Annotated in this window: 50 protein-coding genes and 5 pseudogenes (1 of these 55 cut by a window edge); 27 read left to right on the top strand and 28 right to left on the bottom strand. The window is 72.3% G+C overall.

Going from position 1 to position 56876, the window contains the following annotated elements; all coding sequences use genetic code 11:
* Positions 1-88: 88 nt before the first annotated feature.
* The gene (gene treZ / locus IG90_RS0132025) at positions 89-1849 is read right to left on the bottom strand and encodes a malto-oligosyltrehalose trehalohydrolase (RefSeq protein ID WP_030592498.1); all 1761 of its coding nucleotides are present in this window, start codon (positions 1847-1849) and stop codon (positions 89-91) included.
* A 213-nt stretch (positions 1850-2062) separates the two neighbouring features.
* Here treZ and IG90_RS0132020 point away from each other — a divergent pair, with 213 nt between their 5' ends.
* On the top strand, positions 2063-3457 hold the full coding sequence (locus tag IG90_RS0132020) for a GH1 family beta-glucosidase (protein WP_030592496.1): 1395 nt from the start codon (positions 2063-2065) through the stop codon (positions 3455-3457).
* Positions 3458-3471: 14 nt separating this feature from the next.
* Positions 3472-4602, top strand: a complete 1131-nt coding sequence (locus IG90_RS0132015; RefSeq protein ID WP_033894814.1) for an alpha-L-fucosidase — start codon at positions 3472-3474, stop codon at positions 4600-4602.
* Here IG90_RS0132015 and IG90_RS0132010 read toward each other — a convergent pair.
* Complete coding sequence (locus IG90_RS0132010; RefSeq protein WP_030592492.1) at positions 4574-5485, bottom strand: GNAT family N-acetyltransferase; 912 nt, start codon at positions 5483-5485, stop codon at positions 4574-4576. The genes IG90_RS0132015 and IG90_RS0132010 overlap by 29 nt on opposite strands.
* 581 nt (positions 5486-6066) lie before the next feature.
* Here IG90_RS0132010 and IG90_RS0132005 point away from each other — a divergent pair.
* Positions 6067-6627 (top strand): annotated as a pseudogene (locus IG90_RS0132005) (DUF1707 and FHA domain-containing protein); the annotation flags it as partial.
* Positions 6628-6749: 122 nt separating this feature from the next.
* On the opposite strand, the pseudogene IG90_RS46285 reads toward IG90_RS0132005, so the two are convergent.
* Positions 6750-7073 (bottom strand): annotated as a pseudogene (locus IG90_RS46285) (FAD-dependent oxidoreductase); the annotation flags it as partial.
* Positions 7074-7223: 150 nt separating this feature from the next.
* Between IG90_RS46285 and IG90_RS0132000 the strand changes: the two are divergent.
* Positions 7224-8252, top strand: coding sequence for a cytochrome P450 (locus IG90_RS0132000; RefSeq protein ID WP_030592488.1), 1029 nt, complete (start codon positions 7224-7226; stop codon positions 8250-8252).
* 40 nt (positions 8253-8292) lie between these two features.
* Here the strand turns inward: IG90_RS0132000 and treY are convergent, their stop codons facing one another.
* Both treY and glgX read right to left on the bottom strand, forming a co-directional pair.
* Positions 8293-10671: a malto-oligosyltrehalose synthase gene (gene treY, locus IG90_RS0131995; RefSeq protein WP_030592486.1), complete on the bottom strand. Its 2379-nt coding sequence runs from the start codon at positions 10669-10671 to the stop codon at positions 8293-8295.
* Between the two features lie 246 nt (positions 10672-10917).
* Positions 10918-13047, bottom strand: coding sequence for a glycogen debranching protein GlgX (gene glgX, locus IG90_RS0131990; RefSeq protein ID WP_030592483.1), 2130 nt, complete (start codon positions 13045-13047; stop codon positions 10918-10920).
* A gap of 395 nt (positions 13048-13442) precedes the next feature.
* Here glgX and IG90_RS0131985 point away from each other — a divergent pair, with 395 nt between their 5' ends.
* The 3 genes from IG90_RS0131985 (at position 13443) to IG90_RS0131975 (ending at position 16104) form a co-directional block, all read left to right on the top strand.
* Positions 13443-14678, top strand: coding sequence for an SAV2148 family HEPN domain-containing protein (locus IG90_RS0131985; RefSeq protein WP_030592480.1), 1236 nt, complete (start codon positions 13443-13445; stop codon positions 14676-14678).
* Between the two features lie 141 nt (positions 14679-14819).
* On the top strand, positions 14820-15533 hold the full coding sequence (locus IG90_RS0131980) for a 3'-5' exonuclease (protein WP_030592476.1): 714 nt from the start codon (positions 14820-14822) through the stop codon (positions 15531-15533).
* Between the two features lie 118 nt (positions 15534-15651).
* Positions 15652-16104, top strand: a complete 453-nt coding sequence (locus IG90_RS0131975) for a hypothetical protein (RefSeq protein WP_030592472.1) — start codon at positions 15652-15654, stop codon at positions 16102-16104.
* A 53-nt stretch (positions 16105-16157) separates the two neighbouring features.
* Here IG90_RS0131975 and IG90_RS0131970 read toward each other — a convergent pair whose 3' ends face one another.
* Positions 16158-17024: a phosphotransferase enzyme family protein gene (locus IG90_RS0131970; RefSeq protein WP_030592469.1), complete on the bottom strand. Its 867-nt coding sequence runs from the start codon at positions 17022-17024 to the stop codon at positions 16158-16160.
* 142 nt (positions 17025-17166) lie between these two features.
* Between IG90_RS0131970 and IG90_RS0131965 the strand changes: the two genes are divergently transcribed.
* The 7 genes and pseudogenes from IG90_RS0131965 (at position 17167) to IG90_RS0131935 (ending at position 25043) form a co-directional block, all read left to right on the top strand.
* Positions 17167-18180, top strand: a complete 1014-nt coding sequence (locus IG90_RS0131965; protein WP_030592466.1) for a carbohydrate ABC transporter permease — start codon at positions 17167-17169, stop codon at positions 18178-18180.
* Between the two features lie 11 nt (positions 18181-18191).
* On the top strand, positions 18192-19061 hold the full coding sequence (locus IG90_RS0131960; protein WP_030592464.1) for a carbohydrate ABC transporter permease: 870 nt from the start codon (positions 18192-18194) through the stop codon (positions 19059-19061).
* Positions 19061-20359, top strand: a complete 1299-nt coding sequence (locus IG90_RS0131955) for an ABC transporter substrate-binding protein (RefSeq protein ID WP_030592461.1) — start codon at positions 19061-19063, stop codon at positions 20357-20359. Before IG90_RS0131960 ends, IG90_RS0131955 begins: the two co-directional genes overlap by 1 nt.
* Positions 20356-21613: pseudogene (gene mgt / locus IG90_RS0131950) on the top strand (macrolide-inactivating glycosyltransferase). Before IG90_RS0131955 ends, mgt begins: the two are co-directional and overlap by 4 nt.
* 568 nt (positions 21614-22181) lie before the next feature.
* Positions 22182-23384, top strand: coding sequence for a S8 family peptidase (locus IG90_RS0131945; RefSeq protein ID WP_030592455.1), 1203 nt, complete (start codon positions 22182-22184; stop codon positions 23382-23384).
* Positions 23385-23592: 208 nt separating this feature from the next.
* Complete coding sequence (locus IG90_RS0131940) at positions 23593-24141, top strand: DUF1697 domain-containing protein (RefSeq protein ID WP_030592452.1); 549 nt, start codon at positions 23593-23595, stop codon at positions 24139-24141.
* A gap of 284 nt (positions 24142-24425) precedes the next feature.
* The gene (locus IG90_RS0131935) at positions 24426-25043 is read left to right on the top strand and encodes a mycothiol-dependent nitroreductase Rv2466c family protein (RefSeq protein ID WP_030592449.1); all 618 of its coding nucleotides are present in this window, start codon (positions 24426-24428) and stop codon (positions 25041-25043) included.
* Positions 25044-25056: 13 nt separating this feature from the next.
* Here IG90_RS0131935 and IG90_RS0131930 read toward each other — a convergent pair whose 3' ends face one another.
* The 14 genes from IG90_RS0131930 to IG90_RS0131870 form a co-directional block, all read right to left on the bottom strand.
* Positions 25057-25809: a sirohydrochlorin chelatase gene (locus IG90_RS0131930; RefSeq protein ID WP_030592446.1), complete on the bottom strand. Its 753-nt coding sequence runs from the start codon at positions 25807-25809 to the stop codon at positions 25057-25059.
* 8 nt (positions 25810-25817) lie between these two features.
* Complete coding sequence (locus IG90_RS0131925; protein WP_030592444.1) at positions 25818-26744, bottom strand: ABC transporter permease; 927 nt, start codon at positions 26742-26744, stop codon at positions 25818-25820.
* Positions 26731-27522 (bottom strand): ABC transporter ATP-binding protein, encoded by a 792-nt coding sequence (locus tag IG90_RS0131920; protein ID WP_030592442.1) that lies wholly within the window; start codon positions 27520-27522, stop codon positions 26731-26733. Before IG90_RS0131920 ends, IG90_RS0131925 begins: the two co-directional genes overlap by 14 nt.
* 46 nt (positions 27523-27568) lie before the next feature.
* Positions 27569-28684: an aliphatic sulfonate ABC transporter substrate-binding protein gene (locus tag IG90_RS0131915; RefSeq protein ID WP_030592440.1), complete on the bottom strand. Its 1116-nt coding sequence runs from the start codon at positions 28682-28684 to the stop codon at positions 27569-27571.
* A gap of 267 nt (positions 28685-28951) precedes the next feature.
* Positions 28952-30298: a sulfate adenylyltransferase subunit 1 gene (locus IG90_RS0131910; RefSeq protein WP_030592438.1), complete on the bottom strand. Its 1347-nt coding sequence runs from the start codon at positions 30296-30298 to the stop codon at positions 28952-28954.
* 201 nt (positions 30299-30499) lie between these two features.
* Positions 30500-31435 (bottom strand): sulfate adenylyltransferase subunit CysD, encoded by a 936-nt coding sequence (cysD, locus tag IG90_RS0131905; protein ID WP_030592436.1) that lies wholly within the window; start codon positions 31433-31435, stop codon positions 30500-30502.
* Positions 31432-31977: an adenylyl-sulfate kinase gene (cysC, locus tag IG90_RS0131900; RefSeq protein ID WP_030592434.1), complete on the bottom strand. Its 546-nt coding sequence runs from the start codon at positions 31975-31977 to the stop codon at positions 31432-31434. The genes cysD and cysC overlap by 4 nt, the downstream gene beginning before the upstream one ends.
* A 23-nt stretch (positions 31978-32000) precedes the next feature.
* The gene (locus IG90_RS0131895; RefSeq protein WP_030592431.1) at positions 32001-32717 is read right to left on the bottom strand and encodes a phosphoadenylyl-sulfate reductase; all 717 of its coding nucleotides are present in this window, start codon (positions 32715-32717) and stop codon (positions 32001-32003) included.
* Positions 32714-32893 (bottom strand): hypothetical protein, encoded by a 180-nt coding sequence (locus IG90_RS0131890; protein ID WP_030592429.1) that lies wholly within the window; start codon positions 32891-32893, stop codon positions 32714-32716. The genes IG90_RS0131895 and IG90_RS0131890 overlap by 4 nt, the downstream gene beginning before the upstream one ends.
* Positions 32890-34587 (bottom strand): nitrite/sulfite reductase, encoded by a 1698-nt coding sequence (locus IG90_RS0131885; RefSeq protein WP_030592427.1) that lies wholly within the window; start codon positions 34585-34587, stop codon positions 32890-32892. The genes IG90_RS0131890 and IG90_RS0131885 overlap by 4 nt, the downstream gene beginning before the upstream one ends.
* A 115-nt stretch (positions 34588-34702) precedes the next feature.
* Positions 34703-34786: a putative leader peptide gene (locus IG90_RS46955; RefSeq protein WP_316248393.1), complete on the bottom strand. Its 84-nt coding sequence runs from the start codon at positions 34784-34786 to the stop codon at positions 34703-34705.
* A gap of 184 nt (positions 34787-34970) precedes the next feature.
* A complete protein-coding gene (locus tag IG90_RS0131880) occupies positions 34971-35567 on the bottom strand; it encodes a GNAT family N-acetyltransferase (protein ID WP_030592424.1) in 597 nt (198 codons plus the stop codon).
* A gap of 115 nt (positions 35568-35682) precedes the next feature.
* The gene (locus IG90_RS0131875) at positions 35683-36981 is read right to left on the bottom strand and encodes a helix-turn-helix domain-containing protein (RefSeq protein ID WP_030592421.1); all 1299 of its coding nucleotides are present in this window, start codon (positions 36979-36981) and stop codon (positions 35683-35685) included.
* A 237-nt stretch (positions 36982-37218) separates the two neighbouring features.
* The gene (locus IG90_RS0131870; RefSeq protein WP_030592418.1) at positions 37219-38856 is read right to left on the bottom strand and encodes an acyl-CoA dehydrogenase family protein; all 1638 of its coding nucleotides are present in this window, start codon (positions 38854-38856) and stop codon (positions 37219-37221) included.
* A gap of 17 nt (positions 38857-38873) precedes the next feature.
* Between IG90_RS0131870 and IG90_RS0131865 the strand changes: the two genes are divergently transcribed.
* A complete protein-coding gene (locus IG90_RS0131865; protein ID WP_411572655.1) occupies positions 38874-40097 on the top strand; it encodes a YihY/virulence factor BrkB family protein in 1224 nt (407 codons plus the stop codon).
* A 166-nt stretch (positions 40098-40263) separates the two neighbouring features.
* Positions 40264-41034, top strand: a complete 771-nt coding sequence (locus IG90_RS0131860; protein WP_030592412.1) for a DUF6597 domain-containing transcriptional factor — start codon at positions 40264-40266, stop codon at positions 41032-41034.
* Here IG90_RS0131860 and IG90_RS0131855 read toward each other — a convergent pair.
* The 4 genes from IG90_RS0131855 to IG90_RS0131840 form a co-directional block, all read right to left on the bottom strand.
* Positions 40962-41366, bottom strand: coding sequence for a VOC family protein (locus tag IG90_RS0131855; protein WP_030592408.1), 405 nt, complete (start codon positions 41364-41366; stop codon positions 40962-40964). The two genes, IG90_RS0131860 and IG90_RS0131855, sit on opposite strands and share 73 nt — an antisense overlap.
* Before the next feature lie 64 nt (positions 41367-41430).
* Positions 41431-42981 (bottom strand): 3-hydroxyacyl-CoA dehydrogenase, encoded by a 1551-nt coding sequence (locus IG90_RS0131850; protein ID WP_030592405.1) that lies wholly within the window; start codon positions 42979-42981, stop codon positions 41431-41433.
* A gap of 89 nt (positions 42982-43070) precedes the next feature.
* Entirely contained in the window at positions 43071-43856 is a 786-nt protein-coding gene (locus IG90_RS0131845; RefSeq protein ID WP_030592402.1) for a CoA-transferase subunit beta, read from the bottom strand.
* The gene (locus IG90_RS0131840) at positions 43853-44797 is read right to left on the bottom strand and encodes a CoA transferase subunit A (protein WP_030592399.1); all 945 of its coding nucleotides are present in this window, start codon (positions 44795-44797) and stop codon (positions 43853-43855) included. The genes IG90_RS0131845 and IG90_RS0131840 overlap by 4 nt, the downstream gene beginning before the upstream one ends.
* Positions 44798-44938: 141 nt before the next feature.
* Here IG90_RS0131840 and IG90_RS0131835 point away from each other — a divergent pair, with 141 nt between their 5' ends.
* The gene (locus tag IG90_RS0131835) at positions 44939-45964 is read left to right on the top strand and encodes a LysR family transcriptional regulator (RefSeq protein ID WP_051860335.1); all 1026 of its coding nucleotides are present in this window, start codon (positions 44939-44941) and stop codon (positions 45962-45964) included.
* Positions 45965-46017: 53 nt separating this feature from the next.
* The gene (locus IG90_RS0131830) at positions 46018-47238 is read left to right on the top strand and encodes an acetyl-CoA C-acetyltransferase (RefSeq protein WP_030592393.1); all 1221 of its coding nucleotides are present in this window, start codon (positions 46018-46020) and stop codon (positions 47236-47238) included.
* A 266-nt stretch (positions 47239-47504) separates the two neighbouring features.
* Here IG90_RS0131830 and IG90_RS0131825 read toward each other — a convergent pair whose 3' ends face one another.
* Positions 47505-48140: a chaplin gene (locus tag IG90_RS0131825; protein WP_030592391.1), complete on the bottom strand. Its 636-nt coding sequence runs from the start codon at positions 48138-48140 to the stop codon at positions 47505-47507.
* Positions 48141-48566: 426 nt separating this feature from the next.
* Between IG90_RS0131825 and IG90_RS39935 the strand changes: the two are divergent.
* From IG90_RS39935 to IG90_RS0131800, 6 genes and pseudogenes are all read left to right on the top strand, one after another.
* Positions 48567-48806, top strand: a pseudogene (locus tag IG90_RS39935) (rodlin); the annotation flags it as partial.
* Positions 48807-49101: 295 nt separating this feature from the next.
* Positions 49102-49335 (top strand): chaplin, encoded by a 234-nt coding sequence (locus tag IG90_RS0131815; RefSeq protein ID WP_030592389.1) that lies wholly within the window; start codon positions 49102-49104, stop codon positions 49333-49335.
* 254 nt (positions 49336-49589) lie between these two features.
* Complete coding sequence (locus tag IG90_RS0131810) at positions 49590-49880, top strand: hypothetical protein (protein ID WP_030592386.1); 291 nt, start codon at positions 49590-49592, stop codon at positions 49878-49880.
* 13 nt (positions 49881-49893) lie between these two features.
* Positions 49894-50136: pseudogene (locus IG90_RS0131805) on the top strand (rodlin); the annotation flags it as partial.
* Between the two features lie 188 nt (positions 50137-50324).
* Positions 50325-50546, top strand: a complete 222-nt coding sequence (locus IG90_RS46280) for a hypothetical protein (protein ID WP_078585478.1) — start codon at positions 50325-50327, stop codon at positions 50544-50546.
* A gap of 118 nt (positions 50547-50664) precedes the next feature.
* Positions 50665-51072, top strand: a complete 408-nt coding sequence (locus IG90_RS0131800) for a rodlin (RefSeq protein ID WP_030592380.1) — start codon at positions 50665-50667, stop codon at positions 51070-51072.
* A 162-nt stretch (positions 51073-51234) separates the two neighbouring features.
* On the opposite strand, the gene IG90_RS0131795 is transcribed toward IG90_RS0131800, so the two are convergent.
* Positions 51235-51735: a DUF5949 family protein gene (locus IG90_RS0131795; protein WP_030592377.1), complete on the bottom strand. Its 501-nt coding sequence runs from the start codon at positions 51733-51735 to the stop codon at positions 51235-51237.
* A 369-nt stretch (positions 51736-52104) separates the two neighbouring features.
* On the opposite strand from IG90_RS0131795, the gene rsgA reads away from it, so the two are divergent.
* Positions 52105-53256: a ribosome small subunit-dependent GTPase A gene (gene rsgA, locus IG90_RS0131785; RefSeq protein WP_030592374.1), complete on the top strand. Its 1152-nt coding sequence runs from the start codon at positions 52105-52107 to the stop codon at positions 53254-53256.
* 72 nt (positions 53257-53328) lie between these two features.
* Positions 53329-54702 carry a DNA-3-methyladenine glycosylase 2 family protein gene (locus tag IG90_RS0131780; protein ID WP_030592372.1) on the top strand — a complete coding sequence of 458 codons (1374 nt, stop codon included), beginning with the start codon at positions 53329-53331 and terminating at the stop codon, positions 54700-54702.
* 157 nt (positions 54703-54859) lie between these two features.
* On the opposite strand, the gene IG90_RS0131775 is transcribed toward IG90_RS0131780, so the two are convergent.
* Positions 54860-55342: a DUF456 domain-containing protein gene (locus IG90_RS0131775; protein ID WP_030592370.1), complete on the bottom strand. Its 483-nt coding sequence runs from the start codon at positions 55340-55342 to the stop codon at positions 54860-54862.
* 122 nt (positions 55343-55464) lie between these two features.
* Complete coding sequence (locus IG90_RS0131770; protein WP_030592368.1) at positions 55465-56457, bottom strand: helix-turn-helix transcriptional regulator; 993 nt, start codon at positions 56455-56457, stop codon at positions 55465-55467.
* 209 nt (positions 56458-56666) lie between these two features.
* Between IG90_RS0131770 and IG90_RS0131765 the strand changes: the two genes are divergently transcribed.
* Positions 56667-56876, top strand: the 5' portion of a protein-coding gene (locus IG90_RS0131765; protein WP_030592366.1) for a hypothetical protein. The gene runs 180 nt beyond the window's last position; 210 of the gene's 390 nt are visible here — the first part of the coding sequence; its start codon is at positions 56667-56669; its stop codon lies off the right edge, out of view.

Raw genomic sequence — 56876 nt, 5'->3', positions numbered from 1 at the left:
GCCGGGTCAACGTTCTGTGGGCACTCCTGCGTGACGGAAGGTGCTACAGCCCAATACCGCCCGTCACACTGGCAGCTTGACATCTCTATTAGGAATCGGCGAGCACCACGCACGACTCCGGTGGCAGATGCAGCACCCCGTCCGCCCCCGGCGCCTCCACCGGCCCCCAGGCCGCCAGCACCCGTCCGCCGACGCGCCGGTGGCGGCCGGAGCCCAGCGGGATGGCGGCCGGCCTGTCCGCCAGGTTCACCGCGATCCGCAGATCGCCCCTGCGGTACGCCAGCCAGCGCGCGTCCTCGTCGAACGCGGTCTTCACCGAGGCCAGGTCGGGATCGTGCAGATCGGGCAGCGTACGCCGCAGCGCGATCAGCCGGCGGTACCAGGCGAGCAGCCGGGCGTGCGGTTCGCGCTCCGGCTCGGACCAGTCGAGGCACGAGCGGTCCCGGGTCGCGGGGTCCTGCGGGTCGGGGATCTCCTCCTCCGACCAGCCGTGCGCCCCGAACTCCCGGCGCCTGCCGTTGCGTACGGCCTCGGCCAGCTCCGGGTCCGTGTGGTCGGTGAAGAACTGCCACGGGGTGCGCGCCCCCCACTCCTCGCCCATGAACAGCATCGGGGTGAAGGGGCCGGTCAGCACGAGGGCGGCGGCGCACGCCTGGAGCCCGGGGGAGAGGGAGGCGGCCGGCCGGTCGCCCAGCGCCCGGTTGCCGATCTGGTCGTGCGTCTGCGCGTACCCGACGAAGCGGTGGGCGGGGGTGCGGGACACGTCGACCGGGCGGCCGTGGGTGCGGCCCCGGAAGCTGGAGTACGTCCCGTTGTGGAAGAACGCCGACGTCACCGTCTTGGCGAGGGCGGCGAGCGGGGCGCGGGCGAAGTCGGCGTAGTAGCCCTGGGACTCGCCGGTGAGCGCGGTGTGCAGGGCGTGGTGGAAGTCGTCGTTCCACTGGGCGTGCAGCCCGAGGCCGCCCGCCGGGCGCGGGGTGGTGGTGCGCGGGTCGCACAGGTCGGACTCGGCGATCAGCCCGAGTGGCCGGCCCACCTCGACGGCCAGCGCGTCGACCGCCGTCGACAACTCCTCCAGGAAGGTCAGCGCCCGGGTGTCGGCGAGCGCGTGCACAGCGTCGAGCCGCAGCCCGTCGAGCCGGTAGTCACGCAGCCAGGCCAGCGCGCTGCCCAGCAGGAACGCCCGCACCTCGTCGGAGCCCGGCGCGTCCAGATTGACCGCCGCGCCCCACGGGGTGTGGTGGGTGTCGGTGAAGTACGGGCCGAAGGCGGGCAGATGGTTGCCGGACGGGCCCAGATGGTTGTGGACGACGTCGAGGACCACCCCGAGCCCCAGCCCGTGCGCCGTGTCGACGAAGCGCTTCAGCCCCTCGGGCCCGCCGTACGGCTCGTGCACCGCCCACAGCGAGACGCCCTCGTAGCCCCAGCCGTTGACGCCCGGGAACGGGCAGACCGGCATCAGCGACACATGGGTGACGCCCAGCTCCGCCAGATGGCCCAGCCGCGCCGCCGCCGCGTCGAAGGTGCCCTCCGGCGTGTATGTCCCCACGTGCAGCTCGTACAGCACCGCGCGGTTCAGCCGCCGCCCCGCCCACCCGTTGCGCCAGGCGTACGCCTCCTGGCCGACGACCGCGCTCGGGCCGTCGGGCCCCTCCGGCTGCCGCCGCGACCGGGGGTCCGGCAGCAGCGGCCCGTCGTCCACCCGGAACCCGTACCGGTCCCCGTCCGAGGCCTCCGCGTCGGCCGTCCACCACCCCTCGCGCCCCGCATCGCGCTCCATCGGGGACCGGACGTCCGCCGCCTCCAGCACGACCGAGTCCGCCCCGGGGGCCCACACCTCGAACTGCATCCACCACTCCTCGTCCCTGGGCGGGGCGCGCGGGCCGCGCGCGCGGGCTCCACGCTCCACGCGACAGGCTCTGTTGCCGCCCGCCACCGGCGATTAAGGTCTGGTCCTGATCATTGCCCGGCGAGGTTCCCGCTCATACGGGTTTGGCGCACACTTACTGGTTCTGCTGACACGTACCGCTTCTGCTCCCACGTACGGCTGCTGGAGGCCGCGATGACCGTGCCGATGTTCCCGCCCGGCTTCCTCTGGGGAGCCTCCGCCTCCGCCTTCCAGACCGAGGGGGCGGTGGACGCGGACGGCAAGGGCCCCTCCGGCTGGGACGCCTTCGCCGCGCTGCCGGGCCGGATCAAGGACGGCACCGACACCACCCGGGGCACCGGCTTCCACGCCCGCTACCGCGAGGACGTCGCGCTGCTGGCCGGACTCGGCGCCGACGCCTTCCGGTTCTCCGTCAGCTGGCCGCGCGTGGTCCCGGGCGGCAGCGGAGCCGTCAACGCCGACGGGCTCGACTTCTACGACCGGCTCGTCGACGAGCTCTGCGCCCACGGCATCACCCCCGCCCCGACCCTCTACCACTGGGACACCCCGCTCCCGCTGGAGAAGGCGGGCGGCTGGCTCGACCGGGACACCGCCCACCGCTTCGCCGAGTACGCGGGCATCGTCGCCGAACGCCTCGCCGACCGCGTCCCCATGTGGATCACGATCAACGAGCCCGCCGAGGTCACGATGCTCGGCTACGCGCTGGGCGAGCACGCCCCCGGCCGCACCCTGCTCTTCGACGCCCTGCCCGCCGCCCACCACCAGCTCCTCGCCCACGGCCTCGCCGTCCGCGCCCTGCGCGCGGCGGGCGCGGACCACATCGGCGCCGCCCTCTCGCACGCCCCGGTCTGGACGGCCGGCGACACCGACGAGGACCGCTTCGGCGCGGAGCTGTACGACACGCTCACCAACTGGCTCTTCGCCGATCCGGTCCTCACCGGCCGCTACCCGGACGAGAGCCTCGCCGCCCTGATGCCGGGCCCGGTCGCCGACGACCTGAAGGTCATCTCCACCCCGCTCGACTGGTACGGCGTCAACTACTACAACCCGACCCTCGTCGGAGCACCCAGGCCCGAGGCGCTGGACACCTTCTCCGGCTTCACGATGCCCGCCGGACTCCCCTTCGGGATACGGGAGATCGAGGGGTACGAGAAGACCGGCTTCGGCTGGCCCGTCGTCCCCGAAGGGCTCACCGAGATCGTCACCGCTCTGCACACCCGCTACGGCGACCGCCTCCCGCCGCTGTACATCACCGAGAACGGCTGCGCCCTGGAGGAACCGCACGCGGACGACCGCCGCATCGCCTACCTGGAGAGCCATCTCGGGGCCCTGCGCACGGCGATGGACGCCGGGGTGGACGTACGTGGCTACTTCACCTGGTCACTCACCGACAACGTCGAGTGGACGGAGGGCGCCTCGCAGCGGTTCGGCCTGGTCCACATCGACTACGAGACGCTGACCCGTACGCCGAAGCGGTCCTACGCCTGGTACCGCGACCTGATCCGCGCACAGAAGCAGCAGAAGCGGAACGAAGCGTCCGAAGGGACTTACGCGGCGCCGCCCCGATGATCAATACTCCCGGCATGGTCGCTTCATGGTGGTCCCGGGCCCGACTGGGGATCTTCGTTCACTGGACACCCGCCTCCGTCCCCGGCTGGGCCCCGCCCTACGTTCCCGCCGCCGAACTCCCGGCGGCGGGCCGGCGGGCTCCGCTGGGCTGGACCTCGTACGCGGAGTGGTACGAGAACGGGCTCCGCTTCCCCGGCTCCCCGGCCGCCGCCCACCACCGTGCCACCTACGGCACCCGCCCCTACACGGACTTCGGCCGCGACTTCGAGGACGGGCTCGCCACCTGGGACCCGGCCGCCTGGGCCCGCAGCTTCCGTGCGGCGGGCGCCGGATACGCGGTCCTGGTCACCAAGCACCACGACGGGTTCTGCCTCTGGCCCTCCGGGACGAAGAACCCGCACCGCGCCGGCTGGCACACCACACGTGACGTGGTCGGCGAGTTCGCCGAAGCCGTACGGGCCGAGGGCCTGCGCTTCGGCGTCTACTACTCCGGCGGGCTCGACTGGACCTTCGACGACCGGCCCATCGGCACCGCCGCCGACATGTTCTCCGCCGTCCCGCGCGGGAGTTACCCCGCCTACGCGGACGCGCAGGTGCGGGAGCTGATCCGCCGCTACCGCCCCGACATCCTCTGGAACGACATCGCCTGGCCCGCCTCCGCCGCCGATGTCCGCTCGCTGGTCGACTTCTACCGTTTCACCGTCCCGCAGGGCGTCGTCAACGACCGCCTGCTGCCGTACGCACCGCACTGGAGGGGCCTGAACCTCCCGGGAGCGAAGACGCTGTACAACTGGTGGGACCGCCGGACGGTGGCGCAGGGCGAGGGCTTCGTCCCGCGCACACCGCCCGTCTACGACTTCCGCACCCCGGAGTACGCCCGCTACGAGGGCTCCGACCCGTACGAGATCACCCGGGGCGTCGACCACAGCTTCGGCTACAACCGGGCCTCGGGGCCGGACGCCTTCATCGGCCGCGAGGCCCTGACCTCACTGGTCCGGGACACGGCGGCCGACGGCGGCAGGGTGCTGCTCAACGTGGGGCCGCGCGGCGAGGACGCGGCGATCCCCGCCGAGCAGCAGCTCCGCCTGGACTGGCTCGCCGAGGAGGCCGGCGCGCTCACACCAGATGGATGCGTTCCTGGGTGACGCGGTGCCCGGCGCGTGCGAACGCGGCGGCCATCGGCGCGTTCCCCCGGTCCGTCGCGCCCGCGATGGACTCCGCACCCTGCTCGACCAGGAAGCGGGTGCACTCCACCAGCAGGTCGAAGCCGTACCCGTGACCGCGCGCCTCGGGGACGACCCCGATGAAGCCGATGCACGGCCCGGACGGGTTGTGCGCGGGCACCTGGATGCCCGCCACCTGACCGTCCGGCGTGTACGCGAGCTTCCACCACTCCCTGGGCGAGGGGCACCAGCGGAAGAAGTCCAACTCCTCCTGGGCCGCCGCCTCCAGACCCCCGGGACCCTCGATCGTCCTGCGGGCGTGGGCATCCAGCGTGACCGAGTGGACGCGGCGCAGGACGTCGAGGATCACGGCGTCGTCCGGCTCGGGGCGGAAGACGAGTCGCCCCGGCCGCTCCGGCAGCGGGCAGTCGGGGGTCCACAGATAGCGGTAGCGCTCGACCAGCGGCTTCAGGCCGGCCGCCGTCGCGGCCGCGATCCGCGCCTCGGCGGCGGCCCGCACGGACGGGTCCTCCCGCCAGCCGACGGGCACGATCAGCTCGTACTCCTTGTCGAACGGGGCGCGGCGCAGGAGTTCGGCGCCCGCCTCCGCCTCCCCCTCGGCGAAGTCGAACCAGTTGAGCAGGACGGGCTCCGTGTCATCGGGCCCGGCCCACCAGGCGGCCCTGGCGATGACGGTGTTCTCGCGCAGGGCGACCCAGGTCCATTCGGGGCGGTACTCGCCGCCGTCGGCCGTCGACGTGTAACGGTGGCCGAAGGCGGCACGGCCGACGAGGGCGCTGTCCTGGAACGTGGTGAAGAGTGCGGCGTCGCTCGGCGTGAGCGCGCGGATGACCGTGTCGGTCATGGAAGTGTCCTCCGGGGACGGAATGCCGCGCTCCCGGTCAGACGAGGTCCGACACCGCCCGGCGGACGGGGCGGGAGCGCGAAAGTGACGTACTGCGGATGGTGGTGCCGTTGTTCCTGCGCACGTTTCCCGCCTCCTTCCACGACCGGTGCCGATGTCGGTGCCGACCGTAGCCTCCCCCGCGCCCACCGTCCACCGAATATGCGGGTCCCTCCCCGGCGGGCCCCCGCACCCGCCCCTCACCCCTGGCGGCGGCTCCGGCACTGCAACGCCTCACGGCCCTTGCGGAGCGCGGCCTGGCGGCGGTGGGCGGCCCCGCGCCCGCGCGTGCGGCGCCGGAGAGGTCGTCGGCCAGCTCGTGGTCGAGCACATACGAAGGGCTGCGGAACAGGTCGAGCTCGTCGGGTCCGGACAGCGGACGGACCGTCAACTGCGGTGGAACAAAGGTCACAGAGTCTCCTCGTGGTGGATGAGCGGCAGACCTCAGCAAGCGCCCCGCACGGGAGCCGCGCAGGTCAGCGCGGGAGGGAAACACCGCCTCGTCTGGACACCCCGGGCCCCTCGGCCCGACAATCGTCGACGTGACGTCCTCCTTCGAGTTCCACACGAGTCCCGCGCGGCTGTCGGACGCCCAGCGCGATCGTGTCCTCGGCGTGCTCAGAGACGGTGCGGCACAGGGCAAGCTGTCGCACGACACGTTCATGCGGCGCATGGAACTCGCCCTGATCGCCCGGCGCCCGGAGGAGCTTTCGGCCCTCACCTCCGACCTGGAGGCCGGCGGCAGCTGGTCCCAGGGCCTGGTCCGCGCGGTGGGCGGGATCTCCGCCTTCCCCGGGCGGCTGCGCCGCGCCTGGCAGACCGAGCGGCTCCCCAAGCTGCTGCTCCCCGCGCCCGGACCGTACCCGCTGCTCATCGGCCGCGACCCGGCGAACGGACTGCGTCTCAACCACGAGACGGTCTCCCGGCTGCACGCCGAACTCTCCGCGCAGAACGGCCGCTGGGTGCTGCGCGACCTCGGCTCCACCAACGGCACCTGTGTCAACGGCCAGCGGCTCGTCGGCTCCATCCCGGTGCGGGACGGCGACCAGGTCAGCTTCGGCCGGATGAGCTTCCGCCTCACCGCCCCGGCCCTCCGCCCGCCGGACCCCCGGCCGACCGCCGCTCGCCCGCCCGAGCTGCCACCGCAGGCGCCCCGGCCCGCCGCTCGCCCACCCGAGCTGCCGCCGCACGCCCCCGGCCCTCCGCCTGCCTGATCCCTCCCCCTGCCCGGCACCGCCGTCTCCAGCAGCGCCAGTCGGCCGGCACGACATGGCCCCGCCCGTCCGTGGCCGGCCCCGCCGCCGCGCGACCCAGGCCATCGGGCACCGGCTCCCGGCCGACCGCGACCAGCAGCCGCTCGGCCGCCACCGTGAGGCTCTCGCCCCGGGCGGTCCGCACGACGGCCCGCACCCCCTCGTCCACCACCGCCCACTTCAGCAGCCGCGCCCGTCTCCACCCGGATGCCGCGCTTCTTCAGCCCCCGCAGCAGATGCCGTGACACCTCCGAGTCCTGCGTCGGTACCAGCCGGTCGGCGGCCTCCACCAGCTGCCCGGCACCCTCCCGGACACCGGGATACGCCCCCGGCCCCCACCGCACCCTCACCCGAACGGGCGTACGCCGACTGCGGTGCGCCCCCGGCGGTGGTCCCCTGGGAGAACGCGCGCCGGCAGCCGGCGCACCGATTCCAGGGGGCACGGGATGCCTGCCGACCGCCCCGACGCCCTGCCCGCCGCCCGCCGCCCGCACCGGCTCGCGGGCGGGCAGCCGGGACTGCTGGCCCCGGGCGCCACGACGGATCCGTACCGGCTGCGCCTCTACCGCCTGCTCCGCACCCACTACCCCCTCGGCTACGACCCGGGCCTCGGCACCTGGCTGCTGAGCCGGTACGCGGACGTGGCCCTGGCCCTCACCGACCCCCGGTTCACCGGCTACCCGCACGACGCGGCCCCGCGCGGCCGGGCCCCCGTCCCGCTCGGCCTCTGCCGGGGCAGCCTGGTCTGCGTCCCGTCGGCCGTGCCGTACCGCGCCGCCGAACCCGCCGTCGAGCGGACCGCGTACGTCCTGGCCCGCCGGATCGCCGAGCGCGACCGGGCGGACCTGGTCGCCGACTTCTGCCGGTGGCTGCCCGCCGGTGCAGCCGCCGCGGCGGCCGGGCTCTCCTACCCGGACCTGAGCGCGCTGACCCGGCCAGCCCCGCACCGGCGGCCCGGCGGGGGAGCCGGTGACTGCGCCGGGCCCACCGCGCTCCGCGAGCACGCCCTCGCCTCGTTCCTCGCGAACATGCTGGACGCCCCCGACCTGCCGGCCGCCGCAACGGCAGGGGCAGGAGGCGGTGCCGGGAGCCTGCTCGGACGGGCCTGGGCCGAGACGCTGCGCCGCGATCCGCCCGTCCAGATCGTGCTGCGCCGCACCCGTACCGAGGTGACCGTCAGCGGCGGCACGCTCCCCGCCGACGCGCCGGTCGCCTGCCTCATCGGCGCGGCGGGCCGCGACCCGGCCCGGTTCGGCGCGCCCGACCGGTTCGACCCGCTGCGCGCCGACGCCGACCCGCTGCTCGTCGGCCCGGCCGGCTGCCCCGCCGCCCTCCTCGGCAGGCTGGAGGCCGAACACGGCCTGCGCGCCCTGCTGACGGCGATGCCCGGCATCCGCTGGGCCGACGGCTTCCGCCCGGTGGCGGGCGGCCTGCTCACCCGCGGCCCACGCACCCTGCTGGTACGCCCGTCCTGACGGTCACGGGCCGCGCCGCGACGGGCCGGAGGGCGTCCCGTCAGTCCCGCACCCGCCGCAGCAGCGCCACCGGCCGCTCGGCGAACAGCTCCGCCGCCGCCACCGGGCCCCCCGCGAACTCCCGGCCGGGCGAGGCCGACAGCAGGTCCTGCCAGCGGCCGTCGTCCGGCAGCTCCAGCACCGTGTCCCGCCAGCCGCCGCCCTCGGCCAGCCGCAGCGAAAGACGGGTCACCGCCGTGACCACCTCGCCCGACCGGCAGAACGCCGGCAGATGGGAGGCGGCCGGACCACGGGCGACCAAGGGCGCGTACGTCCCCGACTCCCCGAACACGTCAGGCAGTTCGCGCCGCAGCCTCAGCGCGGTCGCCGTCAGCGCCTGCTTCTCGTCCGGAACCTCGGGCCGCCGGAACGGCCGCCGGTTGTCCGGGTCGACCAGGGCCACGTACTCGCTCTCCGTGCCCTGGTAGAGATCCGGCACCCCCGGCATCGTCAGATGCACCAGCGCCGCCCCCAGCACCTGGGCGCGCACATGCGGGGCGAGCGCGTCCGCGAACTCGGTGATCAGCGTCCGGGGCCGGCCCGACCCGTTGCCCGGGCCGGCGGCGACGAAGTCCGACACCCGCTGCTCGTACGCCGGATCCGGCTCCGTCCAGCTGGTGAACAGGCCCGCCTCGCGCACCGCCTTCAGCAGGGCCGGCTCCAGCCGCGCGGACAGCTCATCGGCCGGCAGTTCCGCGCAGCCGTACGCCGACTGCCAGGCCGCCCAGGCCAGTTGTGGATCCGGTGCCCCGACGGCGGTCGCCGCCGTGAGCTCCGCCACCAGCGTGGCCCACCGCTCCGGGCACTGGGTCAGCACCGCGATCCGGGCCCGGACGTCCGCACTGCGCTTGGTGTCGTGCGTGGTCAGGACCGTGCCGGTGGTCGGCCGGTCGCGGGCGATGCGGGCGGCGAAGGCGTGGAACTCCTCCGGCGACACCGCCGGACGCCCCGGTTCGCCGCCCACCTCGGTGGCCGAGGCCAGCGGAACGTACCGGTAGAACGCCGTGTCCTCCACCGACTTGGCGTGCAGCGCGGACGCCGTCTGTGCGAACCGGGCGCAGAACGCCGCCTGGTCCTCGCCGCCGCCGAGCCGCCCGAGCGCCAGATCCCGTACGACGTCGACGGCCGCCGCCTCCTCCGGCACGGAGAACACCGCCTTCGCCTCCCGTACCGCCTCGTCGGTCAGCGCCTCCCGGGCGACCACCGTCGGCGGCTCGCCCGCCGTGACGTAGGGACGGTAGACCGGGATCCGCACCAGCAGCTCACGCACCGCCGTGCGCAGCGCCCACGGCGCATGGTCGCGCAGCGCGGGGTCCCGGCCGCAGACTCCGGTGGCCAGCCGGGTCAGCCAGGCGGTCTCCGCGGCCAGCTCGTGGGCCGCCACCCGGTACGCGGCCCGGCGCACCGTCGCGGTCCAGTCGCCGCCCCGGTCGCCGGGCGGGCCCGCGAACTCCCGGTAGCCGCCGAGCAGCTCCGCCGCCCCGGACGGGTCGGTGAACAGCCCGTCGATCCGGTGCAGCGCGTCGTAGCCGGTGGTGCCCGCGACCGCCCAGTCCGCCGGCAGACGCTCGTCGCCGGTGAGGATCTTCTCCACCACCGTCCAGCGGCCGCCGGTGGCCTCGTTCAGCCGCTCCAGATAGGCGGCGGGGGCGGCGAGGCCGTCCGGATGGTCGATGCGCAGCCCGTCCAGCACCCCGTCGTGGAGCAGTTCGAGGACCTTGGCGTGCGTGGCGTCGAAGACCTCCGGGTGCTCGACGCGGACCCCGATCAGCTCCGAGACGGTGAAGAACCGCCGGTAGTTCAGCTCGGTGCGGGCCAGGCGCCACCAGCCGAGCCGGTAGTGCTGGGCGTCCAGCAGCTCCGGCAGCGGGAGGTCCGCCGTGCCCGCACGGAGCGGGAACTCCAGGTCGCCGTAGCGCAGCACCTCCCCGCCCACGTCCACGGAGAGGGCGTCCAGCTCCCGGCCGAGCGGCCCGGCGAGCACCGGCAGCAGGATCCGCCCGCCGCCCACCGCCCAGTCGATGTCGAACCAGCGGGCGAACGGGGACGCCGGGCCCTCACGCAGCACCTCCCGCAGCGGCCGGTTGTGCCGGGGCGAGGCCGCCATGTGGTTGGGCACGATGTCCAGGACCAGGCCGAGCCCGTGCTCCCGGGCGGCCGAGGCGAGCGACCGCAACCCCTCCTCACCGCCCAGCTCCGTCCGGACCCGGCTGTGGTCGACCACGTCGTACCCGTGCGGGGAGCCGGGGACCGCCTCCAGGACGGGCGACAGATGGAGGTGCGAGACACCGAGCCCGGCGAGGTACGGAACGGCCTTCTCGGCGGCGGCGAAGGGGAAGTCGGGCTGGAGCTGAAGCCGGTACGTGGCGGAGGGCGTCATGGACTCCTACGTACCCCGCCCGGGGCGATCCGTGTCACCCCGGGCGGAACACTCACTCCTGCTCCCGGCCCGCCAGGCCTCAGAGCCTGTCGGGTGACCTCTGGCCGGGCGGCCACGCCCTGGCACGCACGTCTTCCGGCGTTGCCGAGATGCCCCGGTAGCTCCGCTACGAGGACATCTCGGCGCCTGGGAACCGAACGCACCAGGCCGCGTCCGCTTTCCGGTCGAAGACCACCCGACAGGCTCTCAGGCGGGCCGCTTCAGCACCGTCAGGCTGCGCCCGATCAGCGGGACCCGCTCACCTTCGGCCACCTTCGGCCCCGTCCCCGGCTCCACCCCGTCCGGCCGCGCGGTGTCGACGACGACCTGCCACTGCTCCCCGTGGTCGACCGGGACGGCGAACTCCAGCGTCTCGGCACTCGCGTTGAACATCAGCAGGAACGAGTCGTCGAAGATCCGCTCGCCGCGCGGCCCCGGCTCCGAGATCGCGTGACCGTTCAGGAACACGGTCATCGCCTTGGCGTGGGCCGCCTGCCAGTCCTGCTGCGTCATCTCCTCGCCCTCGGGGGTGAACCAGGCGATGTCGGAGAGCTCGTCGTGGGTTCCCTCCACCGGCCGCCCGTGGAAGAAGCGGCGGCGCCGGAAGACCGGGTGGTCGCGGCGCAGCCACACCATGGCCCGGGTGAACTCCAGCAGCGTCGAGGCGGGGGCGTCCGCCGCCTCGTCAGGATCGGGCCAGTGCACCCAGGCCAGCTCGTTGTCCTGGCAGTAGGCGTTGTTGTTGCCCTGCTGCGTACGGGCGAACTCGTCGCCGTGGCTCAGCATCGGCACGCCCTGCGAGAGCATCAGCGTGGCGATGAAGTTCCGCATCTGGCGGGCCCGCAGCTCCAGGACCTCCGGATCGTCGGTCCCGCCCTCCGCACCGCAGTTCCACGACCGGTTGTGGCTCTCGCCGTCCCGGTTGTCCTCCCCGTTGGCATCGTTGCGTTTGTCGTTGTACGAGACGAGGTCGTGCAGGGTGAAGCCGTCGTGGCAGGTGGTGAAGTTGATCGAGGCGAGCGGCCGGCGGCCGTCGTCCTGGTAGAGGTCGGACGATCCGGTGAGCCGTCCGGCGAACTCCGCCAGGGTGCGCGGCTCGCCCCGCCACAGGTCGCGGACCGTGTCGCGGTACTTGCCGTTCCACTCGGTCCACAGCGGCGGGAAGTTGCCCACCTGGTAGCCGCCCTCGCCGACGTCCCACGGTTCGGCGATCAGCTTCACCTGGCTTACCACCGGGTCCTGCTGCACCAGGTCGAAGAACGAGGAGAGCCGGTCCACCTCGTGGAACTGGCGGGCGAGCGTCGCCGCGAGGTCGAAGCGGAAGCCGTCCACATGCATCTCGGTCACCCAGTACCGCAGCGAGTCCATGATCATCTGGAGGACGTGCGGGGACCGCATGAGCAGCGAGTTCCCGGTGCCCGTGGTGTCCATGTAGTAGCGCTGATCATCGGTCAGCCGGTAGTAGGAGGCGTTGTCGAGGCCGCGGAAGGAGAGCGTCGGCCCGAGGTGGTTGCCCTCGGCGGTGTGGTTGTAGACCACGTCGAGGATGACCTCGATGCCCGCCTGGTGCAGCGCCTTCACCGCCTGCTTGAACTCCAGCACCTGCTCCCCGCGGTCGCCCCAGGAGGCGTAGGTGTTGTGCGGGGCGAAGAAGCCGATGGTGTTGTAGCCCCAGTAGTTGGTGAGCCCCATGTCCGACAGGCGGTGGTCCTGCACGAACTGGTGGACGGGCATCAGTTCGATCGCGGTGACGCCCAGTTCGGTCAGATGGGCGATCACCTCCGGGTGCGCGAGGCCCGCGTACGTACCGCGCAGCTCCGGCGGCAGCCCCGGATGGAGCATGGTCAGGCCCTTCACATGGGCCTCGTAGATGACGGTCCGGTGGTAGTCCGTCCGGGGGCGGCGGTCGTCGCCCCAGTCGAAGTACGGGTTGACCACCACCGAGCTCATGGTGTGCGGGGCCGAGTCGAGGTCGTTGCGGGTGTCCGGCCGCCCGAAGTGGTAGCCGTACACCGCCTCGCCCCAGTCGATCTTCCCGGCGACCGCACGGGCGTACGGATCCAGCAGCAGCTTCGCGGAGTTGCACCGCGTCCCGCGCTGGGGTTCGTAGGGTCCGTGCACCCTGAAGCCGTACCGCTGACCCGGCATCACCCCGGGCAGATAGGCGTGGCGCACGAAGGCGTCGGTCTCGCGGAGCTCCACCGCCGTCTCCGAACCGTCGTCGTGCAGGAGGCACAACTCGATCCGGTGGGCGGCCTCGGAGAAGACCGCGAAGTTGGTACCGGCGCCGTCGTACGTGGCGCCGAGGGGATAAGCGTGTCCCGGCCAGACCTGCATGATGAAGACTCTTCCACTTCTGATCCGGGTGCGGTGGCTTTCCTCGGCCCGATACTCCCCGAATACTCCCCGAAAACCGGGCCCCCACCTAGGACGTCGCGCGGTGCGGCCGGGTCCCGTCGCCCGGGCCCCGGCCGGACCGGTCAACTTCGGACACTCCGGTGCCGCCCCGGATGTGCTTCCGGGCCGCGTCGCCCGGTGGGCGTCCGGTTCCCGCCCCGGGACAGGGGGCCCAATCGCTATGAATCAGCTCACTCCACCCGATCTCGCCGCAAGGAACAAGCCTTACATGGGAGGGAGTTGAGAAAGTCGCCTGCGCATCGGGCTGCGTCGGATCACGCTCCCGGAGTACCCTTCCTTGATCGTTGGGTGGGGGAGTGGAAGGCGGTACGCGGGTGAGCTCGGGAGGGTTCGAGCTGCCCCCAGGTGACGCAGGTCACGAGGGGGAATCGACCGATGCCCCGCCTGGGGCGGTGTCCCTCGCGCAGCCCATGGAGATAGGCGCCGAGCTGGACTGGGGATCGGAGGCCTGGGGCGAGGTCCGCACCCGCGCCCAGCGGGCCGGGCGGGCCTATATCTGGCTGAATCTGGTCGAACAGCGTCTGCGGGCCGTGGTCGCCGCGGTGCTCCGGCCGATCTACGAGCCGGTGCACGGCGAGGAGTGGGTGGTGGCCGCGGCCGGACCCGCCGGACAGGAGTGGGTGCAGCGCGCCGTCGCCGTACGCGAGGTCTCGCGCCGCAAGGGCTATCTGCTGGACCCGGCCGACGACAACGTCCTCAGCTTCCTGACGCTGCCGCAGCTGCGCGAGCTGATGGTCCAGCACTGGCCGTGCTTCGAGCCGTACTTCGACGACCGGCGCGACGTCGAACTGGCCCTCGACGAGCTGGAGGTCGCGCGCAACGTCGTCTCCCGCAACCGCGCGCTGAACGAGGCGGTCCTCGCCCAGGCGGAGCGTGCCTCCGCCCGGCTCCTGGACATCCTCGGCAGCGGGGCCGGCGTGCCCTCCGCCGACCGGCTGCCGGTGGACGCTGTGGAGGAGCTGGTCGGCGACCGCTACGCGGACGTCGTCTCCGTCCACCCCGACCGGGTCCGGCTCCAGCGCCAGCTGCCCGCCGAGGACCTGTTCGGCGGGGCGCGGCGGCTCGACGCCATCGGTATAGGCCTCAACCTGCTCGTCCAGAACTTCTCCGGCCGCCGGCTCGTCCGGCTCGCCGAGTCGGGCTGCCGGGTCCGGCTGCTGTTCATCAATCCGGCCAGCAGCGCCGTGCGCCGCCGCGAGCGGGAACTCGGCCTCAAGAAGGGCGAGCTGAGCCGCTCGGTGGAGATGAACATCCTGCACATGCGCCGGGTGCGCTCCAGGCTCCGCGACCCGGGCGCGTTCGAGATCCAGGTCTTCGACGAGACCCCGCGCTTCACCGCCTACCTGGTGGACGGCGACGGACCGGACGCCGTGGGCGTCGTCCAGCCCTATCTGCGCCGGGCCCGGGGCATGGAGGCACCCGTGCTGGTGCTGCGCGGCGGGGGCAGGCGGACGGTGGTGCGGGCGGGGCAGGACAGCGAGCACGGTCTCTTCGAGACCTACCGCGAGGAGTTCGAGTCGGTCTGGACGGACTCCCGCCCGGTCTCCTGACGGGCTGTGCGCCGCGGGCCTCCCGAAGCTCTGCCGGTGGCTGTGCGCCGCGGGCCCCCCGGGGCTCTGTCAGTGGCCCGTGCGAAGGTGGTCATCACTCGGGGGAGCACCACGGGGGAGCACCACGAAGGAGGTATCGGGATGAGCTGGCATCAGGGCACACTGGTCGGCTTCGACCTGGAGACGACGGGGACCGACGTCGAGAACGACCGGATCGTCACCGCAGCACTCGTCCGGCTGGACCCGGACGGGACGGTCGCCGAGCAGCGGACCTGGCTGCTCGACCCGGGGGTGGCCATACCCGAACAGGCCTCCGCGATCCACGGCATCGGCACCGACCACGCCCGCAAGCACGGGGCGCGGGCCGCCTCCGCGGTCGAGGAGATCGCCCACGCGGTCGCCGACGTGCTGCGCTCGGGCGTCCCCCTGGTGGTGATGAACGCGCGCTACGACCTCTCGTTGCTGGACCGCGAATGCCGCAGGTACGGGCTGCCGTCGGTCGAGGAGCGGGTCGGCGGGGCGCCCTCGCCCGTCATCGACCCCCTGGTGATCGACAAGCACGTCGACAAGTACCGCAAGGGCAAGCGGGCCCTCCAGGCGCTGTGCGACCACTACGGGGTCACGCTCGACGGAGCCCACGACGCGAGCGCCGACGCGGTGGCCGCCGTGCGCGTGGTGCGCCGGATGGGAGAGCGCCACCGGCCCGTCGGCACCCTGCCGCCGGCGGAACTGCACGCCCTTCAGATCCGGGCGGCCGCCGAGCAGTCGGCCTCGCTCCAGGCCTATCTGCGCCGCACGGCGGACCCGGCGGCCGTCGTCGAGCCGTCCTGGCCGCTGATCCCGCGGGGACGGTGAGCCCTGGCCCGCGGTGTCGTGCCGGACATGTCCCTGTCTTTCCCGATGAGCCGATGGAGAAGAGCGAGGGCAGAATGAGAAGAAGGTGCGGGTAAGCCGCACATCACGGAGGTCTGTCATGAACCGTCGTGCTTCTTCGCCCGTCATCGCCGTGGCAGCGGCCATTGGGCTGGCTTTCGGCACTGCTTGCACCGCTGACAGCAGCGGCGACGGCAGCGCGCAGTCACCGAAAGAGACGTCCGGCTCCTCGCAGGACACCCCCAAGGCGACACCATCCGGGAAGGGTGAGCGTGAGGACCTGGTCAGTTTCCGGCTCGACGATCGTTCGCAGGCCGGGATGACCGACATCTGGGTCGTGTGGACGATCAAGAACCACAGCAGCAAGAAGTCCACGTACACCTGGGACTGGGAAGCCGTGGACTCCGCCGGCACCAGGGTTGCGAACAGCAGTGAGCTCGTCACCGACGTGCAGCCCGGCCAGACCTCCAAGGGGGAGATGTTCACGGTCATCAAAGACGCCGACGGGCTCAAGCTGAACGTCACGTCCTTCGAACGCATGGCGGCGCCCTGACCGCCTACGCACGCCTTCGGGGCTACAGCTGATGCTCCAGGGGTGAGACCCTCCTAGAACGGATACCACCGCACCGCCGGATCCCCGTCGCGCAGCGATGCCACCCGGCGGCGGAATTCGGCGAGGGCCTTCGGATTGGCCGGGGCGTGCTGGGAGACCCAGGCGCAGCTGGCCGTCTCGCGGGCGCCGCGCAGCACCGCGCACCCCTCCCACTCCCGGACGTCCCAGCCGTACGCGGAGGTGAAGGCGTCGTAGGCCGCGGGGGCGAGGCCGTAGCGGTCGCGGGAGAGGGCGAGGACGACCAGGTCGTGTTCCCGGAGGTCGGCGGAGAACGTCTCCAGGTCGACCAGGACCGGGCCGTCCGGTCCGACGTGGACGTTGCGCGGGAGTGCGTCGCCGTGGATCGGGCCCGGCGGCAGATGCGGGACGAGTGCGGCGGCCGCGGCCGCGAAGCCGTCGCGGCGCTCACGGAGGTAGTCGGCGTCCGCCGGGTCGATCGCGTCTCCCGCCAGGCTCAGCCACCGCTCCACGCCGCCCAGCAGTTCGCGGCGCGGCAGGGTGAAGTCCGTCGGGGCGGGCAGCGCGTGCACCAGGGAGAGCAGCGGCGCGAGGTCGCGCGGCTCGGTGGGGCGCACGGGGTCGGGGAGCCGGTGCCACAGCGTCACGGGGTGGCCCTCGACCAGGCGGGGCCCGCGCTCGGCCGCGCGGACGGCCCGGACGCCGGACGCGGCGAGCCAGTCGGCCAGGGCCACTTCCCGCTCGGCCCGCTCGCGGAGCTCGGGGTGACCGGTGGCGTCCCGGCCGACCTTGATCACCAGGTCGTCGGCCGCGAAGACCGCGTTCTCGCCCAGCGCGAGCAGCTCCGCCGTGCCGGGGAACCCGGCGGCCGTGAGCACCTCGCGCGCTCGCATCTCGTCCATGGATGCGATTTTGCATCCCCGCAGGCCACCTTGACGAACCGATGACCCGTCAGCACGATGACGGAGGCCTCCCGGACAGCCGGAACGGGATGAAGTCCGCCTCAGGTGCATCAGTGAGATACAGGACAGAGGGGTCTTCTTCGTGACATCGGTGACCGCGACGAAGCGGTCCGGACCGGACGGCCCGGACGGTGGGCGCAACGAACGGGACGGGCGCGGTGGACAGGGCGGGCGCCCGCGGAGCTTCTGGCGTCCGGGGCGCCCAGGTCCTCCGGAACGTAAGGCGTTCGGGGACCGGGCCGCCTGGTTCCTGGTGCTGCCCGCGCTCATCCCGATCCTGGTCCTCAGCGTCGGCCCGCTCCTCTACGGCATCGCTCTCGCCTTCACCGACGCGCAGTCCGGCCGGACCCGCTCCACCCAGTGGATCGGCACCCTCAACTTCCAGGACCTGCTGCACGACACCCTGTTCTGGGATTCGTTCCGGATCGGCCTGCTCTGGGCCGTGGGCGTCACCGTCCCGCAGTTCCTCCTGGCGCTCGGTCTCGCCCTGCTGCTCAACCAGAACCTGCGGATGCGCTGGCTGGCCCGGGCGCTGGCGATCATCCCCTGGGCGATGCCCGAGGTCGTCGTCGGCATCATGTGGCGGCTGGTCTACAACCCGGACGCGGGCATCCTCAACGAGACCATCCGCGACCTCGGACTCGGCGACGGCCGGGACTGGCTGACCGGCCTTGCCACCGCGCTGCCCGCCGTGATCCTCGTCGGCATCTGGGCGGGCATGCCGCAGACCACCGTGGCGCTGCTCGCCGGGCTCCAGAACACCCCGCGCGAACTCCACGAGGCGGCGGCCCTGGACGGGGCGGGCGCCTGGCGCCGTTTCCGTACGGTCACCTGGCCGGCCCTGAAGCCGATCGCGCTCGCCATCTCCGCGCTCAACCTGATCTGGAACTTCAACTCCTTCGCCCTGGTCTACGTCCTGACCAGCGGAGGACCCGGCGGCCGGACCCGGCTGCCGATGCTCTTCGCCTACGAGGAGGCCTTCCGCTACGGGCAGTTCGGCTACGCCGCGGCGATGGGCTGTGTGATGGTCGCGGTGATCTCCGTGCTCCTGGCCCTCCATCTCGTCGGCCGGCTCAGGGGAGGCGAGGACCGATGAGGCCTGGACCGATGGGGCAGAAGCCGGCACGGCGCGAATCCACCGGGCTGCGCACCGGCGGGCCCGCGCGGGCCGCACAGTACCTGGCCCTCCTGGCGTACCTGGTCTTCCTCGCGTTCCCGTTCGTGTGGCTGATCTCGACCGCGTTCAAGCCCGCCCGCGAACTCGGCTCGCTGCACCCCACCTGGATCCCCGAGCAGCCCACACTCGACAACTTCCGGCAGGCCTTCGACGAGCAGCCGCTGCTCCAGGCCGCGGCCAACTCCCTGCTCGCCGCCGTCGGCGCGGCCCTGATCGCCGTCGTGATCGCCACCCCGATGGCCTATGTGATGGCCCGCCACCGGGGGCGCCTCGCCACCGCGGCGACCGGCTGGGTCGTGGTCAGCCAGGCGTTCCCGTTCGTCCTGGTGATCATTCCGCTCTTCCTGATCCTGAAGAACCTGCATCTGATCAACACCCTGTGGGGGCTGATCCTGGTCTACGTCGTCTGGTCGCTGCCTTTCGCGCTGTGGATGCTCGCCGGTTATGTAAGGGCCGTGCCGGCCGAGCTGGAGGAGGCCGCCGCCGTCGACGGGGCGGGCCGGGTGCGGACCCTCGTCTCGGTCGTCGCCCCGCTGCTCGCCCCCGGGATCGTCGCCACCGCGCTGTTCGCCTTCATCACCGCATGGAACGAGTTCTTCTTCGCGCTCGTCCTGCTCAAGACCCCGGAGAAGCAGACCTTGCCGGTCGTCCTCACCCACTTCCTCGGCGCGGAGGGCGTGGCCGACCTCGGCCCGCTCGCCGCGGCCGCCTTCCTCGCCACGCTGCCCTCCCTCGTCCTCTTCGCCTTCATCCAGCGGCGGATCACCGGCGGGATGACGGCCGGGGCGGTGAAGAACTGATGCGCGCCACGGCCCGGCGGGCGGCGACCGCCGTCGCCGTACTGGCCCTGCTGCTCACCGGCTGCTCCGGCGGCGGCGACGAGGGGCGGGACGCGGACGGCACGATCCGGCTCAGGTTCCAGTCGCTGGCCTGGCAGAAGGAGTCCGTCGACGCCAACGAGCAGTTGGTGAAGGAGTGGAACGACGCTCACCCCAACGTCCAGGTGGAGTACGTCCAGGGCAGCTGGGACAGCGTCCACGACCAGCTGCTCACCTCCTTCGAGGGCGGCGAGGCCCCCGATGTCATCCACGACGCATCCGACGACCTGGCCGACTTCGCGTACGGGGGCTACCTCGCCGACCTGCGCCCCTTCCTCCCCGGCCGGCTCAAGGCCGATATCCCCGAACAGTCCTGGCGCACCACCACGTTCGGCGAGGGCGTCCACGGGGTGCCCTTCCTCCAGGAGCCCCGGGTCCTGATCGCCAACACGAAGCTGCTGAAGGCCTCGGGCGCCCGCGTCCCGACCCCGGAGCGCCCCTGGAGCTGGCAGGAGTTCCGGCAGGTGACGAAGGAGCTGACGGGCAAGAGGCGGTACGGGATCGCCTGGCCGCTCAAGGAGCCGGTCTCCGTCACCCTCAACCTCGGCCTGTCCGGCGGCGGGCAGCTCTTCCACCGCGACGACGACGGCAAGGCGGTCCTGCGCTTCGAGCAGGGCGACGGCGTGGTGACCGGCACCATCCGCGACCAGGTCAACACCGACGGCAGCGCGGCCCGCAGCGCGCTGGGCATGGGCGGTTCGGACGCGCTGCCCGGGTTCTTCGGCGGCAAGTACGCGATGCTCCCGCTCGGGTTCTCGTACCGTCAGCAGGTCATCCAGCAGGCCCCCGAAGGGTTCGACTGGACCGTCCTGCCGATGCCGGCGGGCGCGGGCGGCGCGGTCCAGGGCGTGAGCCCGCAGACGCTGTCGGTCGCCGAGGAGAGCCCGCACAAGAAGGAAGCCGTCGCGTTCATCGACTTCCTGCTGCGGCCGCCGAACATGGTGCGCCTGGCGCGCGGGGACTGGATGCTGCCGACCGGGACGGAGGCGCTGGCCGATCCGTCGCTGCGTACCGCCGAGCACGGCTGGGCCGTCGGCACCGCGCTCGCCCAAGGGCTGCGGCCGGCGCCGGCCCAGTCGGTGCGGGGCTATCCCGAGTGGAAGGACAAGGTGGCGACCCCCGCGCTCCAGGAGTACTACAGCGGCGCGATCGACGCCGACGGGCTGAGCAGACGGCTGGTGGCCGACGGGAATCGGGTGCTGGCCCGCTACCAGCGCTGAGCCCGAACCGAAAGAAATTGCACGAGACGTATCGTCTCGCCTACGGTGGGCGGCATGACGGAATCCCCGCGTGCCCACATCGCCATGTTCTCCATCGCCGCCCACGGACATGTGAACCCGAGTCTCGACGTCATCCGCGAACTCGTCGACCGTGGACACCGTGTCAGCTACGCCATCCCGGCCTCCTTCGCCGAGAAGGTCGCCGCCACCGGCGCCGAGCCCGTGATCTACACCTCCACCCTGCCGACCGACGAGGACCCCGAAGCCTGGGGCACCGAGCTGATCGACAACATCGAACCCTTCCTGAACGACGCCATCCAGGCGCTCCCGCAGCTTGTCGAGGCCTTCGCGGGCGACGAGCCCGACCTCGTCCTGCACGACATCACCTCCTATCCCGCCCGGGTCCTCGCCCACCGCTGGGGCGTCCCCGCCGTCTCCCTCTGGCCCAACCTGGTCCCCTGGGACGGGTACGAGGAGGAGGTCGGGGAGCCGATGGCCGCCGAGCTGAAGCGGACCGAGCGCGGCAGGGCGTACTACGCGCGCTTCGACGACTGGCTCGCCGGGAACGGCCTCGGCCATGTCTCCAGCGACGACTTCGTGGCCCGTCCGCGCCGCGGCCTCGTCCTGATCCCCGAGGCGCTCCAGCCGAACGCGGACCGGGTGAACCGTGAGATGTACACCTTCGTCGGCGCCTGCCAGGGCGACCGCGCGGACCAGGGTGAGTGGGCCCGGCCGTCCGGTGCGGAGAAGGTGCTGCTGGTCTCGCTCGGCTCCTCGTTCACCAAGCAGCCCGCCTTCTACCAGGAGTGCGTCGAAGCCTTCGGCGGCCTGCCCGGCTGGCATGTGGTGCTCCAGATCGGCGCGCACGTCGATCCCGCCGAACTCGGTGACGTACCCGGCAACGTGGAGGTACGCACCTGGGTGCCGCAACTGGCCGTCCTCAAGCAGGCCGACGCCTTCATCACCCACGCCGGCGCGGGCGGCAGTCAGGAGGGGCTCGCCACCGGCACCCCGATGGTCGCCGTCCCGCAGGCCGTCGACCAGTTCGGCAACGCGGACATGCTCCGGTCGCTGGGGGTGGCCCGGCACCTGCCGATGGAGGAGGCCGACGCCGCGAGTCTGCGCGAGGCCGTGCTCGCCCTCGTGGACGACCCCGAAGTGGCCGCCCGGTGCGGGCGCCTGAGTGAGCAGATGGCCCGGGAGGGCGGCACTCCGCGGGCCGCCGACCTCATCGAGGCGGAGCTGTCGCGCTGAGCGGATCCGCCTGAATGGTATCCGGACGTTCTCCGTCCCGCCCCACGTGCCGCGGCCAGCGGTTTCGTGGGGCGGAACGCCTTTGTTCCCTTTCTGTGAGGCCGATGTGACGCCGGGTCCGGTCGGCGCATCTGCACGCACACCCTTGCGATTTCACACCCGGGGCCGGGTGTTCACCCCTCTCGCGCACACCTTCACGGGCCTTCACGTGTCTTCACGCATGGTCACATCTGCCTCAAGGGCCTCAGGTGGGGTGCGGGTGACGGCCCGACGGGCGGTGTCCGACGCCGTGAAGGCGGCTCTGAGCAGGCGGTATGCCGGGTGGAGGCGGTCTCTCGGAGCTGCTCTTCGCCGGTCTGTCCGGGCGAGCCGGATGCCTGTCGGTCCTTCACGCACCTTGTGACCAGCCATGGCTGATTTCCTATTGCGAAACCTTGTTGAGCAAGTCACACCTCCATGAAGGCCTTGATCTGCGCTCGTCAATCGGTCAGGGTTTCGAGCCAGCCCCCGGAGATCTTCCGGCCGAGGGTCAATCCCCCCACAAAGAATGACGAGGAGCTGCCTCTTCATGGCCAAGCACCAGCGCACCCGTCGCATCAAGCTGACCGCCGCGATCACCGCCGTGGCGGCCGCCGCCGGAGTCACCCTTCTCGGTACCTCGTTCGCGGGAGCCGCACCGGCTCCCATGGGCACGGTCTACGGCGCGGACGCCGCGACCGCGGTGTCCGGCAGCTACATCGTGATGCTGGACGAGAAGAAGGCCGACAAGTCCAAGCTCGCCGAGGAGTACGGCGGCAAGCTCAAGCGCAACTACTCCTCCAGCATCAACGGCTTCTCCGCCAGCGGCCTTTCGGAGACCGAGGCCAAGCGCCTCGCCGCCGACCCCGCCGTCGCCAAAGTGGTGCAGAACAAGAAGTTCAGCATCGACGCCACCCAGGACAACCCGCCGTCGTGGGGTCTGGACCGGATCGACCAGACCGAGACCGCGGGCGACAACGCCTACACCTACCCGGACGCCGCCGGCGAGGGCGTCACCGCGTACGTCATCGACACCGGTGTCCGTGTCACCCACGAGGACTTCGAGGGCCGGGCCACCTCGGGCTTCGACGCCGTGGACAACGACGACGACGCCGACGACGGCAACGGGCACGGCACCCACGTGGCGGGCACCATAGCCGGGGCCGCGCACGGCGTCGCCAAGAAGGCGAACATCGTGGCCGTCCGCGTCCTGGACGACAACGGCTCGGGCACCACCGAGCAGGTCATCGCCGGGATCGACTGGGTCGCCGCCAACGCCAAGGGTCCGTCCGTCGCCAACATGAGCCTCGGTGGCGGGGCCGACCCGGCTCTCGACGAGGCCGTCCAGAAGGCCATCGCCGCGGGCATCACCTTCGGCGTGGCCGCCGGGAACGAGTCCAGCGACGCCGGCCAGGGCTCGCCCGCCCGTGTCCCCGAGGCGATCACCGTCGCCTCGTCCACGGACGCCGACGAGCAGTCGTCGTTCTCCAACTACGGTTCGATCGTGGACATCTACGCCCCGGGCTCGGACATCACGTCCACCTGGATCGACAGCGACACCGGCACCAACACGATCTCCGGTACGTCCATGGCCACCCCGCACGTCGTCGGCGCGGCCGCCGTCTACCTGGCGGGCCACCAGGACGCCACCCCGGAGGCGGTCGCCACGGCGCTCACCGAGGGAGCCACCCCGGACGCCATCAGCAACGCCACCGAAGGCACGGCGAACCTGCTCCTCAAGGTCGTCGAGTAGCACCCCGGTTCCGACCGGACGCCGGGCGGCGGTGGGCACGTACCACCGCCGCCCGGCCCCCGCGCACAGCAGCCGCCGCGCTCTCCCCCACGGGGCGTGGCGGCTGCGCCGTGCGGGCAGGCCGAAGGGGACCCGCGATCGCCCCGCCACGGATCGCGCCGGGCAGCGTGTCGGCCCGAAGCGACGTCAGGCCCTAGGGTGGGTGGCCATGACGACGACGTACGCGGCGCTGCTGCGGGGGATCAACGTGAGCGGCGGCAAGAGGGTCCCGATGCCCGAACTGCGCACCGTCCTCACCGAACTGGGACACACCGGCATCGCCACCTATCTGCAGAGCGGCAACGCCGTCTTCCGGAGCGACGGCGACGACGAGGACGCCCTGGCCGCCGCCCTGGAGCAGGCCCTGCACGAACGGTTCGGATTCGCCGTCGACTGCCTAGTGCGCGACGCCGGCTATCTCGCCGCCGTCGCCGACGCCTGCCCCTTCCCCGCCGCCGACCTGGAGGGCAAGCAACTCCACGTCACCTACTACGACCGGCCCGTGGACGCGGACCGCTTCGCGGACCTGGAGGCGGGCGACTTCCTGCCGGAGGAGTTCCGGCTCGGCGACCGCTGTCTGTACCTGTACGCCCCCGACGGGCTCGGCCGCTCCAAGCTGGCCGTCGCGCTGGGACGCCCCCGCCACGTCAGAGGCCTCACCGCCACCAGTCGTAACTGGAACACCGTGGCGAAGCTCGTGGAGATGACCCGTGGCTGAGAGCCTGTCGGGCGACCTCTGACCGGGCGGCCACGCCCTGGCACGCACGCTTCCGGCGTTGCCGAAAGGCCCTGGCAGCTCCCCCCCCCACGACGAACTGCGCGACGCGGACGGCCCGTACGCCGCCCTGTGGCGCGCCCGGTCCGGCAGCCGCACCGCGCCGCACCCCTGAGCGCTCCTCCTCGCCCGGCCGCCGCACCTGGCCGGGCCGCCCCGAATGGCCCACCGGACCGGAGTCCGATTGGCCCAGGAGCCCGCGCCAATCGCTTTCTAGGGTGAGAACCATGAGCACCCGCCACGCCACCACCGTCGACTTCTACTTCGACCCCGCCTGCCCGTTCGCCTGGATCACCTCCCGCTGGATGCTGGAGGTCGAGCAGCGGCGCGACCTCGACCTCCGCTTCCGGCCCATGAGCCTGTATCTGCACAACCAGGGCAACGACCTGCCCGACCGGTACCGCGAGCTGGTCGACAAGTCGATCGGACCGGTCCGGGTCGCCGTCGCCGCGGCCGCCGCGCACGGCGACGGCATCCTGCGGGACCTCTACACCGCGCTGGGCACCCGTATCCACCAGCACCAGGAGAAGGACTTCGCCGTCGCCGTCGAAGCGTCCCTCGCGGAACTGGGCCTCCCCGCCGCTCTGGCGGAGGCCGCGCACTCCACGGCGTACGACGTGGAAGTCGCGCGCAGCCACGACGCGGGCAAGGACCCGGAGCAGGACGCGTACGTGGGCACGCCGACGATCCACGTCGACGGCACGGTGTGGTTCGGGCCGGTCCTGAACGCGATCCCGCGCGGTGAGGAGGCGGCCGGACTCTTCGACAGCTTCCGGGTGCTCGCGGGCCACCGGGGCTTCTTCGAACTCAAGCGCGGTCGCTCGGGCGGCCTGTCCTACGACTGAGGAGCCACGGCGCTCACGCCGACAGCGACGCCCCCACCCTCACCCGCGCCTCGTCGTACCGGTCCAGCAGCAGCCGCGCCAACTCCGGGGCGGGGCCGAGGACATCGGCCAGCACGTCCGCCCCGGCAGCCTCGGCGCCCGCCGCGATCCGGTCGGGGAGCCGGCCGGGCGCGATGACGTACGGCGCCACCGCCACCCGCTCCACGCCGTCGGCGCGCAGGGCCCGCACCGCGTCCTCGGTGCGGGGAAGTGGTGCGGAGGCGAACGCAGGCCGCACGGCGCACCAACCGGTGTGCCGCAGCTCCCGCGCGATTTCAGCGATCACTGCGATCGCCTCCGGGTCTGTGGATCCCGCCGAGGCCAGGACGAGCCCGGTCCGGGGGAGGTCGCCGGGACGGATCCCGGCCTCCCGCAGCCGCCGCCCCAGGGTGACGCCCAGCAGCGGGGACGGGCCGAGGACGTCGGCCTGCCGGATGTGCAGCCGGGGCAGCCGGGCGCGGGCCTCGCGCAGGACCGACGGGATGTCGGTCTTGGCGTGGAACGCCCGGGTGAGCAGCAGCGGCAGGGCGACGACCTCGTCCGCGCCCTGTGCGGCCAGGCGCTCCAGCACCCGGGGCACGGAGGGCGCGTTGAACTCCAGGAACGCGGTCTCCACGCGCAGCCCCGGCCGCTCGGCCCGGACCCGCTCGGTGAGCGCGTGCACGGTCGCGGCGTGCCGCGGGTCGCGGCTGCCGTGGGCGATGACGAGGAGAACGGGACGGGGCATGGCGTGACTCAGTTCTTGATGAGGAGACCGCGGCTGCGCAGCACCCACCGCTCCAGCGGACTGAAGACGAGCAGGTCGATCGCGATGCCGACGAACAGGATGAGCAGGATCGAGAGGAAGATCCCGGGCATGTCGAAGTTGCTGCGGCCGTTCTCCAGCAACTGGCCGAGTCCCAAGCCCAGTTCGGGGGACGAGGCGATGATCTCGGCGGCCATCAGCGAGCGCCAGGAGAACGCCCAGCCCTGCTTGAGGCCCGCCAGATAGCCTGGCAGCGCCGCCGGGAGCACGATGTGCCAGGTCCCGCGCAGCCCGGTCGCGCCCAGGGTGCGGCCCGCCCGGAGGAACAGCGGCGGCACCTGGTCGACGCCGGAGACCAGCCCGTTGGCGATCGAGGGCACCGCGCCCAGCAGGATCACCGCGAACATCATCCGGTCGTTCAGGCCGAGCCAGATCACCGCCGGGGCCACCCAGGCGACCGACGGCAGCGACTGGAGCCCGGACAGGATCGGGCCGATCGCGGCCCGGACCAGCCTCACCCGGGCGACCAGCAGCCCCAGCGGCGTACCGATGGCGACCGCGAGCAGGAAGCCGAGCAGACCGCGCGAGACGCTGGTCCAGACGACCTCCAGCAGCGTGCCCGCCAGCCACATCTCCCGCGCACTGTTCCAGACGGCGGACGGCGGCGGCAGCTTGTAGACCTCCGTGACCTGGGCGCGGACCAGCAGCTCCCAGAGCACCAGGACCAGCGCCACCGCCACGACGGGCGGCAGCACCTTGCGCAGCAGGACCTCGCGCACCGGGGTGCGGCGGATCTGCACGGCGTCCAGGGCGTCGAGCCCGGCCTCCAGGCCCGCCAGATCGTCGGACTTCGCGCCGACCGGTCCGGCCGCCCCGTCCGGCCGCTTCCGGCTCGACGTGATGTCAGTGCTGGCCATGTCGGCGGATCTCCCCACGCAGTTCTTCGGTGATCTCGACGGACAGCTCCGCCACGGCGGAGTCCTCGATACGGCGCGGCTGCTCGATGTCGACCGTCCACTCCCGGGCGATCCGGCCCGGCCGGGACGACAGCAGCACGACGCGCTGCGCGAGCCGTACAGCCTCGCGCACGTTGTGTGTGACGAAGAGGACCGAGGCGTTCGTCTCCCGCCAGATCCGGGTGAGTTCATCGTGCAGCACATCGCGGGTGATGGCGTCCAGCGCCGCGAACGGTTCGTCCATCAGCAGCAGTTGGCTGTCCTGGGCGAGCGCGCGGGCCATCGCGACGCGCTGCCGCATACCGCCGGACAGCTCGTGCACCCGCTTGCCGTGGGCCCCGCCGAGCCGGACGAGTTCGAGCAGCCGCTCCGCCTCGGTGCGGCGCTCCGACTTCGGTACCCCGCGCAGCCGCAGGGCCAGTTCGATGTTCTTGCCCGCGGTCAGCCACGGGAAGAGGGCGTGCTCCTGGAACATCAGGGCCGGCCGCCCGCCGGGGGTCTCGATGGACCCGGCGGACGGGCGGTCGAGTCCGGCCACCAGATTCAGCAGCGTCGACTTCCCGCACCCGGAGGCTCCCAGGAGGGTGACGAACTCACCCGGAGCGACATCGAGCGTGATGTCGTCCAGCACGAGCTGCTGCCCCGTGGGTCCGGCGAAGGACTTCGAGACGTGCGCGAGACGGGCGGCGTGCTCGACCGCCGTGCGTTCCTCGGCCTTGGTGAGGGTGGTGGTCGCCATGGTCGTCACCTCCTGGGAATCCTGGATCCTGGTACGGGCGGGTGGGCTACTTGACGCCGAGACCGGCGTCGGCGACCTCGGGCCGGCCCTCGGCCTTGAGGACCTTGTTCAGCGGGCCCAGGTCGTAGATGCCCTGGAGGTTCGGCTCCTTGAGCAGACCGGACTTCACCGCGTGCCCGGCCTGCGTCTTGAGCGTGTCGGACAACGGGTCGTCGGTGATCTCGATGGACTCCCACGCCGGGTCGAGGATCTCCTCGGGCAGCGGCTTGCCGCTCAGGGTCTCCAGCGCCTTGTTCGCGGAGGCCTTGGCCTCCTCGGGGTTGGCGTTGATCCACCTGTTGGTGGCGACCGAACCCTTCAGCACCGCCTCGACGACGTCCGGGTGCTCGTCGAGGAACTTCTGCGACACGATGATGTTCGTGATCACGAACTTCTTGTCGGGCCACAGGTCCTTCTCGTCGAGGAGCACCTTCGCGCCCTCGGAGACCAGCTTGGAGGCGGTCGGCTCCGGCACCCACGCGCCGTCCAGGTCACCGGACGTGTAGGCGCCCGGCGTCACCTTGTTGTCCGAGCGGACCACGGAGACATCGCCCTTGCCGCTCTGGGCGTCGACCTGCCAGCCCTGCTCGGAGATCCAGTCGAGGAAGGCCACGTCCTGGGTGTTGCCGAGCTGCGGGGTGGCGATCTTCTTGCCCTTGAGGTCGTCCAGGGTCTTGATCCGGTCCGGGTCCACGACCAGCTTCACCCCGCCGGAGGCCGAACCGGAGATGATCCGCAGGCCCTTGCCCTGGGACCTGGCGTAGCCGTTGATGGAGGGCGAGGGGCCGATGAAACCGATGTCGATGGACCCGGCGTTCAGCGCCTCGATCTCCGAGGGGCCCGCGTTGAAGGTCGTGGACTCGACCCGGGTACCGCCCAGTTCCTTCTGGATGGTGCCTTCCCGGATACCGACCAGGGCGGTGGCGTGCGTGAGGTTCGGGAAGTAGCCGATCCTCACGGTGTCGGAGGAGAGCTTCTTCCCTCGGGCGGAGACGTTCGCCTTCCGGGCGCCGTCGCCCTCCGCCTGGGAACCGTAGCCGCATGCGGTGGCCGCCAGGGCGATCAGCGGCAGGGCGGCGACGGCGGCGAGGCCGCGGCGAGGGGTGGAACGGGGGGCAGGCACGGGAGGCTTTCCTCTCGTCGGCCCGGTGCTCACGTCCCGCTGGCTGGTCAGGGGGGCGTGGCCGGGAGGTCGGCAGGTCTTCGGCGGTACGGACGGTGCGGGAGGGCGCGCGAGCAGTGCGCGTACGTCATCACGCACATCGCCCGACCCCGCCCTGACCTCCCCCAAGCTCTCGAATTCGTTCGAGCGGGGGGCGCCCCCTCCCGAGGGCGCCGCTGCCCGCCCGGCCGCCCTCCTTCGCGGAGGTGGAGAAGAAATCGGTGGCCATCAGAAGTCCCACTCGGCGTCGTCGGCGGCGCTCCCGGCCGCGGCTTCGGCGACCGCGGCGAACGAGGCGCCCGCCATGCCGGCGCTCAGCGTCGTACCGTCCGCCGGGTCGATCAGCAGGAACGAACCGGTGCGCCGGGAGTCGGCGTACGCGTCGAGCGCGAGCGGCTCGGCGGTGCGCACGACGACCCGGCCGATGTCGTTGGCGACCAGCTGCCCGGGGGCCGGGTGCTGGGAGAGGTCGTCCAGGGTGAGCCGCGAGGGGATGTCCTTGACGATCGCCTTGACGGTGCGGGTGGTGTGCTTGAGCAGCACCCGCTGGCCCACCGAGAGCGGCTGGTCGGCCACGTGGCAGACGGTCGCCTCGACGTCCCTTGTGATGGCGGGGGAGTCGTCGGCCGGGGCGATCAGGTCGCCGCGTGAGATGTCGATGTCGTCGGCCAGCCGGATCGTCACCGACTGCGGCGCCCACGCGATGTCGACGCTGTCGCCGAAAGCGTCGATGCCCGCGATCGTGGTGGTGCGCCCCGAGGGGAGTACGGAGACGGCCTCGCCGACCCGGAACACCCCGGCCGCGATCTGACCGGCGTAACCCCGGTAGTCGGGGTGCTCGGCGCTCTGCGGGCGGATCACGTACTGCACGGGGAAGCGCGCGTGGCAGGCGGTGAGGTCATGGCTGACCGGCACCGTCTCCAGGTGCTCCAGGACGGTCGGCCCGCCGTACCAGTCCATGTGCGCGGACGGTTCCACCACGTTGTCCCCGGCCAGCGCCGAGATCGGGATCGCGGTGATCTCCGGGACGCCGAGCGAGGCGGCGTACGCGGTGAACTCCTCTGCTATGGCGGCGAACACGGGCTCCGCGTAGTCGACCAGGTCCATCTTGTTGACCGCCAGCACCACGTGCGGGACGCGCAGCAGCGCGGCGACCGCGGCGTGCCGGCGGGTCTGCTCGACTACGCCGTTGCGGGCGTCGACCAGGACCACGGCCAGCTCGGCCGTGGAGGCGCCGGTCACCATGTTGCGGGTGTACTGCACGTGGCCCGGGGTGTCCGCGAGGATGAACCGCCGCCGGGCGGTGGCGAAGTAGCGGTAGGCCACGTCGATGGTGATCCCCTGCTCGCGCTCGGCCCGCAGCCCGTCGGTCAGCAGTGCCAGGTCCGGCGCCTCCTGACCACGGTTCAGCGAGGCCTGCTCGACGGCCTCCAGCTGGTCGGTGAGGATCGACTTGGAGTCGTGCAGCAGACGTCCCACGAGGGTGGACTTGCCGTCGTCGACCGACCCGGCCGTGGCGAACCGCAGCAGGGTGGTGGCCGACAACTGCTCGGCCGACAGGATGGGTGTGGTCATGGTGGGCCTCTCGTGCGGATCAGGCCGGATCAGGGAGCGGGGTCTGGCGCCGTGCATCGCAAGGCGGAGGAGGGAGTCGGACGGGGCCTCCCCTGCTCGAGCGGAGCCGAGAGCGTGGGGAAGGAGCCATGGCGGGTGACGACAGCGCGGCGAGGTGCGGTGCCAGGGCACGCGAGCCCGGCATGATCCGCACGAGAGGCCTCAGAAGTACCCCTCGCGCTTGCGGTCTTCCATCGCGGCCTCGGACATCTTGTCGTCGGCGCGGGTCGCGCCCCGCTCGGTGAGCCGGGAGGCGGCGATCTCGGTGATCACGGCGTCCAGCGTGGTGGCGTCGGAGTCGACGGCCCCGGTGCAGGACATGTCGCCGACCGTGCGGTAGCGCACCAGACGGGTCTCGGTCGACTCGTGCTCCTTGGGCCCGCCCCAGTGACCCGCCGTCAGCCACATGCCGTTGCGGTCGAAGACCTCGCGCTCGTGGGCGAAGTAGATCTCCGGGAGTTCGATGCCCTCGCGCTCGATGTACTGCCAGACGTCCAGCTCGGTCCAGTTGGAGATCGGGAAGACCCGGACGTGCTCGCCGGGGGCGTGCCGGCCGTTGTACAGCTGCCACAGCTCGGGGCGCTGGCGGCGCGGGTCCCACTGCGAGAACTCGTCGCGCAGCGAGAAGACCCGCTCCTTGGCGCGCGCCTTCTCCTCGTCGCGCCGCCCGCCGCCGAACACGGCGTCGAAGCGGTGCTGCTGGATCGCCTCGGTGAGCGGGACGGTCTGGAGCGGGTTACGGGTGCCGTCGGGGCGCTCGCGGAGCTTCCCGGCGTCGATGTACTCCTGCACGGAGGCGACGTGCAGCCGCAGCCCGTGCTTCTTCACCGTACGGTCGCGGTACTCCAGGACCTCGGGGAAGTTGTGCCCGGTGTCCACGTGCAGCAGCGTGAACGGCACCGGCGCGGGCGCGAACGCCTTGAGCGCCAGGTGCAGCATCACGATGGAGTCCTTGCCGCCGGAGAACAGGATCACCGGCCGCTCGAACTCACCCGCCACCTCGCGGAAGATGTGGACCGCCTCCGACTCCAGGGAGTCCAGGTGGCTGAGCGCGTACGGGTTGACGGTGCCTTCCGGCACGGTGGCGACGGTGCTCACGCCAGGCCCCTCTCGGTGAGCAGCGCGTGGAGCGCCGCTGCGGACTCCTGCACGGTCTGCTGGTGCGACTCGATCCGCAGGTCGGGCGATTCGGGGGCCTCGTAGGGGTCGTCGACCCCGGTGAGACCGGTGAGTTCGCCGGCCGCCTGCTTGGCGTACAGCCCCTTCACATCGCGTACGGAGCACACCTCGACGGGCGTCGCGACGTGCACCTCCAGATAGGTGGTGGACTCGGCGGCGTGCCGCCCCCGGACCGCCTCGCGGCTGTCGGCGAACGGGGCGATGACGGGGACCAGCACCTTCACGCCGTTGGCCGCGAGCAGTTCGGCGACGAAGCCGATCCGGGCCACGTTGGTGTGCCGGTCCTCGCGGGAGAAGCCGAGGCCCGCGGAGAGGAACTCGCGGATCTCGTCGCCGTCGAGCACCTCCACCCGGTGGCCCTCGGTCCGCAGCCGGCCCGCCAGCTCGTACGCGATGGTGGTCTTGCCCGCGCTCGGCAGACCGGTCAGCCAGATCGTGGCTCCCGTCTCCGTCACGCTCATCGAACCCTCCTGATCAGTCGTCATCAGCCGTGCAGCCCGCATTCGGTCTTGCCGCGTCCGGCCCAGCGGCCGGCCCGCGCGTCCTCGCCCTCCAGCACCCGGCGGGTGCAGGGCGCGCAGCCGACGGAGGCGTAGCCGTCCATCAGCAGCGGGTTGGTGAGCACCCCGTGCTCGGCGACGTAGGCGTCCACGTCGTCCTGGGTCCAGCGGGCGATGGGGGAGACCTTCACCTTGCGGCGCTTGGCGTCCCAGCCCACGACCGGGGTGTTCGCCCGGGTCGGGGACTCGTCGCGGCGCAGGCCCGTCGCCCACGCGGCGTACGCGGTCAGGCCGTCCTCCAAGGGCTTCACCTTGCGCAGCGCGCAGCACAGGTCCGGGTCGCGGTCGTGCAGCTTCTCGCCGTGCTCCGCGTCCTGCTCGGCCACGGTCCGCCGCGGGGTGATCGTGATGACGTTGACGTCCATCACGGCCTCCACCGCGTCCCGCGTCCCGATGGTCTCCGGGAAGTGGTAGCCGGTGTCCAGGAACACCACGTCCACGCCCGGCATCGCCCGCGACGCCAGGTGCGCGACCACGGCGTCCTCCATCGAGGAGGTGACGCAGAAGCGCGGCCCGAACGTGTCGGTCGCCCACTTCAGGATCTCGGTGGCGGAGGCGTCCTCCAGCTCCCGTCCGGCCCGCTCGGCCAGCTCCCGGAGCTCCCGGTCGGTGAGCTCGCCACTCAGCAGAGTGTCCGTCATATCCCGTCCCCTTCAACGTGGTTGCGCTGAACGCCCCGGGTCAGCAGGCCAAGGAACTTCAGCTGGAACGCACGGTTGCAGGAAGCACATTCCCAGGCGCCGTGACCGGTCTCGTTGGGGCGCAGGTCCTCGTCGCCGCAGTACGGGCAGTAGAACGGGGCGGCTCGCTCGCTCATGACAGCGACTCCGCACTTGCGCGCGCCGCCCAGGTCGCGAAGCGCTCGCCGTCCTCGCGCTCCTCCTGGAAGCGGCCGAGCACCCGCTCGACGTAGTCCGGCAGATCGGCCGAAGTGACCTTCAGGCCACGGACCTTGCGGCCGAACCCGGCCTCCAGCCCGAGCGCCCCGCCGAGGTGCACCTGGTAACCCTCCACCTGCTCGCCGTTCTCGTCCAGCATCAACTGGCCCTTGAGACCGATGTCCGCGACCTGGATACGGGCGCAGGCGTTCGGGCAGCCATTGATGTTGATGGTGATCGGGTGGTCGAACTCCGGGATGCGGCGCTCCAGTTCGTCGATGAGGGCAGCACCGCGCGCCTTCGTCTCGACGATCGCCAGCTTGCAGAACTCGATGCCGGTGCAGGCCATCGTGCCGCGCCGGAACGGGGACGGGGTGACCTTGAGGTCGAGTGCCTCCAGGCCGGCGACCAGGGACTCCACCTGCTCCTCGGCCACGTCCAGCACGATCATCTTCTGCTCGGCGGTGGTCCGCACCCGGCCGGAGCCGTGCGCGTCGGCCAGCTCGGCGATCTTGGTGAGCGTGGAGCCGTCGACCCGGCCCACCCGTGCGGCGAAGCCGACGTAGAAGCGGCCGTCCTTCTGCCGGTGCACCCCGAGGTGGTCGCGCCAGGTCTGGGCGGGCTGCTCGGGCGCGGGCCCGTCGGTCAGCTCACGCTTCAGGTACTCGTCCTGGAGGACCTGGCGGAACTTCTCCGGCCCCCAGTCCGCGACGAGGAACTTCAGCCGGGCGCGGGTGCGCAGCCGCCGGTAGCCGTAGTCACGGAAGATCCCGATGACCCCGCCGTACACGTCGGGCACCTCGTCCAGCGGCACCCAGGCGCCGAGCCGCACTCCGAGCTTGGGGTTGGTGGAGAGGCCGCCGCCGACCCAGAGGTCGAAGCCCGGTCCGTGCTCCGGGTGGTTCACGCCGACGAAGGCGATGTCGTTGATCTCGTGCGCCACGTCCAGGTGCGGGGAGCCGGAGATCGCCGTCTTGAACTTGCGGGGCAGGTTGGAGAATTCGGGGTTGCCGATGAACCGGCGCTGGATCTCGTCGATCGCCGGCGTGCCGTCGATGATCTCGTTCTCCGCGACGCCCGCGACGGGCGAGCCGAGGATCGTGCGGGGCGTGTCACCGCAGGCCTCCGTGGTGGAAAGGCCAACCTCTTCGAGCCGTCGCCAGATCTCCGGCACGTCCTCGATGCGGATCCAGTGGTACTGCACGTTCTGCCGGTCGGTGAGGTCGGCGGTGCCGCGCGCGAACTCCTGGGAGATCTCCCCGATCACCCGCAGTTGCCGCGTGGTCAGCCGGCCGCCGTCGATGCGGACGCGCAGCATGAAGTACTCGTCGTCCAGCTCCTCCGGCTCCAGCACGGCCGTCTTGCCGCCGTCGATGCCGGGCTTGCGCTGGGTGTAAAGCCCCCACCAGCGCATGCGTCCGCGCAGGTCGTTCGGGTCGATGGAGTCGAAGCCGCGCTTGGCGTAGATCGTCTCAATACGTGTCCGTACGTTGAGACCGTCGTCGTCCTTCTTGAACTGCTCGTTCCCGTTCAGGGGGGTGTGGTGTCCCACGGCCCACTGACCCTCGCCACGGTGGCGTCCGGCCTTGCGGCGGGGCGTGGTGGTCGCAGGCTGTTCTGGGGTAGCGGCCATGACAATACGTCCTTCGGGACTGCGGGAGGGCGGCTCTGAGCGGCACACTCGCGCTGAGGCGCGGCGGTGCGCAGGGGCGGTTCAGAGGTAAGAGAGGGCGGCGGTGCTGGGACTCTCAGCCCGCCGGACAGATGGCGCTGGACATGCGGCCGAGGTCGACGTGGCGTCGACTCACCAAGGCGATTCCAGTTCCAGGCATGACGGAAGCGTGTCACGCGCATCTCTGGGCAGTCCACCACTATCCGCTATGTGGACGACTAGGTCTCGTATCGTGGGACGATGTGGTGCTCGCCACCGTGCGCGACGGCGGCATAGGGGACAAATCGCCCACGCGAGGCCCGGAAACGGGGGCGGTGGCCCCACCGCCCCCGGACTCCCGACGATCAGGAGGCGTACGCCCCGGGCCACGGACCGGGCGTCGCCACCTCCGGCTCCACCTCGGTCCTCGTGTCGAAGAGCCGGAAGCCCCGCCGCAGGTAGTTGTCCATCGCGTGCGGGCCGTCCTTCGAGCAGGTGTGCAGCCACACCCGCTTCGTCGCCGGCCGCTCCGGCCAGCGCTCGGCCAGGTCCCAGGCGCGCGCCACCCCGTACGAGAGGAGGTGACCGCCGATCCGCCGCCCCCGGAACGCCGGGATCAGCCCGAAGTACATGATCTCGACCACGCCGTCGTCCTGCGGGTCCAACTCGACGTACCCGGCGGGCGTCCCGTTCTCGTACGCCACCCAGGTCTCCGCCCCGGGCCGCCGCAGGGCCTCCTGCCACTGGGCGTACGTCATGCCCAGCCGGTCGGTCCACCGGATGTCCCCGCCCACGGCGGTGTAGAGGAACCGGCTGAACTCAGGCAACGGAACCTCGGACCGGACGATGCGCACATCACCCTCCGGCTCGCGCGCCGGGCGGAGATCGGCGGGCGAGGTCTGCTCCAGCGACCAGACGGTCACCTCGGTGGACGGCGCTGCGGGCTGCGGGGTGTCGCTCATGACGGCCAGAAAACCATGCCGCGGCCCGCCCTCGCACAGCGGCCCCCGTTCGGACCGGCCACGCGCCCACGGCGCCCCTTCACCGGACCGCCCGCCCGGGCACAGCGGCCCACGCTCAGGTGGCCCGGGCCGCCGCCCTGCGGGCCTCGGCCACCACCGGCGCCAGGGAGTGGGGCAGCAGATCCGCGCCGTGCTCCGGGTGGATCACCTCCACCTCCACCCCGTCCCCGAAGCGGTACGGGCGGTGGGCCAGGACCTCCGCCAGATGACGCCGCAGCCGGGAGACCTCGGCCCGGACCGTCACCGTCCGGGTCGCGTCCCCGAAGATGTCCCGCGCCAGCTCCGAGGCCGTCCGCCCCTGCCGGTGCACCGCCAGCGCGTACAGCAGCTCCGCGTGACGCGGCGAGAGCCGCTGTGTGCGGCTCCCCAGCGGCCCGGTCAGATGCACGGCGAGCGCCCGGGGCCGGCTCAGATCCAGCACCACCCGGCGCGGCTCCCCCTGCGCCCCGCCGTCGTCCACCCGCACCAGCCAGCCGCCCGGCAGCGGCTCGACCTGGCACATGCCGAGCGAGGGCAGCCACACCGGACCCGGCCGCAGCGACTTCGGCAGCGGCAGCCGGTCCACCGGAGCCATCCCGGTCACCGCCGCCAGCCGCCCGTGCACGTCCACCGCCAGCGCCCGCCCGCCGATCCGGCACAGGATCGGCGCGGCCACCGCGCGCAGCCGCTCGATCTCCGCGAGGTGGCGGGTGCGGATCTCGCCCTCGGCGAGCCGGGCCACCGAGTCGACCAGGGCCAGCGTCGCCGGGTGGAAGGTGGACGCAGGCCCGCTGATGTCCACGATCCCGATCAGCCGGCCGTCACGAGGATCCCGGACCGGGGCCGCCGCACAGGTCCAGCTGTGCAGCGCCCGGATGAAGTGCTCGGCCGAGTGGACCTGGATGGGGACACGGGCGGCCAGCGCCGTCCCGATCGCGTTCGTCCCGGTCGCCGCCTCGGCCCAGGCGGCCCCCTCCTCCAGGCAGATGTCGTGCGCCCGGCGCAGGACCCCCGTGTTGCCCTGCCGCCACAGCACCCGGCCCTCGGTGTCGGTCACCACCATGATCTGCTGCGCGGCGTCCGCGATCGAGGCCAGCCCCGCCCGCAGCAACGGCATCAGTTCGCCGAGCGCCGTGCCGCGGCGGCGGAGCTCGATCTCGTCCGCCTCCAGCAGCCGGCTCTCCGGCGACTGGTCGGGATCGATACCGCTGCGCACCACGCGGTCCCAGGAGGCGTCGATCTCCGGCCGGGGCGCGACGCCGGACCGTTCGCCCGCCAGCCGGGCCTCCCGCGCCCGGTGGAGCAGCCGGGTCACCTGGCGGCCCGCCCCCTGGCCCGTCACCCGCACCACCCCCGCGGAACCTGTGTCCGTCATGGTCCCCGTTCCCCCCGAACGCTTCCCTGCCCCGGCCCATCCTGCCGCTCACCGGACCGGGCCGCCGATCAGTCACATCATGGTTGCAACCCTATGCAACTCTGGCGACGCCCTGCGGGTCCGTACCAGAGTGGCAGAACACTGTGCGCCGGCCTGTCCCGGTCGCCCGGTGTCGCACAAGCATGGAGGGTGGTGCCGTGTCGGCGCAGCACCACCCTCCGTCGCTTTCCCGGGTCGCTACGAGGCGGCCGGCCGGGCCCGCGCCACCACCGAGGCCAGATCAATCGTGTGCGGCAGCGTCCCGAACGCCGCGCCCCAGTCCCGGCCCAGCCGCGAGGCGCAGAACGCGTCGGACACCTCCGGCGGCGCCCAGCGCACCAGCAGCGAACCCTGGAGCACCAGCGCGATCCGCTCCACCAGACGCCGCGCCCGCGCCTCGATGCCCTCCAGGTCCGCCAGCTCGGTCAGCAGATCCCTGACGGCCGCGTCCAGCCGGTGATCGGCCCCGCGCGCCTCGCCGACCTCCCGCAGGAAAGCGTCCAGCGCCCGCGGCTCCCGCTGCAGCGCCCGCAGCACGTCCAGTGCCTGTACGTTGCCCGAGCCCTCCCAGATCGAGTTGAGCGGCGCCTCGCGCAGCAGCCGGGGCATCCCGGACTCCTCCACGTACCCGTTGCCGCCCAGGCACTCCAGCGCCTCGCCCACCACGGCGGTGCAGCGCTTGGTGACCCAGTACTTCGCCGCGGGCACCGCGAGCCGCAGGAAGGCCCGCTCCTCCTTGGTGTCCGTGTCGTACGCCGAGGCCAGCCGCATCGCCAGCACCGTCGCCGCCTCCGACTCCAGCGCCAGATCCGCCAGGACGTTGCGCATCAGCGGCTTGTCGATCAGCAGCCCGCCGAACGCGCCGCGGTACGCGCTGTGATGGATCGCCTGCGCCACCGCCTGCCGCATCAGCGCCGCCGAACCCACCACACAGTCGAGCCGGGTGGCCGCCACCATCTCGATGATGGTGCGCACCCCGCGCCCCTCCTCGCCGACCCGGCGGGCCCAGGTCCCGTCGAACTCGACCTCGCAGGACGCGTTGGACCTGTTGCCCAGCTTGTCCTTCAGCCGCTGGATCGCGAAGACGTTGCGCGTGCCGTCCGGCAGCACGCGCGGCACCAGGAAGCAGCTCAGTCCGCCCGGCGCCTGCGCCAGCACCAGGAAGCCGTCCGACATCGGCGCCGAGCAGAACCACTTGTGCCCGGTGAGCAGGTACTCGCCCCCGCCGGACAGCGGCTCCGCCCGGGTCGTGTTGGACCGCACGTCGGTGCCGCCCTGCTTCTCGGTCATGCCCATCCCGAAGAGCACCCCGCTCTTCTGCCCGGCGGGCCGCAGCCCCTCCTCGTACGTGTGCGAGGTCAGCAGCGGCTCCCACTCGGCGGCCAGCGCCGGATCGGTCCGCAGCGCGGGCACCGCGGCGTGCGTCATCGACAGCGGACAGCCGTGCCCCGCCTCGGCCTGCGTCCAGACCAGGAACCCCGCCGCACGTCGCACATGACCGGCCGGACGCCCCCAGGCATCCGCCAGCCCGGCCTCGACCGCGTGCCCCAGCAGACGGTGCCAGGCCGGATGGAACTCCACTTCGTCGATGCGATGCCCATAACGGTCATGGGTGCGCAGGACGGGCGGGTACGCGTTCGCCTGCGCACCCCACTCCTGGGCCTGGGCGGAGCCCGCGGACCGGCCGAGCTCCCCGAGTTCCTCCAGTGCCCCGGGAAGGACACCGGGCTCGATGTGCCGCTCGACGGCCTCGGACAGGGCCAGGTCGGCGGCGAAGACGTCATAGCCGACCAGCGGCGGAACCTGATTGGTCACTGTGTGGGTGGTGGCTGCCATGCCGATACGGTAAGGAGGTGCAGGCAGCAAATGAAACACCCGAGCGGCCACCGGGCCGGCTCCACCGGGCGCGAGTGCTCTACCGCAACGTCTCCAAACGACGGATGGCGTGGCACTTGCTCAAGGACACCGTCAACTCGTGCATCGAGTACCGCATTCTGGGGCTCGCGGCCGAGGCGGCGTTCTTCACCCTGCTCTCGCTGCCCCCGCTGCTGCTCGGCATGATCGGACTGCTCGGTTACGTCGACGAGTGGACGACCACCACCACGGTCGCCTCCATCGAGCGCAACATCCTCTCCGCCGCCCAGACGGTGCTGTCCGAGCGCGGGGTCAACGACTTCGCCAAACCGCTGCTCGCCGACGTCACGACCGGGGCCCGCCCCGACATCATCTCCATCGGCTTCGCCATCGCCCTGTGGTCCGGTTCCCGCGCGGTGAACGTCTTCATCGACACCATCACCGTCATGTACGGCCTCGACGGCCACCGCGGCATCGTCAAGACCCGGCTGCTCGCCTTCCTGCTGTACGTCGTCGCCCTGCTGCTCGGCGCGGTGGTGCTGCCGCTGCTGGTCGTCGGCCCGGACCGGGTGGTCGAGTTCGTGCCCTGGGGCACCGAGGTCATAGCCGTCCTGTACTGGCCGCTGGTGATGCTGCTGACCGTCGCGTTCCTCACGACGCTCTACCACGTGTCCGTGCCGGTGCGTTCGCCGTGGATCGAGGACGTTCCCGGGGCGCTGGTGGCGCTCGGCATGTGGGTCCTCGGCAGCTTCCTGCTGCGGATCTACCTGACCAACACGGTCGAAGGCCCGACCATCTACGGCTCCTTGGCGGCGCCGATCGCCGTCCTGCTGTGGATCGGCATCTCCGCCTTCGCGGTCCTGGTCGGCGCCGCGGTCAACGCGGCCATCGACCGGGTGTGGCCCTCGCTCGCCACGGCCGCCGCCCGCGAGGCCACCGAACGCGTCCGGGCCGCGCAGGCCGCCGAGTTCGTCGCCCGGACCCGCTCGGCCGGCTACGAGGGCACGGACGACGACGAGGACGACGGCCCCGCCTACATGCCCTCCGAGTTCCCCGAGCGCTGGTCCCGCTTCCTGCCGCCCGACGACGTGAGGTCCCGGCTGCACGCGACCTGGGAGAAGGACCCCAAAGACACGAAGGAGACCAGGGAGACCAAGGAACCCGCGGAGTCGAAGGAGCCCGAGGAGCCCAGGTCGTCGGAGGATCCACCTTCCCGCCGCTGACCGGCGACGTTCGCCCCGTCGCGACGCCCGGCACGCACGCTCGCCGCACCGGCCGGAACCCCGAGTACGTCCGGTACGAGGGCTTCCGGCCGGCACACCGGGAGCACGCACCGGACGCCACTCCTTGACGGGCAGACGTCGCCTGCCACGGCACTATCGTGGACGCATGCCCCGGGAACACCAGCGGTACCAGCAACGGCCGTCCCGGCTGGCGGGGGCCGTCGTCTGGACCCTGGACGTTCCGCCCGGCCCGCGACAGCCCGCCCGGTCCGTCCTTCCCGACGGCTGCATGGACCTGATCTGGACCGCCGGACGCCTGGTCGTCGCCGGACCCGACACCCACGCCTTCCAGGTCGACCCCGACAACCGCGGCTCCTGCGCCGCGATCCGGTTCGCGCCCGGCACCGCCCCCGTACTGCTCGGCGTACCGGCGTACGAACTGCGCGACCACCGGGTCGAACTCGCCGACCTCTGGTCCCGTACCACCGTCCGAAAACTCACCGAGCGCATCGACCGCACCGTCCACCCCGCCGCCGCCCTGGAGGACTTCGCCCTGGGCCGGGCCGCCGACACCGGGCCCCCGGACCCGCTCACGGTGACCGTCGCCGACCGGCTGAGGCGCGGCGGATCCGTCGCGGCGACGGCCGCCGAGGTCGGCCTCGGCGCCCGCCAACTGCACCGCCGCTCCCTGGCCGCCTTCGGCTACGGCCCCAAGACCCTGGCCCGGATCCTCCGCCTCCAGCGCGCCCTGGACCTCGTCCGCACCGGCCTTCCGTACGCCGAAGCGGCCTGCGCGGCGGGCTGCACCGACCAGGCGCACCTGGCCCGGGAGATGCGCGACCTCGCCGGGACGACGCTCGGGGCCTACTTCTCCGCAGGGGAGGCGGCGGCGAACAGCGAGACCCCGCAGCCGTCCGGGTCCAGCACGACCGCGTAGCGCTGCCCCCACACCGCGTCCCAGGGCTTCAGGTGCCCGGTGTACCCGGCCCCGGTGAGCTCCGCGTACAGCGAGTCCACTTCCTGCGGGCTGTCGCAGACGAAGGCCAGGGCGACCCGCTCGCCGCCCGCCGGGCGCTTCCAGTCGGGGTCGAACGAGGCGATGACCTCCTCCGTGTCCCACAGCAGCCGCTGCCCGCCCGGCAGGGTCACTTCGACATGGGGTGCGGACTCCGCCCCTTCGGGAATGTCGAGACCGAGCCTGCGGTAGAAGGCGAGCGAGGCCGCCAGGTCGGCCGTGATGATGCTGGTCGCGTCGAATCGTGGAGTCATGCCCCGACCGTAGGCACCCGGTGTCCCGATGGTCTTGTACGAATCGGTCGTCCGCGCCCGGTCCTCACCCCAGGCAGTCGGCGGGCGAGGTCCCCGGCTCGGTCAGCGCGAGGCCCAGTGCGGCCCGCTCCGTGATCCACCGCGTCGGCCGGTGGCGCGGGTCGCCCGTCGAGGCGTGCAGCGACCGCTGGAGCTCCAGCATCGTCACGGCCCCGATGCGCTCGCCCCAGGCCAGCGGACCGGCCGGATAGCCGAGCCCGGTGGTCACCGCCAGATCGATGTCGGCGGGCGTGGCCAGCGAGCGCTCCGCGATCGAGCAGCCGACCGCGACGACCGAGGACAGCAGCCGCTGCGCGACCGTGCCCGCGGTGTCCCGCACCACCGACACCGCGTACGGCTCATCGCCCTCGGCGGCCCGTGCCAGCACCGCCCGCGCGTCCCGGGCGGCCACCGGGTGTCCGGCCGCCGTCACCGCGAGGACCCGCCGCCGCCCCGCCGCCGGCAGCACCTCCACGCCGAACGTACGTTCCCGGGGCAGTGCGCCCTCCGCGACCGCCGCCGACACCGACGTCCCCCAGACGGGCACCAGCACCACAGCCCGGGAGGACGGCCCCGCGCCCCGCTCGACGCGGGCCCCCGCCGCCTCCAGCGAACCGGCCAGGGTCTCCTCGTACGCGGCGGTCTCCGGCCGTCCGCCCGGTACGAGGTACACCGGGCGGTCCGCGTCCCCGGTGACCGCGCTCTCCGGTGCGGGGCCGGACGCCCCCTCGCCGTACGCGTACCAGCCCCGGCCCGTCTTGCGGCCGTGCAGCCCCGCCACCACCCGGTTCGGGGTCAGGAAGGACGGGCGCAGCCGGTCCTCGTACCGGAAGCCCTGCCAGATCGAGTCGATCACCGCGGCCGTCACATCGAGACCGGTCAGGTCCATCAGCTCGAAGGGGCCCATCCGCAGCCCCAGGACGTCCCGGGCGATCCGGTCGATCTCCGCCGGGTCCGCCACCGACTCCTCCAGCAGCGCGAGCGCCTCGGTCACCAGCCCCCGCCCGGCGTGGTTGACCAGGAATCCGGGGGTGTCGGCGACGGTCACCGCCCTGTGCCCGCAGCCTTCCACCAGCCCGGTCAGCAGGGCCGGGATCCCCGGGCGGGTGGCCGCGCCCGGCACCACCTCGACGATCCTCATCAGCGGCACCGGGTTGAAGAAGTGCAGCCCGGCCAGGCGCGAGGGGTCCTGGAGCGTCGCGGCGATCCGGGTCACCGACAGGGAGGAGGTGTTGGTCGCGAAGACGGCGGAGGCGGGCAGCGCCCGCTCCAGCTTCCCGAACACCTCGGCCTTGGTCGCCAGGTCCTCCCGTACGGCCTCGATCACCAGCTCCACCTCCGGGCCCGCCGCCCACGGCTCGGCGAGCGGAACCAGCCGGGCCACCGCCCCGTCCCGGTCGGCGGCGGACATCCGGCCCTTGGCGACCGCCCGGTCCAGCATCGAGGCGACGAAGCCCAGAGCCTCCGTCACCGCCTCGGGGCGTACGTCCCCCAGCTCGACGGTGTGTCCGGCGCTCGCCGCCCACTGGGCGATGCCGCGGCCCATGGCCCCGGCTCCGACGATCCTGATACGCATGGCGGTGAGAGCCCTTTCAGCGGAGGCGGACGTGGTTCTTGGACGGACGTGGTTCTTCAAGGACGTGGTTCTTCGAAGGACGTGGTCCTCTAACGGAGGTAGACACGGCCGGGGTCGACATCGTCACGCAGGAGCCGCAGCTCCGCGGGCGTGGGAGGTGCCGTCGTCACGACCGTGTCGGCGGTTTCCAGCTCCCAGCCGGTCGCGGCCCGCACCTGCTCGACGGTGACCCCGGGATGCACGGCGACCAGCCGCAGCTCGTCGCCGACGCCCTCCCGGGCGAGAACGCCCAGTTCGGTGACGACCCGGGTGACGCCGACGCCCAGCGGGCGGATACCGTCCGCCAGCGCCCGTTCCGGGCCCGGCGTGGTGCAGAAGTCCAGGACGCCGACGAGGGAGCGCGGCGTATGGCGGCGCATCACGACGAACACCTCCCGGGCGTTCGCCATCACCTCGACGGCACCCCCGGAACCCGGCAGCCGAACCGTCGGGCGGTCCCAGTCCCCGATGACCGAGGTGTTGAGGTCGCCCCACCGGTCGATCTGCGCGGCCCCCAGGAAACCCACGTCGATGTGCCCGCCCTGGAGCACCGAGCCGAACAGGGTGGGCATGGACACCACGGCCTCCGCCCCCGTGATCAGGACGGCGTCCGCGATGGTCTCCGGCAGATGGGAGGGGTGCGCCCCGCAGACCCCGGACTCGTACACCACCTCGATGCCCGGCGCGACGGTCAGCGCCGCCAGCTCGACCGCCAGCGTCGGCAGCCCGATGCCCGCGAACACCGTGCGGCGCCCGGCCAGTTCACGCGAGGCGACGACCGACAGCAGCTCCGAGGAGGTCACGGACCGCGTGGGCTCCGGATGCTGCCCGCTCACAGCCGCCGCCCGTAGTCCACCGGCTCGCTCAGCGCCTCGCCGACCGCGAGCCCCGCCCAGTACTCCTCGCCCAGCTTCGCCACGTACTCCGCGTGATCGGCCGTTCCGTACACCCATTCCTCCAGCCACTCCCGCAGCCGCACCGGGTCCGCGCTGATCGCTGACCAGGCCCGGTAGAAGGCGTTGTCCCGGTCGTAGTAGCCCTGCGCGAACGAGGGATGCGCCCCGCGCGGGCAGACCACCACCGCGTCGACCGCGTGCGCCGGGATCAGCGTGCGGTTCGGGTCCGAGCGGATCACCTCGTCCGCGACCAGTTCCTCCACCACCACGACGGCCCGGTCCGCCGCGTACACCGCCTCGGCCTGGACACCGGTCAGGCCCCAGATCTGGGTGTTGCCCCGGCGGTCGGCGCGCTGCGCGTGGACGAACGTCACGTCCGGGTTGACCGGCGGCACCACGTAGATCTGCTCGGGGTCCTGCCCGTCCGGACCGGGATAGGGCGAGGTCACTTTGCGTATACCCGGGTTGACCGAGGGCAGGTCGCTGCCGCCGTACGAGCGCAGCGGATGGAACGGCAGCCGCTGCGCACCGGCGAGATACCGGCACACCATCCCGTAGTGGCTGTACTCCTCGAACGCCAGCGGCTCCGGATCGGCCCGCTCGATCCGCCGCCGCAGCTCACCGAGCGAACCGGCGGAGGAGTTGCCCACGAAGGACGAGACCAGCCGCGTGACACAGCCGGCCGCCAGCATCTGGTCCACCACGATGTCCGCCGTCATCCGTACGACGGTGAGCCCGCGCCGGCCCTGCCGGATGATCTCGTGGCCCGCGGCGGTCGGGATGAGGTGGGTGAACCCTTCCAGGCTCACGGTGTCCCCGTCGTGCACGAAGCGGGCGACGGCCTCCCGCAGGGACACGACCTTGCCGGCCGTCCGTTCCACAGCGCTCCCCGACGTCGGTGTACAGGTCGCCCCACCGTGCCAGGGGGCATTGATCGGTGTCCAATACCGAATTAGGCTCACATTGAGACGCGCACGATCTCACTCAGCCGGAAGAGTTGGGGGAGCCAGGGGAGGACCCGCATGGAACTGCGCCACCTGAAGGCCTTCCTCGCCGTGGCCGAGGAGCTGCACTTCGGCCGGGCCGCCAAGCGCCTCCAGATGGCACAACCGCCCCTGAGCCAGCAGATCCGGCAGCTGGAGAAGGAGCTCGGCGTCCAGCTCTTCCGCCGCAACACGCGCTCCGTCCGGCTCACCGGCGCGGGGGAGACCTTCCTCGAACCCGTACGGACCGTCCTCGACGACCTCGACACCGCAGTCCGGGCCGCCCGCTCGGCGGGCCGGGGCGAGTACGGCCGGGTGACCATCGGCTTCGCCGGAGCCTCCAGCCACGAGACGCTGCCCCGGCTCACCCGCGCCGTACGCGCCGCACACCCCGGGCTCGAACTGGTCATGACCGGCCAGACGTACGCCGACGTCGCGCTGTCCCGGGTCGCCGACGGCTCGCTCGACCTGGGCTTCGTCCGGCTGCCGGTGACCCGGCCCGGAGTCGACCACCGGGTGATCGACGAGGAGGAGCTGGTGTGTGCCCTGCCCTTCGACCACCCGCTCGCCCGGCACGAGGCGGTGCCGCTCGCCGAGCTGGCGGACGAACCGTTCGTCTCCTTCCCCGCCAACACCGGCTCCACCGTGCGCGACGCCATGACCGAGGCCTGCGAGAGCGCCGGGTTCACCCCGCGCGTCGTCCAGGAGGCCCCCGACTCGTACACGATCATGGCGCTCGTCGCCGCCGGCGTCGGCATCACCCTCACGGTCACCTCCGTGCGGCACATCCAGCAGAGCGGACTGGTCTACCGGCCCCTCGCCGGCCCGCCCATCCGCCTCCAGGCGGCCCTGGCCTGGCGCCCCGACAACCCCTCCGCCGCCCTGCACGCCGTGCTCGCCATCGCCCGGGACGCCCTGCCGACCCCCGTACACGGGCCGGACGGAGGACCGATTGAGACGCCGGCCCTCTCGATCGGGGGTGTATCCGGTATTGGACCGACTCAGCCGCCGGATGCGAAGGTCACCCCACCACCAGGGCGTGTCCCGCGGACCATCCGGTCCTGATCCGCCGGACACGACCTGGCGCCCCGCCCGTCGCCCCTGAAGGAAGGCCCGCCGTGCCGCTCGACGTCGTCATCTGCGAACCCCTGCGTACCCCCATCGGCCGCTTCGGCGGGGTCTTCGCCCAGCAGACCCCGGCCGCGCTGGCCGCACACGTCATCGCGGAGATCGTCGCCCGGACCGGCATCGACCCCGCCCGGGTCGACGAGGTGATCCTCGGCCACGCCTACCCGACCAGCGACGCCCCCGCCATCGGCCGGGTGGCCGCCCTGGACGCCGGACTGCCCGCCACGGTCACCGGCTCCCAGATCGACCGCCGCTGCGGCTCCGGGCTCCAGGCGGTGCTGGACGCGGCGATGCAGATCAGGGCCGGATTCAGCGACGTCGTGATCGCGGGAGGCGTCGACGTGATGAGCGCCGCCCCCTACTACACCCACGACGGCCGCTGGGGGATCAAGGGCCCCGGCCTCCAGCTCCACGACGCCCTCGCCCAAGGCCGCGTCACCGCCGGAGGCGTCAACCACCCGGTCCCCGGCGGCATGATCGAGACGGCGGAGAACCTGCGCCGGGAGTACGGCATCAGCCGTGCCGACCAGGACGCCCTGGCCCTGCGCTCCCAGCGGCGCGCCGCCCGCGCCGCCGCCGAGGGCCGCTACGACGCGGAGACCGCCCCCGTCACCGTACGCACCCGCAAGGGCGAAACGACCGTCACCGCCGACGAGCACCCCCGCCCCGACACCACCGCCGAACAACTCGCCGCCCTCCGGCCGGTGATGGCGAAGTCCGACCCGGACGCCACCGTCACCGCGGGCAACGCCAGCGGCCAGAACGACGCGGCCGCCGCCTGCCTGGTCACCAGCGCCGAGACCGCCGAACGCCTCGGCCTCACCCCGCTCGTCCGCCTCGTCTCCTGCGCCCGCGCCGGGGTCCCCGCCGCGACGATGGGCATCGCCCCCGTCGCCGCCACCCGTACCGCCCTCGACCGGGCGGGCCTCACCCTCGCCGACCTCGACCTGATCGAGCTGAACGAGGCGTTCGCCGCCCAGGTGCTCGCCTGCACAAGGGAGTTGGGCCTCGGCGACACCGACCACGAACAGCGGATCAACGTCAACGGCTCCGGCATCTCGCTGGGCCACCCGGTCGGCGCCACCGGAGCCCGCATCCTCGCCACCCTCTCCCGCGAACTCCACCGCCGCGAGGCCCGGTACGGCCTGGAGACGATGTGCATCGGCGGCGGCCAGGGCCTCGCGGCCATCTTCGAACGCATCGCGGGCTGACGGCGGTCAGCGCGCAACCGCCTCACCGGACGAGGGCCGTCCCCGGCCTCCCGGCTCCGCGGACTCCCCGGCCTCCCCGTAGAGGTAGTGCCACGTTCCCGGCCCTTCCCGCCGTCCCGCTCGCTCCCCGGGGCGCGCGGTGCCCCGGGCCCGTCGTTCCACCGCCGCGCCCGGAGTCCCGGGAGAACGGGGCACCGCGCACACAGAAGGTCCGGCCGGACAGTCCCCGCTGTCCGGCCGGACCTCGCTCTCCCGCAGGAGCTCTGTCAGTCCCGCGCGTTGCGCGTGCGGCGCATCAGCACCGCACCACCGAGCAGCAGCGCGGCGCTCGCGCCGGCGGCCAGGCCCAGGTCGGCGGCACCGGTTTCGGCCAGCTGCACGTCCGGGGTGTTGGACCCGGGCGTGCCGGAACCGGGAGTGTCCGAGCCAGGGGTGTCGGTACCGGGGGTGTCGACGGGCGGCTGGTCCACCGGCGGCTGGTCCACGGGCGGCTGGTTCACCGGGGGCTTGTCGACCGGGGGTTCGTCGACCGGGGGCTCGTCCACGGGCGGCTGGTCCACCGGGGGCTTGTCGACCGGGGGCTCGTCCACGGGCGGTTCGTCGACCGGCGGCTTGTCCACCGGCGGCTTGTCCACCGGCGGGTGGTTGTGCTTCGGGCCGTCGGCGTTCACGCACTTGTTGCCGAAGGCCGGGTTCAGCAGGGCGATCACATTGACGGTGTTGCCGCACACATTGACCGGGACGTGCACCGGCGCCTGAACGACGTTGCCCGAACCGACCCCCGGCGAACCGACGGCCGCCCCCTCGGCCGACGCGTCGGCGTGTGCGGTGCCGCCCACCGCCGCCAGGAGGCCCGATGCGGCCGCCATGACGATAATGCTTTTGTTCAAGACCTGTCGCATTACTTGCCCTTCCTTGGGACATTCGCGAGGACATCGCGTGGTGCTTCGCGCGCGGAGACGGGCAGCCATCGGCGGAGCCGCGGCCGCAGCCGTATCCCGCGGGAAGCCATGGTGAAAGTGGTGAAGACGTGCGCGCTGGACGACTGCCATAACGACTCGGGACCGAGCGGGAAACTTGGATGTGCGTGGAAAATGTGTAATCACCCGAACGGGTGGTGTCCGTTGATCTCGTGCCTCCCGGTGCGCAGAGCAAGAAAAAACGATTCGTCCCCAACTTGGTTGCTCTCTGCTGGTGTTGACCGCAAGGAAAAGTTCGCTCTTGATGTGTCGCATGTCAGCGTCGTCGGATCTCGTCCACCCGTTCGGGCGAAATGAGCCGGAGGGCCTGTGTGTAGCTTCTTCACGAACGAACGGGTGGTCGTACGCCCGCAGTTCGCGCTCATCCAGGGTTCGCTCAACAAGCCCTGCATCGCTCTGCCGGCCAAGGCGAACCTCGGTTCGCTCGTCGGCCTCGTGCCGGTCGCGGTCCAGGACGTCAACATCCTGTCCTCCCCGCAGAACCAGCAGTGCACCGAGAACTCCACCCAGGCCAAGGGTGACGAGGCTCTGTCGCACATCCTGGAGGACATCCCGATCCTCTCCGGCAACGGCGTCGGCAACAACTGACCCGCAGCCGCCCTACTCGGGCCCGAGTCCTCGGCGTTCCTCCACCGAGTGGCTCGGGCCCGTTGCTTTCCCGGGACGCGGGCACGGGTTTCCTCGCCCGCGTTTCTCCGCGGTGCGGCCCACCGTGCGTTGCGGCATTCGGGGGGATATCCGGGAATCCACCCTTCGAACGGTTCCGATCCCGGGCGCTCATCGTTACGTAGGACAGCGCCGGAGTCGCGAGCGATCAGGACCCGGCTCGGGCGGGCACGACAGTCGTGGCCGCACCGGACTCCGCCGAGGAAAGGGACGAAAAGTGAAGTACACCAAGGTTGCCGCAGTCGCCGCGGGCGCGCTCATGGCGATGGGCGCGGCCGCGCCGGCCATGGCCGACTCGGGTGCCGAGGCCGTTGCCGCGCACTCCCCGGGCGTGCTGTCGGGCAACATCCTCCAGCTCCCGATCCACATTCCGGTCAACCTCTGCGGCAACACCGTCAACGCGATCGGTGCGCTGAACCCGGCCTTCGGCAACACCTGCATCAACAAGTGACCCTCTGACCGGCCGGGCCGTGTGCCCGTAACCGGTGGGCCCCGGACGGCGGATGCCGTCCGGGGCCTTTTCGTGCGCTGCTTCTCGGACCGGATTCGTGCACCGCGCCGGAGAAAAGACGTCGCCTCACAGTTTCCCGAAAGCGGTCTGATCGTTGATCAGGGAGAAAGCGGCAGAAGTCACAGGTAAAGAAAGCTTGTGCGCGGCACGAAACGTGACCGAAGCAGACGCCGCGTGGAAGGGAACCAGAAAAAGTGAAGTACGCGAAGACCGCCGCCCTCGTTGTCGGTTCCGTGGCTGCCCTCGGAGCGGCCGCTCCCGCCTTCGCCGCTGCTACCCCCACGGCCCCCAACTTCAGCCTCGACAGCGGCCTCAACCAGCTGATGGCCAGTGCCCCGCAGGTCGTGGATCCGGTGGTGGACACGGTCGCCGAGACCACCGAGACGGTCTCGAAGGACGGCACGGTCGGCAAGCTGGCGGGCCAGGCAACCGGTGCGGCGGAGGGTGCCGCTCCGCTGCTCGGTGGGGTTCCCCTCGGCGGCTGACCGCTGCCTCACGACCCCGCAGTTCGCGCTCATCCAGGGTTCGCTCAACAAGCCCTGCATCGCTCTGCCGGCCAAGGCGAACCTCGGTTCGCTCGTCGGCCTCGTGCCGGTCGCCGTCCAGGACATCAACATCCTGTCCTCCCCGCAGAACCAGCAGTGCACCGAGAACTCCACCCAGGCCAAGGGTGACGAGGCTCTGTCGCACCTCCTGAACGACATCCCGATCCTCTCCGGCAACGGCGCCGGCAACAACTGAGACCCGGTGGCTCCGGTCCGTACCGCCTGACCCGCGTGGGGCCAGTCCATCCGTAAGGCGACCGTTCTTCGCCGGACCGGCCGGGCTGGCCCTTCGCCATGTGCCGGGGCCTCCGGCCGGGGCATCCCGTTGGACCGGATGCCGCAGCCCCGGCAGACGATCGGCGCCGGACCGGGTAGGGCCTCCGTATGGATCCGTACGACAGTCCGACCCCGCAGAGTGAAGAGCGGTGGCCCGCGCCGGGCGGCACGCCGATCTATGACCGGCTCGTCGCCGAGTGGCAGGCGGCCGGAGGCAGTCACCCCCTCGCAGAACCGCCCCAGGCCCCCGGCCCCCGTCGCGGCGGGGGATTCGTGCCGGCGGCGCGCACCTCGCACGAGGCCCCTGGGCCTGAAGCCCCTGGGTACTGAGGAGCGACGTCGACCTTGCGCCGTAACGAACCCATTTGAGTGGTACTGCGCAACCGATCAGGGGCGGTGGCAGTTGATCAGTACGTTCCACAACGGGACGCTCCGAAAGGTGAAGTTGATGAAGAAGATGATGGCCGGCGCTGCAGTGGCCGTGTCCCTGCTCGGTCTGTCCGCAGTCGCGGCTCCCACGGCCATGGCGATCGGCAACGACGGTGGCACCACCACCGTCAACGGCAACGGTGCCGAGTCGGAGATCGGCAACGCCGAGACCAAGGGTGACTGGAGCCCGCAGAACCAGCTCGTTCAGGGCACCCTGAACAAGCTCTGCGTCGGCATGCCGCTCAAGGCCAACGTCGGTTCGCTCGTCGGGGTCGTGCCGATCGCGGTCCAGGACATCAACGTTCTGTCCAACCCGCAGAACCAGCAGTGCACCGACAACTCCACGCAGGCCAAGGGCGACGAGCCGCTGTCGCACATCCTGGACGACATCCCGGTCCTCTCCGGCAACGGCGTCGGCAACAACTGACCTACCGGGCGCGGGCGGTCCCGAGATCACACTCCGGGCCGCCCGTCCTCGTTTTCGCGGCACGGCGGCACGGCCGCACAGGCGCACGGGCGCACGGGCGAGGCCCACCACTCCACGGGGGGTGGTGGGCCTCGTCGTGTGTGCGGGGAGGGGAGGCACCGCTCAGCCCAGGGAGCGGACCGGGAGCAGGCAGTGGGCGGCGGCGCGGACGACATCCTCGTCGGCGGCGAAGGCCCGCAACTGGTCCTCGCTGACCGGCTGCCCGGGAACCGCCTCCGGCCACGGGGTCGTGGCGAACATCCCGTACACCTGGCCCTGCGCCTGCGCGGCGGCCAGCCACTCGGCGGGGGCCGGGTACTGCGCGCTGAGGTGAGGCAACGTCAGAACGGCCCGCCCCGCCTGGACGAGGAGCTTCGCCTGGATGCCCGATGTCTCGGCCGCGTCCTGGATCGAGCCGCCGACGTGGAGGCCCGCGCGCTCCAGTGCGGCGCGCATCGCCTCGCGGCCGACTACCGGGCCGTCCTGTCCGTCGCCCAGCGAATAGGCGAGGAGGTAGGCGGTGTCCTGGTCGGCGTCGGGCTGCCGGCCGCTCCAGCCGATCAGGATCTGGGTGCCCAACTGGGCTTGTGTGAACGTGCCGGTGGAGGCCTGGGGTGTGGTCATGCTCGGCACCCTAACGGCCCCGGACCGGGGGCTATGCACGCGTATCACCCGATCGAGGGAGATCTGTGGGTAACTCCGGCGAACGTCTCGGTCGGGCGGCCCCTGGACGCCTCCATCGGAGGTGCGCGGAAAAGCTGTTGAGCCGCTCCCGGGGCCAGGCTAATGTGGCCACCGTCCGCACGCCGCAGTGACGCGTGGGGCACGGAGACCAGAGGAACCAGGAGGTGAGGACATTGATGACTGTCGTTGCGATGGGCACTGCCCACAACCGGAAGAGCATCGTCCTCATCCCCGTGGCCACCGGCTGACCCACGTCACTTCTTCCCGCGCCGAGCGCGCGTGCCGGGGCCACCCTGTGAAGGGTTTCCCTTGTCTTTCTCGTTTCTCTCCGCTCCTTCCTCCTCACACCCGCTGGCTCCGTACGGCTGGGACGAGGACTGGACGGCTGCTTTCTCCCCGTACGCCGCGCAGGGGTTCGTGCCGGGGCGGGTCGTGCGGGTGGACCGCGGCCAGTGCGACGTGATCACCGCCGACGGCCTCGTACGCGCCGACACCGCGTTCGTGGTGCCCCGTGACCCGATGCGGATCGTCTGCACCGGCGACTGGGTGGCGCTCGACGCGGACGGCGACCCGCTGTTCGTCCGTACGCTGCTGCCCCGCCGCACCGCTTTCGTCCGCTCCAGCTCCTCGGAACGCTCCGAGGGCCAGGTGCTGGCCACCAACATCGACCACATCGCCATCTGTGTCTCGCTCGCCGTCGAGCTGGACCTCGGCCGTCTGGAGCGCTTCCTCGCGCTCGCTCTGTCCAGCTCCGGCGGCGCCGCGCTGCTCGGCGACGGCCATGACACGGGCCACCGCCCTGAGCCGATCGTGCTGCTCACCAAGGCGGACCTGGTGCCCGACGCGGTCACCGTGTCCCACCTGGTCCAGGACGTCGAGGCGGTCGCCCCTGGCGTCCAGGTGCTGCCCGTCAGCTCCACCACGGGCGAGGGGCTCGACGTCCTCGGGGCCGTCGTCTCCGGCGGTACGAGCGTGCTGCTCGGCATCTCCGGTGCGGGCAAGTCCACCCTGGCCAACACCCTGCTCGGCATGGACGTGATGGAGGTGCGGGCCGCCCGTGACGTCGACGGCAAGGGCCGGCACACCACCACGACCCGCAACCTCCTGCTCCTGCCGCACGGGGGCGTCCTCATCGACACCCCCGGGCTCCGCGGCGTCGGCCTCTTCGACGCCGCGACCGGGGTCGGTGAGGTGTTCTCCGAGATCGAGGAGCTGGCCGGGCGGTGCCGGTTCCACGACTGCGCCCACGAGGCCGAACCGGGCTGCGCCGTGCTCGGGGCACTGGAGGCCGGGGTCCTGCCCGAGCGGCGGCTCGCCAGCTACCGCAAGCTGATCCGTGAGAACCAGCGGATCGCCGCCAAGACCGATGCCCGGATGCGCGCCGAGATCCTGCGGGACTGGAAGCGCAAGGGCGCGGAGGGGCGCGCGGCCATGCAGGCCAAGCGCGGCCGGGTGCGGTAGCCGGGGCGCACGGGCTGGACGTCCGAATTCCGCCGGTGCGGCGGCCCCGGCTGCCGCACACTGGACGGTGTGATGGACGAACGGACCAGGTACGAGGCGGTGAGCAGCCGCGACGCACGGTTCGACGGAGCGTTCTTCTTCGCCGTCGTGACCACCGGCATCTACTGCCGGCCGAGCTGCCCCGCCGTCACCCCCAAACGTGCCAACGTGCGCTTCTACCCCACCGCGGCGGCGGCCCAGGCGGGCGGCTTCCGGGCCTGCCGCCGCTGCCGTCCGGACGCCGTGCCCGGCTCCGCCGAGTGGAACGTCCGCGCGGACGTCGTCGGCCGGGCGATGCGGCTGATCGGCGACGGCGTCGTCGACCGCGAAGGCGTCCCCGGACTCGCCGGGCGACTCGGCTACAGCGCCCGGCAGGTCCAGCGCCAGCTCAACGCCGAGCTGGGCGCGGGACCCGTCGCGCTCGCCCGGGCTCAGCGCGCCCACACCGCCCGGGTGCTCCTCCAGACCACCGGTCTTCCGGTCACCGAGATCGCCTTCGCCGCCGGGTTCGCCAGTGTCCGGCAGTTCAACGACACCATCCGGCAGATCTACGCCCGGACCCCCAGCGCCCTGCGCACCGAGGCCGGTACGGGGCTCGGTGGCGGACGCCACGAGGGGATGCGGGCCGGGATCCCGCTGCGGCTCGCCCATCGGGGCCCGTACGCCACCGCAGCCCTGTTCGACCTGTTGGCCGCCGAGGCGGTCACCCGGATCGAGGAGCTGGCGGGCCCGCCCGGCCGGCGCACCTACCGGCGCACCTTGCGACTGCCGTACGGGACGGGGCTCGTCGCGGTCGACGAGGCCTCGCCCGGCGGCCCCTGGCTGGAGGCCCGGATCCAGCTCACCGACCTGCGCGATCTGACCACCGCCGTCCAGCGGGTCCGCCGGCTGTTCGACCTGGACGCCGATCCGTACGCCGTGGACGAGGCGCTGGGCGCCGACCCCCGGCTCGCCCCGCTGGTCACCGCCCGCCCCGGGCTGCGCTCGCCGGGCGCGGCCGACCCGGAGGAGGCCGCGGTGCGGACCCTGGTGGGGCGCGCGGACGCCGGGGAACTGGTCGAGCGGTACGGGAAGGCGCTGGACGTCCCGTGCGGCGGGCTCACCCATGTGTTCCCGGAGCCGGACGTGCTCGCCGGTTCCGCCGAGGACCCGGCGCTCGCGGCCCTGGCCGCCGCGCTCGCCGACGGCCGGCTGCGGCTGGACGCGGGGGCCGACCGGGACGAGGCGGAACGAACGCTGCTGACACTGCCAGGCATCGGCCGGAGCACCGCCGCGCTGATCCGGATGCGGGCGCTCGGCGATCCCGACGTGGACCCGTACGGAACGCCGGGCGCGGAGCGGTGGAGGCCGTGGCGCTCCTACGCCGTACGCCACCTGGAAGCGACGGGGGCGGCGGTCCCGGGCTGACTGATCCCACCGCCGAGGGCGCTCGCGTCAGGCCGGATCACCGTGTCGGGCGCGGACACCGTGTCGGGCCAGGACACCGCGTCGGGCTCGGATCACCGTGTCGGGCCAGGACACCATGTCGGGGCTCGGATCACCGCGTCACGCCCGGATCACCGTGTCAGGCCCACATCAGCGCGCCCAGCCAGGCGCCGGCCACCAGCAGGCAGCAGAACAGCTCCACCAGCACCGCGTAGCCCGTCGCCCGCATCACCGAGCGCACCGAGGCCCAGCCCGCGCCGCGACTGCCCAGCCGCAGCCGCTCCGCGCCGAAGATGGCCCCCACGTACCCGAGGATCCCGCCCACCACGGGCACCACGAAGAAGCCCACGATCCCCGCGACCCCGCCGATCATCAAGGTCCGGCGGGGCGCCCCCGACTCACCGGGCCGGCGCGGCGGCAGGAGCACTTTGAGGGCCTGGTTGAGCAGCATCAGAGCCGTCGCACCGATCAGGACGCCCCAGGCGGCCGGCGTCATGTCCGTCAGCGCCCACCACAGCACCGCCGCCCAGACGATCGCCTGACCCGGCACGCCCGGCACCAGCACCCCGACCAGACCCAGCAGCATGACCAGGCCCACGGCGACGAGCTGCCACACACTCATCTGACCAGCCTGCCGGAGAGTGCCCCGCTCCGCCCGTCAGCGCACCCAGGCGACCCCCGGCGACCCCTGGCGACCCCCGGCGACCCGCGGCGATGAGGCCTCGGGCCGATGCCGATGACGCCTCAGACCGGTTCGGTACGGGCCACCCAGCCACGCTCGTACGCATGCCAGCCCAGCTGGAGCCGCGTCGAGACCCCGGTCAGTTCCATCAGGCCCTTGACCCGGCGCTGCACGGTCCGAAGCCCCAGATCCAGCTGCTTGGCCACACTGGCGTCCGTCAGCCCCGCCAGCAGCAGCGACAGGATCTCCAGGTCCGTCGGATCCGGCCCGACCCCGTCCTCGCGCACCCCGCCGCCGCCCTCACCCAGCCGCAGCGGCATCGCCTCCCGCCACACCACCTCGAAAAGGCCCATCAGCGACTCCAGCAGACCGCTGGCGTGCACGACCAGGGCGGCGGGCTCCTCGCCGCGACCGGTCAGCGGGACCATCGCGAGGCTCCCGTCGGCGACCACCAGCTTCGTCGGCACCCGGTCCACCACCCGGCACTGCTCGTCCCGGCTCAGCGCCGCCGACAGCTCCAGGATCCCGAACGGCGTCGACAGCACCTCGCGCTCGACCACCACCCGGTAGCTCACCCCGCGCGAGGTCGCCCGCTCCTCGGACTCGTTCTCCATCCCGGTCACCGCGATCGGCTTGCCCGTCACCAGCGCACACACCTCGGACACCGCGCCCAGCTGCAGCTGGTGGAAGCGCTGCGCGACGGCGCCCGCCCCCGTCACCACCTCCACCAGATCGTGCACCGCCGGTTCGCTCGCCTCGGCCCGGTACTCCTCGGCCAGCAGCGCGGACGCCTGCTCCGCCTGCTCCAGCTCGTGCCGCTGCTGGATCAGCAGCGCGCCCAGCGCCACACCGGGCGGCGCCGCCACCCAGCGGCCCGGCCGGGCCGAGGACCGGGCGGCCAGGCCCTGCCGCTCCAGCCGTCGCAGCACGCGTTCGGCGTCCGCCTCGGACAGTGCCAGCCGGTGCGCGAGATCGGTGAGCTCGGCGGCCCCCGCCGCGACGAGCGCGCGGTACGCGGTTTCCTGTCTCTCGTCGAGACCTATCGCCCCCAGCATTCTCCGACCTCCCCGGATGTGGTGATCGCGCATCACGGCGCCCCTGCGGCGGGTCCCGGGTGGCGGGAAAGGGCCACGGCGTGAACCCGCCGCCCACATCATCCCCTGTACCTCTGGCACCTCTGCCACTGTGGCGCCACCGCAGCACCAACAGCCTCCGGGATGAGGCCTCTTGGGCTGTTTCGTTACGGATTGACCTGGGGGGAGCGATGCGCCCGATATCGCGTACGGCACTCGGAGCGGCGACCGCCGCCGTGCTCGCCGTGCTCGCCGTCCTCCCGCTGCTCTTCCCGCGCCACGACGTGCCGGAGGACGGGATGAAGACCGTGCCCGCTGAGAACGGCCGGAAGATCGGGCTCGGTGCGACCGGCCACGGCGGATACACTCCCGGCGAACTCACCGGCGCGAAGGTCTCCTTC

The organism is Streptomyces anulatus (assembly GCF_000721175.1).
Taxonomy (GTDB): domain Bacteria; phylum Actinomycetota; class Actinomycetes; order Streptomycetales; family Streptomycetaceae; genus Streptomyces; species Streptomyces anulatus_C.
Note: the sequence above shows the minus strand (reverse complement) of the source record. Positions and strands in the feature narration are given on the sequence as shown.

Excerpts from the sequence above, each read along its gene's own strand:
- IG90_RS0131935 (WP_030592449.1), top strand. The coding sequence starts at position 24,426 with ATGAGCACCCGCCACGCCACCACCGTCGACTTCTACTTCGACCCCGCC.
- IG90_RS0131975 (WP_030592472.1), top strand. The coding sequence starts at position 15,652 with ATGAACCGTCGTGCTTCTTCGCCCGTCATCGCCGTGGCAGCGGCCATT.
- IG90_RS0131800 (WP_030592380.1), top strand. The coding sequence starts at position 50,665 with ATGAAGAAGATGATGGCCGGCGCTGCAGTGGCCGTGTCCCTGCTCGGT.
- IG90_RS0131870 (WP_030592418.1), bottom strand. The coding sequence starts at position 38,856 with ATGGCAGCCACCACCCACACAGTGACCAATCAGGTTCCGCCGCTGGTC.
- cysC (WP_030592434.1), bottom strand. The coding sequence starts at position 31,977 with ATGAGCGTGACGGAGACGGGAGCCACGATCTGGCTGACCGGTCTGCCG.
- treZ (WP_030592498.1), bottom strand. The coding sequence starts at position 1,849 with ATGCAGTTCGAGGTGTGGGCCCCCGGGGCGGACTCGGTCGTGCTGGAG.
- IG90_RS0131940 (WP_030592452.1), top strand. The coding sequence starts at position 23,593 with ATGACGACGACGTACGCGGCGCTGCTGCGGGGGATCAACGTGAGCGGC.
- IG90_RS0131980 (WP_030592476.1), top strand. The coding sequence starts at position 14,820 with ATGAGCTGGCATCAGGGCACACTGGTCGGCTTCGACCTGGAGACGACG.
- IG90_RS0132020 (WP_030592496.1), top strand. The coding sequence starts at position 2,063 with ATGACCGTGCCGATGTTCCCGCCCGGCTTCCTCTGGGGAGCCTCCGCC.
- IG90_RS0131890 (WP_030592429.1), bottom strand. The coding sequence starts at position 32,893 with ATGAGCGAGCGAGCCGCCCCGTTCTACTGCCCGTACTGCGGCGACGAG.
- IG90_RS0131970 (WP_030592469.1), bottom strand. The coding sequence starts at position 17,024 with ATGGACGAGATGCGAGCGCGCGAGGTGCTCACGGCCGCCGGGTTCCCC.
- IG90_RS46280 (WP_078585478.1), top strand. The coding sequence starts at position 50,325 with ATGGATCCGTACGACAGTCCGACCCCGCAGAGTGAAGAGCGGTGGCCC.
- IG90_RS0131925 (WP_030592444.1), bottom strand. The coding sequence starts at position 26,744 with ATGGCCAGCACTGACATCACGTCGAGCCGGAAGCGGCCGGACGGGGCG.
- IG90_RS0131780 (WP_030592372.1), top strand. The coding sequence starts at position 53,329 with ATGGACGAACGGACCAGGTACGAGGCGGTGAGCAGCCGCGACGCACGG.
- IG90_RS0131910 (WP_030592438.1), bottom strand. The coding sequence starts at position 30,298 with ATGACCACACCCATCCTGTCGGCCGAGCAGTTGTCGGCCACCACCCTG.
- IG90_RS0131875 (WP_030592421.1), bottom strand. The coding sequence starts at position 36,981 with ATGACGGACACAGGTTCCGCGGGGGTGGTGCGGGTGACGGGCCAGGGG.
- IG90_RS0131960 (WP_030592464.1), top strand. The coding sequence starts at position 18,192 with ATGGGGCAGAAGCCGGCACGGCGCGAATCCACCGGGCTGCGCACCGGC.
- IG90_RS0131885 (WP_030592427.1), bottom strand. The coding sequence starts at position 34,587 with ATGGCCGCTACCCCAGAACAGCCTGCGACCACCACGCCCCGCCGCAAG.
- IG90_RS0131955 (WP_030592461.1), top strand. The coding sequence starts at position 19,061 with ATGCGCGCCACGGCCCGGCGGGCGGCGACCGCCGTCGCCGTACTGGCC.
- IG90_RS0131860 (WP_030592412.1), top strand. The coding sequence starts at position 40,264 with ATGCCCCGGGAACACCAGCGGTACCAGCAACGGCCGTCCCGGCTGGCG.
- IG90_RS0132015 (WP_033894814.1), top strand. The coding sequence starts at position 3,472 with ATGGTCGCTTCATGGTGGTCCCGGGCCCGACTGGGGATCTTCGTTCAC.
- IG90_RS0131775 (WP_030592370.1), bottom strand. The coding sequence starts at position 55,342 with ATGAGTGTGTGGCAGCTCGTCGCCGTGGGCCTGGTCATGCTGCTGGGT.
- IG90_RS0131770 (WP_030592368.1), bottom strand. The coding sequence starts at position 56,457 with ATGCTGGGGGCGATAGGTCTCGACGAGAGACAGGAAACCGCGTACCGC.
- IG90_RS0131855 (WP_030592408.1), bottom strand. The coding sequence starts at position 41,366 with ATGACTCCACGATTCGACGCGACCAGCATCATCACGGCCGACCTGGCG.
- IG90_RS0132010 (WP_030592492.1), bottom strand. The coding sequence starts at position 5,485 with ATGACCGACACGGTCATCCGCGCGCTCACGCCGAGCGACGCCGCACTC.
- IG90_RS0131945 (WP_030592455.1), top strand. The coding sequence starts at position 22,182 with ATGGCCAAGCACCAGCGCACCCGTCGCATCAAGCTGACCGCCGCGATC.
- IG90_RS0131835 (WP_051860335.1), top strand. The coding sequence starts at position 44,939 with ATGGAACTGCGCCACCTGAAGGCCTTCCTCGCCGTGGCCGAGGAGCTG.
- IG90_RS0132000 (WP_030592488.1), top strand. The coding sequence starts at position 7,224 with ATGCCTGCCGACCGCCCCGACGCCCTGCCCGCCGCCCGCCGCCCGCAC.
- IG90_RS0131795 (WP_030592377.1), bottom strand. The coding sequence starts at position 51,735 with ATGACCACACCCCAGGCCTCCACCGGCACGTTCACACAAGCCCAGTTG.
- glgX (WP_030592483.1), bottom strand. The coding sequence starts at position 13,047 with ATGCAGGTCTGGCCGGGACACGCTTATCCCCTCGGCGCCACGTACGAC.
- treY (WP_030592486.1), bottom strand. The coding sequence starts at position 10,671 with ATGACGCCCTCCGCCACGTACCGGCTTCAGCTCCAGCCCGACTTCCCC.
- IG90_RS46955 (WP_316248393.1), bottom strand. The coding sequence starts at position 34,786 with ATGCCTGGAACTGGAATCGCCTTGGTGAGTCGACGCCACGTCGACCTC.
- IG90_RS0131825 (WP_030592391.1), bottom strand. The coding sequence starts at position 48,140 with ATGCGACAGGTCTTGAACAAAAGCATTATCGTCATGGCGGCCGCATCG.
- IG90_RS0131930 (WP_030592446.1), bottom strand. The coding sequence starts at position 25,809 with ATGCCCCGTCCCGTTCTCCTCGTCATCGCCCACGGCAGCCGCGACCCG.
- IG90_RS0131880 (WP_030592424.1), bottom strand. The coding sequence starts at position 35,567 with ATGAGCGACACCCCGCAGCCCGCAGCGCCGTCCACCGAGGTGACCGTC.
- IG90_RS0131920 (WP_030592442.1), bottom strand. The coding sequence starts at position 27,522 with ATGGCGACCACCACCCTCACCAAGGCCGAGGAACGCACGGCGGTCGAG.
- IG90_RS0131850 (WP_030592405.1), bottom strand. The coding sequence starts at position 42,981 with ATGCGTATCAGGATCGTCGGAGCCGGGGCCATGGGCCGCGGCATCGCC.
- IG90_RS0131895 (WP_030592431.1), bottom strand. The coding sequence starts at position 32,717 with ATGACGGACACTCTGCTGAGTGGCGAGCTCACCGACCGGGAGCTCCGG.